Annotated in this window: 53 protein-coding genes and 2 pseudogenes; 24 read left to right on the top strand and 31 right to left on the bottom strand. The window is 62.9% G+C overall.

Going from position 1 to position 52,094, the window contains the following annotated elements; all coding sequences use genetic code 11:
• Positions 1–222: 222 nt before the first annotated feature.
• From NKJ18_RS29505 to NKJ18_RS29525, 5 genes are all read right to left on the bottom strand, one after another.
• Positions 223–1,083, bottom strand: a complete 861-nt coding sequence (locus tag NKJ18_RS29505) for a patatin-like phospholipase family protein (protein WP_352761101.1) — start codon at positions 1,081–1,083, stop codon at positions 223–225.
• Positions 1,080–2,456 carry a M16 family metallopeptidase gene (locus tag NKJ18_RS29510; RefSeq protein ID WP_352761104.1) on the bottom strand — a complete coding sequence of 459 codons (1,377 nt, stop codon included), beginning with the start codon at positions 2,454–2,456 and terminating at the stop codon, positions 1,080–1,082. The genes NKJ18_RS29505 and NKJ18_RS29510 overlap by 4 nt, the downstream gene beginning before the upstream one ends.
• A gap of 188 nt (positions 2,457–2,644) precedes the next feature.
• On the bottom strand, positions 2,645–4,000 hold the full coding sequence (locus NKJ18_RS29515) for a M16 family metallopeptidase (protein WP_031209167.1): 1,356 nt from the start codon (positions 3,998–4,000) through the stop codon (positions 2,645–2,647).
• A gap of 96 nt (positions 4,001–4,096) precedes the next feature.
• Positions 4,097–4,651 (bottom strand): 16S rRNA (guanine(966)-N(2))-methyltransferase RsmD, encoded by a 555-nt coding sequence (gene rsmD, locus NKJ18_RS29520; RefSeq protein ID WP_023689564.1) that lies wholly within the window; start codon positions 4,649–4,651, stop codon positions 4,097–4,099.
• Positions 4,652–4,699: 48 nt separating this feature from the next.
• On the bottom strand, positions 4,700–6,883 hold the full coding sequence (locus tag NKJ18_RS29525) for a pseudouridine synthase (protein WP_352761106.1): 2,184 nt from the start codon (positions 6,881–6,883) through the stop codon (positions 4,700–4,702).
• A 180-nt stretch (positions 6,884–7,063) separates the two neighbouring features.
• Between NKJ18_RS29525 and NKJ18_RS29530 the strand changes: the two genes are divergently transcribed.
• A complete protein-coding gene (locus NKJ18_RS29530; RefSeq protein ID WP_352761109.1) occupies positions 7,064–7,516 on the top strand; it encodes a nucleoside deaminase in 453 nt (150 codons plus the stop codon).
• Positions 7,517–7,544: 28 nt separating this feature from the next.
• Here the strand turns inward: NKJ18_RS29530 and NKJ18_RS29535 are convergent, their stop codons facing one another.
• The 3 genes from NKJ18_RS29535 to NKJ18_RS29545 all read right to left on the bottom strand — a co-directional run bounded on the left by NKJ18_RS29535 (position 7,545) and on the right by NKJ18_RS29545 (position 12,447).
• Entirely contained in the window at positions 7,545–8,228 is a 684-nt protein-coding gene (locus NKJ18_RS29535; protein WP_023682973.1) for a hypothetical protein, read from the bottom strand.
• A 201-nt stretch (positions 8,229–8,429) separates the two neighbouring features.
• The gene (gene ileS, locus NKJ18_RS29540; RefSeq protein WP_352761110.1) at positions 8,430–11,411 is read right to left on the bottom strand and encodes an isoleucine--tRNA ligase; all 2,982 of its coding nucleotides are present in this window, start codon (positions 11,409–11,411) and stop codon (positions 8,430–8,432) included.
• Between the two features lie 232 nt (positions 11,412–11,643).
• Positions 11,644–12,447: a MipA/OmpV family protein gene (locus NKJ18_RS29545; protein WP_023824511.1), complete on the bottom strand. Its 804-nt coding sequence runs from the start codon at positions 12,445–12,447 to the stop codon at positions 11,644–11,646.
• Between the two features lie 212 nt (positions 12,448–12,659).
• Between NKJ18_RS29545 and NKJ18_RS29550 the strand changes: the two genes are divergently transcribed.
• The 4 genes from NKJ18_RS29550 to NKJ18_RS29565 all read left to right on the top strand — a co-directional run bounded on the left by NKJ18_RS29550 (position 12,660) and on the right by NKJ18_RS29565 (position 14,553).
• Positions 12,660–12,965 carry an ArsR/SmtB family transcription factor gene (locus tag NKJ18_RS29550; protein WP_023689559.1) on the top strand — a complete coding sequence of 102 codons (306 nt, stop codon included), beginning with the start codon at positions 12,660–12,662 and terminating at the stop codon, positions 12,963–12,965.
• Positions 12,962–13,444, top strand: a complete 483-nt coding sequence (locus tag NKJ18_RS29555) for an SRPBCC family protein (protein ID WP_023730459.1) — start codon at positions 12,962–12,964, stop codon at positions 13,442–13,444. Before NKJ18_RS29550 ends, NKJ18_RS29555 begins: the two co-directional genes overlap by 4 nt.
• Positions 13,445–13,456: 12 nt before the next feature.
• Positions 13,457–13,870: an MAPEG family protein gene (locus NKJ18_RS29560; protein WP_023734253.1), complete on the top strand. Its 414-nt coding sequence runs from the start codon at positions 13,457–13,459 to the stop codon at positions 13,868–13,870.
• Between the two features lie 128 nt (positions 13,871–13,998).
• Positions 13,999–14,553, top strand: a complete 555-nt coding sequence (locus tag NKJ18_RS29565) for an HdeD family acid-resistance protein (RefSeq protein WP_023671535.1) — start codon at positions 13,999–14,001, stop codon at positions 14,551–14,553.
• A gap of 29 nt (positions 14,554–14,582) precedes the next feature.
• Here NKJ18_RS29565 and NKJ18_RS29570 read toward each other — a convergent pair whose 3' ends face one another.
• Together NKJ18_RS29570 and NKJ18_RS29575 are read right to left on the bottom strand one after the other, a co-directional pair.
• Entirely contained in the window at positions 14,583–15,566 is a 984-nt protein-coding gene (locus NKJ18_RS29570; protein ID WP_023734254.1) for a bifunctional riboflavin kinase/FAD synthetase, read from the bottom strand.
• A 9-nt stretch (positions 15,567–15,575) separates the two neighbouring features.
• Positions 15,576–16,436, bottom strand: a complete 861-nt coding sequence (locus NKJ18_RS29575) for a TIGR01459 family HAD-type hydrolase (protein WP_023819987.1) — start codon at positions 16,434–16,436, stop codon at positions 15,576–15,578.
• 337 nt (positions 16,437–16,773) lie between these two features.
• Here NKJ18_RS29575 and NKJ18_RS29580 point away from each other — a divergent pair, with 337 nt between their 5' ends.
• From NKJ18_RS29580 to NKJ18_RS29595, 4 genes are all read left to right on the top strand, one after another.
• Entirely contained in the window at positions 16,774–18,690 is a 1,917-nt protein-coding gene (locus NKJ18_RS29580) for a TadE/TadG family type IV pilus assembly protein (RefSeq protein WP_023805011.1), read from the top strand.
• A 189-nt stretch (positions 18,691–18,879) separates the two neighbouring features.
• Complete coding sequence (locus tag NKJ18_RS29585) at positions 18,880–20,853, top strand: TadE/TadG family type IV pilus assembly protein (protein WP_352761114.1); 1,974 nt, start codon at positions 18,880–18,882, stop codon at positions 20,851–20,853.
• Positions 20,854–21,011: 158 nt separating this feature from the next.
• On the top strand, positions 21,012–21,644 hold the full coding sequence (locus NKJ18_RS29590; protein WP_023671530.1) for a LysE family translocator: 633 nt from the start codon (positions 21,012–21,014) through the stop codon (positions 21,642–21,644).
• 146 nt (positions 21,645–21,790) lie between these two features.
• Complete coding sequence (locus tag NKJ18_RS29595) at positions 21,791–22,321, top strand: CAP domain-containing protein (RefSeq protein ID WP_502881987.1); 531 nt, start codon at positions 21,791–21,793, stop codon at positions 22,319–22,321.
• Positions 22,322–22,350: 29 nt separating this feature from the next.
• On the opposite strand, the gene NKJ18_RS29600 is transcribed toward NKJ18_RS29595, so the two are convergent.
• The 5 genes and pseudogenes from NKJ18_RS29600 to NKJ18_RS29620 all read right to left on the bottom strand — a co-directional run.
• Positions 22,351–24,969: an EAL domain-containing protein gene (locus tag NKJ18_RS29600; RefSeq protein ID WP_352761116.1), complete on the bottom strand. Its 2,619-nt coding sequence runs from the start codon at positions 24,967–24,969 to the stop codon at positions 22,351–22,353.
• A gap of 334 nt (positions 24,970–25,303) precedes the next feature.
• Positions 25,304–26,839, bottom strand: coding sequence for a DHA2 family efflux MFS transporter permease subunit (locus NKJ18_RS29605; RefSeq protein WP_352761117.1), 1,536 nt, complete (start codon positions 26,837–26,839; stop codon positions 25,304–25,306).
• Positions 26,840–27,190: 351 nt separating this feature from the next.
• Positions 27,191–28,384, bottom strand: a complete 1,194-nt coding sequence (locus tag NKJ18_RS29610) for an HlyD family secretion protein (RefSeq protein WP_023671526.1) — start codon at positions 28,382–28,384, stop codon at positions 27,191–27,193.
• A complete protein-coding gene (locus NKJ18_RS29615; protein WP_023705728.1) occupies positions 28,381–28,851 on the bottom strand; it encodes a MarR family winged helix-turn-helix transcriptional regulator in 471 nt (156 codons plus the stop codon). Before NKJ18_RS29615 ends, NKJ18_RS29610 begins: the two co-directional genes overlap by 4 nt.
• A 126-nt stretch (positions 28,852–28,977) precedes the next feature.
• A pseudogene (locus tag NKJ18_RS29620) lies at positions 28,978–29,186 on the bottom strand (iron chelate uptake ABC transporter family permease subunit); the annotation flags it as partial.
• 129 nt (positions 29,187–29,315) lie between these two features.
• Here NKJ18_RS29620 and NKJ18_RS29625 point away from each other — a divergent pair.
• Entirely contained in the window at positions 29,316–30,146 is an 831-nt protein-coding gene (locus tag NKJ18_RS29625; RefSeq protein WP_023705726.1) for an AraC family transcriptional regulator, read from the top strand.
• Between the two features lie 6 nt (positions 30,147–30,152).
• On the opposite strand, the gene NKJ18_RS29630 is transcribed toward NKJ18_RS29625, so the two are convergent.
• Together NKJ18_RS29630 and NKJ18_RS29635 are read right to left on the bottom strand one after the other, a co-directional pair.
• On the bottom strand, positions 30,153–31,088 hold the full coding sequence (locus NKJ18_RS29630; protein ID WP_023747749.1) for a bifunctional helix-turn-helix transcriptional regulator/GNAT family N-acetyltransferase: 936 nt from the start codon (positions 31,086–31,088) through the stop codon (positions 30,153–30,155).
• 79 nt (positions 31,089–31,167) lie between these two features.
• Positions 31,168–32,355 (bottom strand): MFS transporter, encoded by a 1,188-nt coding sequence (locus NKJ18_RS29635; protein ID WP_027049676.1) that lies wholly within the window; start codon positions 32,353–32,355, stop codon positions 31,168–31,170.
• Between the two features lie 170 nt (positions 32,356–32,525).
• Between NKJ18_RS29635 and NKJ18_RS29640 the strand changes: the two genes are divergently transcribed.
• Complete coding sequence (locus NKJ18_RS29640; protein ID WP_023712752.1) at positions 32,526–33,152, top strand: TetR/AcrR family transcriptional regulator; 627 nt, start codon at positions 32,526–32,528, stop codon at positions 33,150–33,152.
• Here the strand turns inward: NKJ18_RS29640 and NKJ18_RS29645 are convergent.
• On the bottom strand, positions 33,149–34,018 hold the full coding sequence (locus NKJ18_RS29645; RefSeq protein ID WP_027049677.1) for a hypothetical protein: 870 nt from the start codon (positions 34,016–34,018) through the stop codon (positions 33,149–33,151). The genes NKJ18_RS29640 and NKJ18_RS29645 overlap by 4 nt on opposite strands.
• A gap of 83 nt (positions 34,019–34,101) precedes the next feature.
• Between NKJ18_RS29645 and NKJ18_RS29650 the strand changes: the two genes are divergently transcribed.
• The 3 genes from NKJ18_RS29650 (at position 34,102) to groL (ending at position 37,100) form a co-directional block, all read left to right on the top strand.
• Positions 34,102–34,899 carry a class I SAM-dependent methyltransferase gene (locus NKJ18_RS29650; RefSeq protein ID WP_023689544.1) on the top strand — a complete coding sequence of 266 codons (798 nt, stop codon included), beginning with the start codon at positions 34,102–34,104 and terminating at the stop codon, positions 34,897–34,899.
• Positions 34,900–35,084: 185 nt separating this feature from the next.
• Entirely contained in the window at positions 35,085–35,381 is a 297-nt protein-coding gene (groES, locus tag NKJ18_RS29655; RefSeq protein WP_006203049.1) for a co-chaperone GroES, read from the top strand.
• A 63-nt stretch (positions 35,382–35,444) separates the two neighbouring features.
• Positions 35,445–37,100: a chaperonin GroEL gene (gene groL, locus NKJ18_RS29660; protein WP_023709705.1), complete on the top strand. Its 1,656-nt coding sequence runs from the start codon at positions 35,445–35,447 to the stop codon at positions 37,098–37,100.
• Positions 37,101–37,172: 72 nt separating this feature from the next.
• Here the strand turns inward: groL and NKJ18_RS29665 are convergent, their stop codons facing one another.
• Positions 37,173–37,781 (bottom strand): TetR/AcrR family transcriptional regulator, encoded by a 609-nt coding sequence (locus NKJ18_RS29665; RefSeq protein ID WP_023684303.1) that lies wholly within the window; start codon positions 37,779–37,781, stop codon positions 37,173–37,175.
• 102 nt (positions 37,782–37,883) lie between these two features.
• Between NKJ18_RS29665 and NKJ18_RS29670 the strand changes: the two genes are divergently transcribed.
• The 3 genes from NKJ18_RS29670 to NKJ18_RS29680 are packed head-to-tail and all read left to right on the top strand — an operon-like array spanning position 37,884 to position 39,784.
• Positions 37,884–38,894 carry a zinc-dependent alcohol dehydrogenase family protein gene (locus tag NKJ18_RS29670; protein WP_023743977.1) on the top strand — a complete coding sequence of 337 codons (1,011 nt, stop codon included), beginning with the start codon at positions 37,884–37,886 and terminating at the stop codon, positions 38,892–38,894.
• Between the two features lie 41 nt (positions 38,895–38,935).
• Entirely contained in the window at positions 38,936–39,382 is a 447-nt protein-coding gene (locus tag NKJ18_RS29675) for an OsmC family peroxiredoxin (RefSeq protein ID WP_023684306.1), read from the top strand.
• 15 nt (positions 39,383–39,397) lie between these two features.
• Positions 39,398–39,784, top strand: a complete 387-nt coding sequence (locus NKJ18_RS29680) for a nuclear transport factor 2 family protein (protein ID WP_352761120.1) — start codon at positions 39,398–39,400, stop codon at positions 39,782–39,784.
• 71 nt (positions 39,785–39,855) lie between these two features.
• Here the strand turns inward: NKJ18_RS29680 and NKJ18_RS29685 are convergent, their stop codons facing one another.
• Together NKJ18_RS29685 and NKJ18_RS29690 are read right to left on the bottom strand one after the other, a co-directional pair.
• On the bottom strand, positions 39,856–40,371 hold the full coding sequence (locus NKJ18_RS29685; protein ID WP_023684308.1) for an OsmC family protein: 516 nt from the start codon (positions 40,369–40,371) through the stop codon (positions 39,856–39,858).
• A gap of 57 nt (positions 40,372–40,428) precedes the next feature.
• Positions 40,429–40,854 carry a GFA family protein gene (locus NKJ18_RS29690; protein ID WP_352761122.1) on the bottom strand — a complete coding sequence of 142 codons (426 nt, stop codon included), beginning with the start codon at positions 40,852–40,854 and terminating at the stop codon, positions 40,429–40,431.
• Positions 40,855–41,036: 182 nt separating this feature from the next.
• Here NKJ18_RS29690 and NKJ18_RS29695 point away from each other — a divergent pair.
• Both NKJ18_RS29695 and NKJ18_RS29700 read left to right on the top strand, forming a co-directional pair.
• Positions 41,037–41,584: pseudogene (locus NKJ18_RS29695) on the top strand (cupin domain-containing protein); the annotation flags it as partial.
• Between the two features lie 27 nt (positions 41,585–41,611).
• Positions 41,612–42,028, top strand: coding sequence for a helix-turn-helix transcriptional regulator (locus NKJ18_RS29700; RefSeq protein WP_352669976.1), 417 nt, complete (start codon positions 41,612–41,614; stop codon positions 42,026–42,028).
• Positions 42,029–42,051: 23 nt separating this feature from the next.
• Here NKJ18_RS29700 and NKJ18_RS29705 read toward each other — a convergent pair whose 3' ends face one another.
• The 8 genes from NKJ18_RS29705 to NKJ18_RS29740 form a co-directional block, all read right to left on the bottom strand.
• Complete coding sequence (locus tag NKJ18_RS29705) at positions 42,052–42,663, bottom strand: LysE family translocator (protein ID WP_023671507.1); 612 nt, start codon at positions 42,661–42,663, stop codon at positions 42,052–42,054.
• Positions 42,664–42,732: 69 nt separating this feature from the next.
• A complete protein-coding gene (locus NKJ18_RS29710) occupies positions 42,733–43,113 on the bottom strand; it encodes a YkgJ family cysteine cluster protein (protein ID WP_023715196.1) in 381 nt (126 codons plus the stop codon).
• A 4-nt stretch (positions 43,114–43,117) separates the two neighbouring features.
• Positions 43,118–43,282 carry a hypothetical protein gene (locus tag NKJ18_RS29715; protein WP_023671505.1) on the bottom strand — a complete coding sequence of 55 codons (165 nt, stop codon included), beginning with the start codon at positions 43,280–43,282 and terminating at the stop codon, positions 43,118–43,120.
• A gap of 1 nt (position 43,283) precedes the next feature.
• Complete coding sequence (locus NKJ18_RS29720; protein WP_023671504.1) at positions 43,284–43,691, bottom strand: hypothetical protein; 408 nt, start codon at positions 43,689–43,691, stop codon at positions 43,284–43,286.
• Positions 43,691–43,915, bottom strand: a complete 225-nt coding sequence (locus NKJ18_RS29725) for a hypothetical protein (RefSeq protein ID WP_023689917.1) — start codon at positions 43,913–43,915, stop codon at positions 43,691–43,693. Before NKJ18_RS29725 ends, NKJ18_RS29720 begins: the two co-directional genes overlap by 1 nt.
• Before the next feature lie 293 nt (positions 43,916–44,208).
• Positions 44,209–44,418, bottom strand: coding sequence for a cold-shock protein (locus NKJ18_RS29730; protein WP_023671502.1), 210 nt, complete (start codon positions 44,416–44,418; stop codon positions 44,209–44,211).
• Between the two features lie 466 nt (positions 44,419–44,884).
• Complete coding sequence (locus tag NKJ18_RS29735) at positions 44,885–45,214, bottom strand: YciI family protein (RefSeq protein WP_023824496.1); 330 nt, start codon at positions 45,212–45,214, stop codon at positions 44,885–44,887.
• 30 nt (positions 45,215–45,244) lie between these two features.
• Positions 45,245–45,898 carry a glutathione S-transferase family protein gene (locus NKJ18_RS29740; protein WP_023684314.1) on the bottom strand — a complete coding sequence of 218 codons (654 nt, stop codon included), beginning with the start codon at positions 45,896–45,898 and terminating at the stop codon, positions 45,245–45,247.
• Between the two features lie 171 nt (positions 45,899–46,069).
• Between NKJ18_RS29740 and NKJ18_RS29745 the strand changes: the two genes are divergently transcribed.
• Complete coding sequence (locus NKJ18_RS29745; protein WP_023671498.1) at positions 46,070–46,249, top strand: CsbD family protein; 180 nt, start codon at positions 46,070–46,072, stop codon at positions 46,247–46,249.
• 50 nt (positions 46,250–46,299) lie between these two features.
• Here NKJ18_RS29745 and NKJ18_RS29750 read toward each other — a convergent pair whose 3' ends face one another.
• Positions 46,300–47,424: a metallophosphoesterase gene (locus NKJ18_RS29750; RefSeq protein ID WP_023689913.1), complete on the bottom strand. Its 1,125-nt coding sequence runs from the start codon at positions 47,422–47,424 to the stop codon at positions 46,300–46,302.
• Positions 47,425–47,556: 132 nt separating this feature from the next.
• Here NKJ18_RS29750 and NKJ18_RS29755 point away from each other — a divergent pair, with 132 nt between their 5' ends.
• The gene (locus tag NKJ18_RS29755; protein WP_023689912.1) at positions 47,557–48,150 is read left to right on the top strand and encodes a hypothetical protein; all 594 of its coding nucleotides are present in this window, start codon (positions 47,557–47,559) and stop codon (positions 48,148–48,150) included.
• An 18-nt stretch (positions 48,151–48,168) separates the two neighbouring features.
• Here NKJ18_RS29755 and NKJ18_RS29760 read toward each other — a convergent pair whose 3' ends face one another.
• Positions 48,169–48,855 (bottom strand): TetR/AcrR family transcriptional regulator, encoded by a 687-nt coding sequence (locus NKJ18_RS29760; RefSeq protein ID WP_352761125.1) that lies wholly within the window; start codon positions 48,853–48,855, stop codon positions 48,169–48,171.
• An 84-nt stretch (positions 48,856–48,939) separates the two neighbouring features.
• Here NKJ18_RS29760 and NKJ18_RS29765 point away from each other — a divergent pair, with 84 nt between their 5' ends.
• The 3 genes from NKJ18_RS29765 to NKJ18_RS29775 all read left to right on the top strand — a co-directional run bounded on the left by NKJ18_RS29765 (position 48,940) and on the right by NKJ18_RS29775 (position 51,681).
• Positions 48,940–49,701, top strand: coding sequence for an NIPSNAP family protein (locus NKJ18_RS29765; protein ID WP_023689910.1), 762 nt, complete (start codon positions 48,940–48,942; stop codon positions 49,699–49,701).
• A gap of 128 nt (positions 49,702–49,829) precedes the next feature.
• Positions 49,830–50,591: an SDR family NAD(P)-dependent oxidoreductase gene (locus NKJ18_RS29770; RefSeq protein WP_023821201.1), complete on the top strand. Its 762-nt coding sequence runs from the start codon at positions 49,830–49,832 to the stop codon at positions 50,589–50,591.
• A 103-nt stretch (positions 50,592–50,694) separates the two neighbouring features.
• Positions 50,695–51,681 (top strand): glycosyltransferase family 10 domain-containing protein, encoded by a 987-nt coding sequence (locus NKJ18_RS29775; RefSeq protein ID WP_023715187.1) that lies wholly within the window; start codon positions 50,695–50,697, stop codon positions 51,679–51,681.
• The last annotated feature ends 413 nt before the right edge of the window (positions 51,682–52,094 follow it).

The following is a 52,094-nucleotide window of genomic DNA, read 5'->3' on the forward strand; positions in this document are numbered from 1 at the left end:
GGACGACCTGCGCGAGCACAAGAAGCTCGCTCTGCGCCAAGCCGCATGACCAGCATCATGGCCGCCCCATTTTGCAGAACTTGACGCACACAACCGAAGGCGACAGAGGCGGTCGGTCCGTCCTGACGCAACCTCCTATCGACAGTAGGAGGTCTAGCTTCACGCGAGACGACCCCCTCTGGCCTGCCGGCCATCTCCCCCTCGAGGGGGGAGATCGGCAGCTCACCCTGCTTTCTTCCCCCGCTTGCCCTTGGCACGCGCCTCGACCACTCTTTCCACCTCGCGCTTCAGTTCGTCCTTGACCTCCTGCGTCTCGGCCATCAGCGTGTCGATCTTCATGAAATCGAGCACGCGGTATTTCGACACTGGCGGGCGGATCAATATGTCTGGTGGGCGCTGGTTCAGCTTGTGGGCGATGATCGACTGCATCATCAATTGCGTCGCGCCGTACATCAGGTCGACCGTGGTCGGGTGCTTGCGCTCGGCCTCGCTCGGCGCGCCGACGACGTCGATGGCGATGATGATGTCGGCGTCGTTTTCGATGAGGTCGAACGGCACCGGATTGTAGATGCCGCCGTCGATCAGCACGCGGTCGTCGCGCGTCACCGGGCGGAACACGGCGGGAATGGCAGCCGAGGCGGCGAGCGCCGAATGCAGGTCGCCCTCGTCGAAGACGGCCAGCTTGTGACCGAAATAGTCCGTCGCCGTCACCTTCAGCGGGATTTTCAGCTCGGCGAAGGTTTCCGGGATGGCTTCCGGCAGGAACGCCTTCAAGATGCGCTCTATGTTGAACTGGCTGACTCGGATGCCGCCCTGCATCGCCTCGGCGATGGTGCCGGGACGCGAGCGCCACATGCGCGCCGCCACCTCGGCGCGGCGGCCGAGGATCGAGCGGGCGTAGTCCTCGATGTCCTTGCCGCTCATGCCCGAGGCCATGCCGGCGCCCATGATGGCGCCGATCGAGGAGCCGGCGATGGCCACGGGCTTGATGCCGAGCTCGTCCAGCGCCTCGACGATGTGGATATGGGCGAGGCCGCGCGCGCCGCCGCCGCCAAAGGCGATACCGAAAGTCGGACCTGTCATTTGGCCTCCAGCTTCGGCCCGATGCTCATGATCGCGGGCGCCGGCGTCAGCAGCTTCTTCGCCGCTGCCTTGACCTGATCGAGCGTCACGCCGTTGATGAGCGCCGCGCGGCGCTGCACGTAGTCGATGCCGAGATTGTCGAGCTGCAATTCCACCAGGGTCGCGGCAATGGCGCTGGAAGAATCCAGATTGCTGATAGCATAGGAGCCGACCATGTATTTCTTGGTCGCGTCCAGCTCGGCCTCGGTCGGCCCCTCCTGCGCCATCTTCTTGACCACCTCCTTGACGATGCCGAGCGTCTCGGCGGCGCGGTCGGAACGCGTCGCCGTGGTGATGATCAGCGCATTGGAATGCTGGTGGTCGACCAGGTTGGAATCGACGGAGTAGGCCAAGCCGCGCTTTTCCCGCACCTCGTCATAGAGGCGCGAGGTGAAGGTGCCGCCGCCGAGAATCTGGTTCATCAGCACCGCAGGGAAGAAATCCGGCGCATCGCGCTTCACACCGGGATAGGCAAACTGCAGCGAGGTCTGCGGCAGGTCGTAGTCGACCTCGAGCTGCTGGCCGAGCTTCAGCTCGGTATCGGCAACCGGTTGCAGCACCTGCTTTTCCGGCAGATCGCCGAAGACCTCGTCGAGCTTCCGTTTCAGCGTCGCGGCATCTATGTCGCCGACCACCGCAACATGCAGGCCGCTGCGGGCGAAATTGGCCTTGTGGAAGGCAGCCAGATCCGCCGCCGTGATGGTGGCGATGCTGTCCTTGGTGCCCTGGTCGGGCCTGGAATACGGATGTTCGCCATAGATGGCGCGCAGCCATTTGGTTTGCGCGACGGTGTTGGGGTCACGCTCATTGGCGATGATGCCGGACAGGATCTGGGCGCGGATGCGGTCGATCGGCGCCTGGTCGAAGCGCGGGCTGGTGACCGCCAGCCTGAGCAGGTCGAAGGCCGCATCCTTCTGCTCGGCCAGCATCCGCATCGCGCCATAGGTGCCGTCGCGCGCCGCTTCGAAGCCCATCTCTGCGCCGGCATCGTCAAGCTTGATCTGGAAGGCCTCGCTGTCGAGGTCGCCGGCGCCCTCGTCGAACAGGCCGGTCATCAGATTGACCAACCCTTCCCGCCCCGCCGGATCCTGCGTCGAGCCGCCATCGAAGACGAAGCGGATGGCGATGATCGGAATGGAGTGGTCCTCGACCAGCCAGGCATTGACGCCCTTTGACGAGGTCACCGGTTGGATGTCCATCGCGTGCGCGGCAAGCGCCGGCAGGATGAGGAAGAAGATGCCGAGGAACAGTGTGGCGAGGGCGTGGAGAACCGCGATGCGCCTATGAGTAATCGCATAAGGCCATTGATCGCCAAGGTCAGCTCCGCCCCTCATCGCGCTGCCGGGCACTTCTCCCCGTATAGTGACGGGGAGAAGGGGTCTCGCCGCGACGCTGGCGCTCTTCTTACGACGCTGATGGTTGGCGAAATCGACGATGACAGCGCCCCTCTCCCCGTCACTATAGGGGGAGAGGATGCCGGCAGGCAGGTGAGGGGCAGCGCTAACGCTCAATCTCGTCATCATCAATTCCCCGCCTGTTGCTGCGGCAAGAGATAGCCGGTCGTCGTACGATCGAGCAGCAGATAGCGTGCGGCGACCGCCTTGATCTCATCGGCGGTGACCTTGCGAATGCGGTCCGGCCATTCCTCGATATCCCTGACGTTGCCGCCGGTGGCGAGCTCGGCGCCGTAGAGATTGGCCATCTCGTCCTGCTTGTCGCGGGCGAAGATCATGGCCCTGATATAGCGGGCCTTGGCCTTCTCCAGCTCATCGGCGGTGACGCCGTCCTTGACGATGCGGGCGATCTCGGCGTCGACGGCCGCCTCGACGTCGCTCAGCTTGGCGTCGCCGCGCGGCGCGCCATAGACGGTGAAATTGGTGGCGTCGAGCATCGTACCCTGGAAGAAGGCGCCGGTCGCCGATGCGATGCCTTGCTTGACCACGAGTTGCTGGTAGAGCCGGCTGCGGCTGCCGCCGCCAAGGATCTCTCCCAGCAGGTCGAGCGCCTCGGCCTCGCCGGGTTTTGCCGTGTGGTAGGACGGAACCACCCATTGCGTCGAAAAGCTCGGCACCGAAACGCGCCCATCGGTGAGCGTCACCGTGCGCTTGGTGTTCTGCTCCGGCTCGACCGGGCGGATGCGCGGGGGCAGGTCGGGACCGCGCGCGACCTTGCCATAGGTTTTTTCGGCCAGCGCCTTCACGACCTCCGGCTCGACATCGCCGGCCACGATCAGCACCGCATTGTTGGGGCGGTAGTATTTGTCATAGAAGGCAACCGCATCGGTGCGGTTCAACTGCTCCATCTCCTGCATCCAGCCGATCACCGGAATGCGGTAGGGCTGGTTCTGCCAGAGCGTCGCGTCGACCTCTTCGTCGAGCACCGCCTGCGGATTGCTGTCGATGCGCGCGCGGCGCTCTTCCAGGATCACGTCGCGCTCGGTCTTGATGACCTCGTCGGTCAAGATGAGGTTGCGCATGCGATCGGCCTCGAAGCTCATCATCTCACCAAGTGCCGAGGGCGCCACCGTCTCGTGGAAGGCAGTGTAGTCATATGAGGTGAAGGCGTTGTTGGAGCCGCCGATGGCCGATATGGCGCGGTCGAACTCGCCCGCGGCGTGGTTGGTCGTGGCCTTGAACATCAGGTGTTCGAAGAAGTGCGCTATGCCGGACTTGCCTGGCGGCTCGTCGGCGCTGCCGATCTTGTACCACACCATATGGGTGACGATGGGGGCGCGATGATCGGGAATGACCACCACCTCCATGCCATTGTCGAGCAGGAAGTTGGCCACCTTGCCATCATCCGCGGCCAGGGCCGGGCCGGCCATGGTCAGCGCGGTGGCGAGCAAGGCTCTCCGCAGCCATTCAGTATGAAATGTCATCGATGGCTCCGGTTGTTATCGCGCGACGATAGGCAAGGTTAGCCGGGGAGGCAAAGTGAATTGTGTGTCATTTTGAAGGCGCCGGTCGCCCCACCCTTACGCAAGCTCGACGAACCGGATCACCGTCTCGCCGTAGTTTCGTTCATCAACCACCGAGAATTCCGGCCCAATCTCGAAGGGCGCCGAGGCGGCTTCCTCGACCACGCAGAGCGCGCCGGGCAGCAACCAGCCGCCATCCCTGGCCGAGCGCAGGGCGCGCTCGCCAAGGCCCTTGCCATAGGGCGGATCGGCGAAGACCAGGCCGAATGCCGCAAGCGTACCGGCCTCACCCAGGGCGGTCGCGTCGCGGCGGAAGATCTTGGTGCGGCCGGTAAGGCCAAAAGCTTCGACATTGGTGCGGATCAGGCCGCGCCCTTCGGCCGATTCTTCGATAAAGACGCCATAGGAAGCGCCGCGCGACAGCGCTTCGAGGCCGAGAGCGCCGGTGCCGGCGAAAAGGTCGAGCACACGCGCGCCGTCGAGCTTGTCGGCAAAGCGGTGCGCCAACACGTTGAAGACGGCCTCGCGGGCGCGGTCGGTCGTCGGGCGGATGGCATGGTCGCGCGGCGTCGCCAGCGGACGCCCGCGAAATTGGCCGCCGACGATTCTCATTTATGCCCGGGTCTCATTTTAAGGCCGGATCTCATTTAAGTCCCGGCATCATCTGGTCCTCGGGCCCTTGGGACCGTTGCGTGGCCGCTCGCCGCCCCGACCGCCATCCGGACGCTCGCCACCCGGCTTGCCGAACGGCTTGGCTCCGCCCGGCTTGCCATAGGACGGCTTGCCATAGGACGGCTTGAACGACGCCTTGCGCGCCTTGGCCTCGGCCGCCTTGGCGGCATCGGCTTCCGCCCTGCCCTTGCCGATCGGACGCGCGCCCGGCGCCATCCAGACATTAGCCTTGCGCTGGCCCGGCGGATCGATCGGCCGCTGCTCGCGCTCGGGCTTCTTGCCGCCGCGCGGTTTGTCACCAAAGGCGCCGCGCGGCTTGTCGCCGAAGCCTCCACGGGGCTTGTCGCCAAAATCGCCGCGCGGCTTTTCGCGAAACTCGCTGCGCGGCTTGTCCGAAAACTCGCTGCGCTCGGGTCTCGGGCCGCGTTCGCCAAAGCTCTTTTCCGGCCTCGCGCCCCTTTCGGGACTGGTCGACAGCTTGCCGAGCGCTTCGTCGCGGCTGCCTTCGCGGCGCTTGCGGTTCTTGATCAGACCGCCCTCGCCGATCGGCCGATGGTCACCCTCGCGGGTGACTTTCGGCCGTTCCGGCTCCGCGTCACGCTCTCGCCGCACCGGCTGGTTGGAAAACGGCTTGATGATCTCGGCGTCGAAATTGGCGCCGGATTCCTCGACCAGTCGCTCGCCGAGCTGGTCGCGCAAGACGCGGCCCTTGATCTCCAGCACATGGCCTTCGGCGAGATCGTCGAGCTGGAACGGTCCGTAGGAGATACGGATCAGCCGCGTCACGTCGAGGCCGAGCGATCCAAGGATGTTCTTCACTTCGCGGTTCTTGCCTTCGCGCAGGCCGATCGTCAGCCACGCGTTGGTGCCTTGTTCACGATCGAGCGTCGCTTCGATGGCGCCGTAGAAGACGCCGTCGACGGCAATGCCTTCACGCAGGCCTGCGAGCATGCTTTCCTCGACCTTGCCATGAACGCGCACGCGGTAACGGCGCAGCCAGCCAGTGGCAGGCAGTTCGAGCACGCGCGACAGACCGCCATCGTTGGTGAGCAGCAGCAGGCCTTCGGTGTTGATGTCGAGGCGGCCGATGGTCATCAGCCGTGGCAATTCGGCCGGCAGCACGTCGAACACGGTCTTGCGGCCCTCGGGGTCGCGGTTGGTGGTAACGACGCCGGCCGGCTTGTGAAACAGGAACAAGCGGGTGCGCTCGATCGGCGGGATCTCCATGCCGTCGAGATGGATGATGTCGCCCGGCATGACGTTGAAGGCCGGCGAGGTCAAAGCCCGGTTGTTGACCTTGACACGGCCCGCCGCGATCAGGTCTTCGGCGTCGCGGCGCGACGCCAGGCCGGCGCGGGCCAACCGCTTGGCGATACGCTCGCCGGCTTCTTCCGCATCTGCCGGACGCGGGCGCGGCTTGAAGGCGCCGCCAGATGCTTGCGGCCGGTCACCACCGAAATCGCGCTTGGGGCGATCGCTGAAGTCACGCTTGGGACGATCTCCGGCGTCGCGCTGCGGGCGATCGCCAAAATCGCGCTTTGGCCGGTCAAAACGCTTTTCGCCCTCGGCGGAAGCAGGCCGATCGCCACGCGGTGCGTAGGGCTTGCGCGGCCCTTCACGCTTTTCGAAAGGCTTGCCGTCGGGACGCGGCCCCTTGCTGAATGGCCGATCGCCGCCCTTGAAATCGCGCTTTGGCCGCTCGCCATCGGCCGCAACCGGCCGATCGCCGCGCGGTGCATAAGGCTTGCGCGGCCCCTCGCGCTTTTGATACGGCTTGCGTTCACCCTCGGCCGCCATAGGGCGATCCCCACGCGGCGCATAGGGTTTGCGCGGCCCTTCGCGCTTTTCATACGGCTTGCGCTCGCCTTCGGCTGCCATCGGCCGGTCACCGCGTGGTGCATATGGCTTGCGCGGTCCCTCGCGCTTTTCGAAAGGCTTGCCTTCGGAACGCGGACCTTTGCTGAATGGCCGGTCGCCACTTTTGAAATCGCGCTTGGGCCGCTCGCCCTCAGCCGCTGCGGGCCGGGCGCCTCGCGGTGAATAGGGTTTCTTGGCCCCGAAGGAGGGTTTGCCGCTTTTGCCGGCGGCGCCATCGCGGCGCGGCCCCGCGGCTCCAGGGCCGCTTTTGCCCGGGCCTTTGTGGCGCGGAGATTTCTTGTCGTTGTCGTCCATGTGGCCTTTGCCTTGTTGCGCTGCTACAGCGTGGCGCATCCTTTCGGACGCGCAAAGGACGCTATAGCACTTTGATTTGGCGCATGATCATTTCCGAAAATCTGTTCCGATATTCGGGTTGACGCGCTCCATAACAGGATCACCGCCAAGTGGCGAGGAGATAATCGGAATGGAAACCGCTTGAAGCGGCCGGATTTCATGGCGCTGGCGCTGAAAGAGGCGCAAGCCGCCGCCTTGCGCGGAGAAGTTCCGGTTGGCGCCGTCATCGCCAGCGGCGACGCGGTGGTGGCATCCGCCGGTAACCGCACCCGCGAACTTGCCGATCCGACGGCGCATGCCGAAATGCTGGCGATCCGCGCGGCCTGCCAAACGCTCTCCAGCGAGCGGCTGACCGGCCACGACCTCTATGTGACGCTGGAACCCTGCGCCATGTGCGCCGGCGCCATTTCCTTCGCCAGGCTGCGCCGGCTCTATTTCGGCGCGGCCGACGAGAAGGGCGGCGCGGTGGTCAACGGCGTGCGCTTCTTCGCTTCGCCGACCTGCCACCATACGCCCGACATCTATCCGGGCATGGCCGAGGCCGACGCGGCGCTGCTGCTCAGGGAATTCTTTCGGGAAAGACGCGAAACGTAGAGCCTTCAGCTACCGAAGGCGACGGTTCCTACCAGGAGGGCAGCCAGTCGAAGAGCCCGCCGCTCTTGCCCTTGGCGGCCGCTTCCTTCTTGAGGCGGCGTTCCTTCTTGTATTCATCCTCGCCGAGTTCGCCCTGCGGCGCCGTGTCGGAGGCAGCCCGATAGGCCAGAGGCGGCTCGCTCAGATATCTGCGAGTGTTGGGATCGCCCTGCTTTTGCTCTGCGGTGCGGCGCTGGATCTCGGCGGCGCGGCCCTTGTCTGAATCCTTCGGCGACCAGGCCGGCGGGTGGCTGGAGCCCGAATCCGCCAGCGCCTTCTTCACGGAAGCCGGATCGGTCTGCACGTCATCGACGATCCCCGACTGATAGGACGGGTCGTCCTGGTGGGCAGTGGCGTCGGCACGCAGGCGGGCGCGGCGCTGCTCGGGCGATTCGGGCCAATCGGTGCTCGCCGTCTCGATGCTTTCCTGCGGCGGCGGCAGCACTTCCTTCTGCCCCGGCGCCGGCTTTACCAGCTCCGGACGCGGCCTGTAGTCGATCTGTTCCTTGTGCTTGGGCGTGATCGCGAAGGCGCCGGAAAGGTCTCCGGCAAGCTGCTCGCCAGCCGTCTTGTCGGTGCCGTAGGTAGGCGAGCCCATGCAACCGGACAGAGCGAGGCCGGACGCGACAAGCGGCGCCAGCAGCGCAACGCGCACGGAAGTTCTGTCGATCATGCCAAAAAGTCCCACTCTAGACAGCCTCTCGATCGTCACCGGCCAAAGGCCCGGTCCCCATCGTCCACGCTCTTGCGACGGAATTCCGGCGACAATTTGTCTTCCGGAGTTTCGCGTGTTTATCTCAACCACTCGTTAAGGGCAACGCGCGGGCGGTTTTCGCCCACGCGGCATGGCATTTGTGCACCGGCTTATGAGCAGTCACAAACGTCCCAGAGCCTTGAGTTCATGCAGGACGGCGGCATCGCGGGCAGACACGTCGGGGAATTCCACGTCCTGCCCGACATCGGCGGTATAGCGCCACGAACGCGCGCATTTGACCAAGCCGCGGTCCTCGGCCTTTTCGACCACCACCGCGACACCTTTGACATCGTCGAGCGCAAAGGCGCCTTCCGGCGCCTTGCCATGGGCGATGACGAGATCGCTGGTGATCGCCATCTCGGCCATGTCGACATCGGCGATCGCGGCTTCAAGCGTGGCATCGTCGAGGCTCACGACCGGCACGGCTTCCAGCGAGGCACCGATGACCTTCTGAGCGCGTGCGATCTCGAGCGCGCCGGTGACGACACGGCGGACCTGCCGCACCTTGCGCCATTTTTCCGCCAGTGCCTCGTTCTTCCAGTCGGCCGGAATCTCGGGGAACTGGTCGAGATGCAGCGAGACAGCATCCGGATGACGGTCGAGCCAGGCTTCTTCCGTGGTGAAGGGCAGCATCGGGGCCAGCCATTTCACCAGGCAGTCGAAGAGGTGGCGCACCACTTGTACCGAGGCCTTGCGCTTCACGCTGGCGGGTCCTTCGCAATAGAGCGCGTCCTTCCTGATGTCGAAATAGAAGGCCGACAGCTCGACCACCATGAAGTCGAGCAAAGTGCGGGTGATGCGTTTGAACTCGAACGCGTCGTAGCCCGAGCGCACGACCTCATCGAGCTCGGCCAGCCGATGCAGCATCAGCCGCTCCAGTTCCGGCATCTTGTCCAGCGGCACCTCCTCGCCATCATCATGGGCGAGCGTGCCCAGCATCCAGCGGATGGTGTTGCGAAGCTTGCGGTAGGCGTCGATGTTGGTCTGCAGCACGTTCTTGCCGAGACGCTGGTCTTCCCAATAATCCGTCGTCACCACCCATAGCCGCAGAATGTCGGCGCCGGACTGCTTGATGACGTCTTGCGGCACGACGGTGTTGCCGAGCGATTTCGACATCTTTCGCCCCTCCTCATCCATGGTGAAGCCATGGGTGACGACGGTGTCGTAAGGTGCCCTGCCCCTGGTGCCGCAGCTTTCGAGCAGCGAGGAGTGGAACCAGCCGCGGTGCTGGTCGGAACCTTCGAGATAGACGTCGGCCGGCCATTTCAGGTCCGGACGGTCTTCCAGCGTGAAGACATGCGTCGAGCCCGAATCGAACCAGACGTCAACGATGTCCATCACCTGCTTCCATTTGGAGGCATCGTGATTGCCGAGGAAACGCTCCTTGGCGCCGGCAGCGAACCAGGCGTCGGCGCCTTCCTTCTCGAAAGCGTCCATGATGCGCTGGTTGACGGCTTCGTCCTTCAGCACGTTGCCGTCCTCGTCGGCAAAGACGGCGATCGGCACGCCCCAGGCGCGCTGGCGCGACAAGACCCAATCCGGGCGTTCCTCGATCATGGCGCGGATACGGTTCTGGCCGGCCGCCGGCACGAAGCGTGTGTCGTCGATCGCCTTCAGCGCACGGCTGCGCAACGTCGTGCCGTCGCCGAGGTCCTTGTCCATATAGACGAACCATTGCGGCGTGTTGCGGAAGATGATCGGCTTCTTCGACCGCCAGGAATGCGGGTAGGAATGCTTCAGCCGGCCGCGCGCGAACAGCGCGTTGCGCTTGATCAGTTCGTCGATGACCGCCTGATTGGCATTGCCCTTCTTGCCGTTATCGTCGATGACACGCGCGGCGCCACCTTCGCGATCCGGGCCAAAACCCGGCGCGTCCCTGGTGAAGAAGCCGGCATCATCTACAGTGAAGGGGATGGCAGGGTCGATGCCACGTGCGCGCAAATCCGATGCCGCATCCATCCAGGCATCAAAGTCCTCGCGGCCATGGCCGGGCGCGGTGTGGACGAAACCGGTACCGGCATCGTCGGTGACATGGTCCCCGGCAAGCATGGGTACGGCGAATTCGTAACCACCGCCGAGACCTTTGAAGGGATGTGAAAGTGTAAGGCTTCCAAGCTCTTCGACCGAAACGCTGCGAAGCCGATTCAAGGTGACCTTGGCCTTGGCCGAGGAGTCTTCGGCAAGCGCATCTGCAAAGATCAGCTTCTCACCGGGCTGTGGACCGAACGAATTTTCGGCTGCGGTAACTTCATAAAGGCCGTAGCCGATCCGTGACGAATAATTGACGGCACGGTTGCCGGGGATCGTCCACGGGGTTGTCGTCCAGATGACGACGTGGGCGTTGTCCAAAAGTGCAACGCTTTCCGGAACGCGCATGGACGGTGCAGCGTCTGATACAAAGTGCTCAACGCTCCAAAATCCTGACACAACTGGAAACTTCACCCAGATCGTGTCGGACTCATAGTCCTGGTATTCGATCTCGGCCTCGGCCAGTGCGGTGCGCTCGACGACGCTCCACATTACCGGCTTGGAGCCGCGATAGAGCTGGCCCGACATGGCGAACTTCAACAACTCCCCGGCGATGCGCGACTCCGAGTGGAAAGCCATTGTCGTATAGGGGTTCTTGAAATCGCCGACGACGCCGAGCCGCTGGAACTCGCCGCCCTGCACCGTGATCCAGTTCGCGGCGAAGTCGCGGCATTCCTTGCGAAACTCGTTGACCGGCACCTCGTCCTTGTTCTTGCCCTTGGCGCGGTACTGTTCCTCGATCTTCCATTCGATCGGCAGGCCATGGCAGTCCCAACCCGGCACATAATTGGCGTCATAGCCGCGCATCTGGAACGAACGGGTGATGACGTCCTTGAGGATCTTGTTCAGCGCATGGCCGATATGGATGTTGCCATTGGCGTAGGGCGGGCCGTCATGCAGCACGTATTTTTCGCGGCCGGCCGCGTCCTCGCGCAGCTTGCGGTAGAGATCCATGTCCTGCCAGCGCTTGACCAGCTGCGGTTCTTTTTCAGGCAAGCCGGCGCGCATCGGGAAATCCGTCTGCGGCAGGTAAAGCGTCTTGGAATAGTCGATCGTTTCAACAGTGTCGGTCATTGGTCTGCCATGTGCATTGCCCGGCGGGCGTAAAAGCTCGGGCGTGAACTATCATGATTGGAAAAGCGCGAGGGGGCGCGCAAAACTCCCGGCGGCTCCGGCGGCGCTCAGGCCGCCCGGAACACCGGGCCTGTAATTCGTATCGTCAGCGCGCGAAGGCGTGAAAAGCTCGTCATTGCCGGGCTTTTAGCCGAGAAAGCCGCAGGAATAAAGCGTCTCTTGTTCGATTCACTTACATCGCGAAGTCGAAGCGATAGGTGGTCGAGACGCCGACCGTGAACTGGTTACGGTCGCCGCGCTCCTTGACCAGGCTGGAATCGGCAGCCGGGCCCATCAGGCGCGCATATTCGCCGAACAGGCTGGCGGTCATCGGATCGGTCACCTTCCAGGTGATGGCGCCACCAAGGCCGGTCGATTTCAGGCCGCCGCCAGGATGGTATTCGCTCAGGCCCGAGGCCGCAGCCTCCTTGGCGTTGACACCATAATAAGAGTCGAAATAGCCCGACGAGGCAAAGGACACGCGTGGTCCGCCCGAAATTCTGACAGTCGGCGTCACGTCGTAGAAAGCATCGGCGGCGATGTCGGCGACAAAGCCATCATGGGCACGAATGCCATGGCGCAGTTCGGCGCGGGCGCGCAGCCAGTCCGTCGGATAGATTTCGAAGAAGCCGCCGACCTCACCGCCCCAGCGCACCGGGTCGAGGCCCTTGAGCTCATCCTTGCTGTCGCGGGAAAACAGGAATTTTCCGGTCAGGCCGGCGCGGACGCCGCCATCGTCGACCAGCGCCAGCGAGATGTTGTCGTTGCGCGAGGTAAAGCGCGCGGCCGGGCCGGCCTTGCCCAGCGAGATGATCGGCGATGCGCTGAGCAGATAGCTGTTGGAGCCCTCGAATTTCGGCGCGACCATGCCGGTGGCGCCAAGCGTCAGGTACCAGTCGCCGGACATCCAGCCGAAGGCACCCTCGCCCGCATTGGCGGTGGACACAGTGAGCAGCGCCGAGGCGAGAAACAGCGGAATCGTCCAGACAATACGCATCACCACCCCATACGCGAAACAAAACGGAGAGAACACCCGGCAGCCAAAGCCATGGCGCCGGTTCGGTAAAATTTGACTTAAAATCTACAGCAGTGGCGGCAACTGCGACCCTGTTTTTTGCGCTGTGGCCCATTTGAACAGGGCGCCGCCGGGCCTGTGGCGAGTTGACAGAAATAGCGAGGTTGCCTAAATTCGCGTTAGTGCAGACTAACATGAACAGATGGACAGCGCTTGGCGACCCGACCAGGCGGACGATCTTCGAACTGCTGGTCGAACAACCCTGTTCGGTCGGGGAATTGGCTCGTGCGCTTCCTGTCACCCGGCCGGCGGTCTCGCAGCACCTGAAGGTGCTCAAGGACGCCGGCCTCGTGGCCAACACACGGCTAGGCAAGCAACGCATCTACCGGGTCGAACCGGAAGGCTTGGCCAGCCTGCGCGCCGAACTCGACCGGTTCTGGAGCAAGACCTTGGCGGCCTACAAAGTGGTCGTCGAACAGCCCTTGAAGGAGCAGGAATGAGCACACATCAACCGCCCGTGAGGCACTCCATCCTTGTCGAGGCTCCGATCGCACATGCCTTCAAGGTCTTCACCGAGGACTTCGGCAGTTTCAAACCCAAAGAGCATAACCTGCTTGCGGTGCCGATCGCGGAGACGATCTTCGAACCCCGCGTTGGCGGTCACGTCTACGACCGCGGTGTGGATGGCAGCGAGTGCCGCTGGGCACGGGTGCTGGCCTACGAGCCGCCGAACCGACTGCTTCTGAGTTGGGATATCAGCCCTCAATGGCAGATCGAGACCAATCCGGACAGGACCAGCGAGTGGGAAGTCCGGTTTACGGCGGAGACGAATAGCCGGACCCGCGTCGAGATCGAGCATCGCAATCTCGAACGTCATGGCGAAGGCTGGGAAGGCGTGCGCTTTGGGATTGACGGTGATCGAGGCTGGCCGCTGTATCTCAGGCGATTCCAAGATCTTTTTGCCAGCAAGGTGACCTGAAGGAGCACAATTATGGAACCCTATTGGCTAAGCATCCTCGGTGTACTGATCCTCTGTCTTTTGTCAGTCGCGCTGGCGGTTTACTCGGGTTCGTCCAAGGGATTTGCCGGAGCGCTTTCCGGTCCGGTGATCCCGGCCGACGACGCCAATCTCCTCTACAGGATCGACCGCATGCATATGAACTCGGTCGAGGCGCTGGCGCCTTTTGTCGTCCCGGCGGTGCTGGCCATGATGGTTGGCGTTGGGTCGGCCACGTTGGCGACCATTGTCTGGGTTCATGTGGCGATACGCCTGCTTCACCTGGGGGTTTACCTACGCGGCGGCAATGCCGCCAAGGGTGGCAGTGTCAGAACGATCGTCTACGTCTCTGGAGCGATCGTCACGCTTGTCCTCGTCCTTGTGACTGGGTGGGCTGCCATAAATTGACACGTACGCGCGAACCTCAAGCCACCGACGCTTTGTTTGTTTGCTAGCCGTCGCCATCGGCTGGACGTCCGCTACAGCCGGGGCTAACCTCCCGGCAAGGTGCCAGGCGATTTCGAGGAGATGCAGCCATGACCCTGCACGGTGATACCCTGAAAGATGCGATCGGCCGGACACGGGACAAATGGGGGTGGTTCGTCGCGCTCGGCGTGCTGCTGCTCATCTTCGGCGGCATTGCCTTCGGCAATCTGTTCATCGCCACCGTCGCCTCGGTCTATGTCGTGGGCTGGCTGATGCTGATGGCCGGCATCATCGAGATCGTGCATGCCTTCGGCGTGAAGACCTGGAGTCGCTTCTTCTATTGGCTGCTCAGCGGCCTACTTTATGCCGTTGCCGGTTTCTTTGCCTTCGACAATCCGCTGCTGGCCTCGACGGTGCTGACCTTGCTGCTGGCGGTGGCGCTGGTCGCTTCAGGCGCGCTCAGGGCCTGGGTCGGCTATAGCCACCGACCGGAAAAGGGCTGGGGCTGGGTCGTCGCGGCGGGCCTGATCAGCGTGCTGGCGGGGCTGACCATCGCCATGGGCTGGCCGGTCAACAGCCTGTGGGTGCTCGGCCTGTTCCTGGCCATCGACCTGATCTTCCAGGGCTGGAGCTTCATCGCTCTCGGACTGGCGTTGAAGAAGTAGGGGCTTGAAGAGGTAAGCGGCCGGAAGGCTCAAAAAGCGATGGCGCCGTCCAGATCCGAAAGCGGCCTGACGCCGGCCAGCAGCGCGCGCGCCTCCGCCTCGTCGCGCTTCATTTGTGCCACCAGCCCATCGAGCCCATCGAACTTCACCTCGGGGCGCAAAAAGCCGAAGAACGATACGTCGCAGATCTCACCATAGAGATCGCCGGCAAAGTCGAAGACGAAGGTTTCGAGCAGCGGCGCGCCATTGTCGTCGACAGTCGGGCGACGCCCGAAGCTGGCGACACCATCATAGAGCGTGCCGTCGGCGCGGCGAAAGCGGACGGCATAAATCCCTTCCTTCAGAGTCGTTTCCGGCGAAAGCCTCATGTTGGCTGTCGGGAAGCCGAGCGTGCGGCCGAGCTGCTGGCCGCCGATCACTTCGCTTTCGACGGTGAAGCGGTAGCCGAGCAGGCCTGCGGCCTCGGCGACCTCTCCCTCGCAGAGCAGCTCGCGGATACGGCTCGACGACACGACCTCGGCGCCCTCGTCGCGAAAGGCGTCGACCAGGGTGACGCCGAAACCATGGCGCTCGCCTGCCGCCATCAGAAACGCAGGACCGCCCTGCCGGTCCTTGCCGAAGTGGAAATCGAAGCCGGTCACGGCATGGGTGATGCCGAGGTTCGACTCCAGTACATCGGTCACGAAAGCCTCGGCCGACAGGCCGGCAAAGGCGCGCGTGAACGGCTGTTCGACGAGTGCGGCAAAGCCCAGATGCGACAACAGCCGCGCCTTCATCGGCGGCGGCGTCAACACGAACAGCGGCATATCCGGCCTGAACACCTTGCGCGGATGCGGGTCGAAGGTCAGCACCAGCGCCGGCACGCCGCGCCGCCCGGCTTCGGCAAGCGCGCGATCGAGCACCGCCTGGTGGCCGCGATGGACGCCGTCGAAATTGCCGATCGCCACCACGCCGCCGCGCAAATGCGGCGGCAGCGGCGCGGTTGCTGAAATGTGTTCGAAAGCTGCGCTCATGCAGCAACCCTACCGCAGTCTCGGAATGACGGCGACCGGCCGGTAGCCGTGCTTTTGCAGAAAGGCTGCAAGCCTGGCGGGGTCCGGCTGCATGGGATCGCCATAGTCGCGCGCGTGAATGCCGCCCGAGACGTAAAGCACGTCGATGCCGTTGTCGGCGGCGCCCTTGACGTCGGTCATCATGCCGTCGCCGATGGCCAGCACCTCGGTGCGCGCGACGTCTCGGCCGAGAAGCACGGCAACCTCCCGCAGCGCTACGTCATAGACCGGCGCATAGGGTTTTCCGGCGATCAGCGTGCGGCCGCCAAGCTGGGCATAGTCGCGCGCCAAGGCGCCGGCGCACCAGATCATGCGCTCGCCGCGTTCGACCACGATGTCGGGATTGGCGCAGATGAAAGGCAGGTTCCTGGCGCGCAGCCGGCGCAGCATATCGGCGTAGTCCTCAGGCGTTTCCACCTCGTCATCGAACAGCCCGGTGCAGACCACGCCGGAAGCCTCGAACTCCTCGACGAGCTCGACGTCGAGACCGTCATAGAGGGTGAAATCGCGGTCGGCGCCGATATGGAAGATTTTTCGTGGACCTTCGGCGATAAGGTCGCGGGTCACATCGCCTGAGGTGACGACGCGATCGTAGGCGGCGGCGGGAACGCCGATCGCATTCATCTGCGCCACCACATCGGCATTGCGGCGCGGCGAGTTGGTGATCAGGACGACCGGGACCTTCGCCGCACGCGCGGCGGCAAGCGCTTCGGCAGCCGCCGGAAAATGCCATTCGCCATTGTGGATCACGCCCCAGACATCGCACAGGATGGCCGAGTAGGCGCCCGACAAATCCGCGAGCGAGCCGATGATGTCAGGCGAATCCGCCATGCCGTTTTCCTGCTGTGACGATCATTGCGAGAGCTGCAGCCGACGGTCCGCCGCAACCGGCCCCGCATTAACCGAAGCGTTTCATCCTGTCACCAGCTTTTCGGCACTTGCGAGGCTGTTGCGCAACGGGCTGATCGAAGGTTGCAACAGGCAGGAACCACCCTTCTCCGAGCTTCGGTCGATCGAAACAATGTCGCACCGCTGATCACCAGGGCCGAGTGGTTAACGAGCCTTGAAAAGATGGCCCTATGTTGAACGCAGTTCAGCAACCTGAAATTTAACGATTTTGTGGGCATCTTCGGACCGATATTGGGGTCCTGGCAGGGGTGCTGAAGGCATGATCCGCAGATTTCTGAACGACAGACGCGGCAACTATGCCTTGATGACAGTGATCACCATGGTGCCCTTGATGGGCGCGCTGGCGCTTGCCATCGACTACACCGACCTCCTGCGTCAAAAGCAGAACATGCTGAATGCGCTGGATGCCGCCGGGATCGCCACAGCGCAGCAGATCGTCGCCGGGGCGACCGACGCTGCGGCCAAGACCTATGCCAAAGTTTTTTTCGAGGGCAATCTCGGCCGCGTCAAAGCAACCAACACGGCGCTGACCGTGACACTGCCCAACAACAACACAGGCGGCGGCACGCTGAAGCTGTGCGCCACTTTGACGTTCCACCCTTATTTCCTGCCGGCAGCGGCCATGATGATCGGAAGAACCGCCGCCGACGTCACAACGTCGGCATGCTCGGAGATCCGTCTGAAGAACACGCTGGAAGTGGCGCTGGTGCTCGACAACTCCGGCTCGATGGACCAACTGGGGCATGGGTCCAACGAGGTGCGGTTCACCTTGCTCAAGAAAGCCGCCAAGCAGCTGGTCGATCAGCTGGCCGCCCAAGCGCAACAGATGAGGCAGGTCACCAGACCGGTGCAGTTCAGCCTCGTCCCCTTTGCAGCCTCCGTCAATGTCGGCCCGACAAATGCCGACGCACCGTGGATGGACACGACAGGCGTTTCGCCCCTCGACCAGGAGAACCTCGATTGGTCGACGCTTACCTCGGCTAACTCCCCAAACCAGTACGCACAAAAGTCCGGCAACTACTATTATGCGAAAGGCTCGGCCTGGGATGCGACGCAGCTGAACCAGGTGCTGACGCGCTTCTCGATCTACAAATGGATGAAGCGCATTTCATCGTGCAAAACCTCAAACGGCGTCTGCACGTCCAATATAGTTTACGCACCGATTGCGACCTGGGGCGGCTGCGTCGAATCGCGTCCCTATCCTTACAACATACAGGATACGGCGGCTTCGACCTCGACACCGGCGACGATGTTCGTGCCAATGTTCGCCCCTGACGAGACCGACAATACCCAGAGCAAGAGCGGCCACCTTCTCCCCGCAAACAACAACTGGCACCTCGATATAACGTCAGGCACCGACTCTATACGTCAGAAATACATGCCGAAATATTTCAACGCCGGCGTCGGAAACAAGGTGACGCCGGCCTACGGGTCCAATGCCGGGCCGAACGCCAGCTGTAGCACGACCCCAATCACGCCGCTGACGGATGTGTCACCCGACGCCGGGGCGGCGGTAAAGAAAGCTATAGACGACATGGTCGATGTCGGCGCCACCAATGTGCCGGAAGGAATGGCCTGGGGCTGGCGGACCCTTTCGCACGCGGCGCCGTTCACGGGCGGCCGGCCCGAAACCGAAAAGGGCAACGACAAGGTGCTGATCGTGCTGACTGACGGTGCCAACACTTACTACACGCCAGACAGTGTGAGCGCTCAGCAATACTCGGGCACCGACTACCAGTACGGCGGCAACGACCTCGCCGGTAGCAAGGCCCTCTATTCGTCTCTCGGGTACCTCGCCTATCCCGGCCAGACCAAGCCCTTCAACAGCGCCTACACCTATGGCCGTCCGTTCCTCGGCACCACCACCAACGTCAGCAAGAGCGACTATTCGAATCCCAACTACACCAAGGCGATGAACGAGCACTTCGCCACGCTCTGCGACAATGCAAAGTTGGCCGGCGTGATCGTCATGACGATCGCGCTTGACCTCGATGCAAGCAAGGCCGCCGAGTCGGCACAGATGACTGCCTTGAAGACCTGCTCGTCGAATTCTCGCTTCCGCAAGGATGTGGCCGGCAATCCGGAGAAGCTGTTCTATAACTCGACGGGTGCCACGCTGTCGGACGATTTCAAGAAAATCGGCGACGAACTGTCCAATTTGCGCATCGTCAGCTGACCGGCGTAATCCAAAGGAACGAAGCGCCACTTCTCCAGCGGGGCGTTTTGCGTTCGGCAGCTGGCGCATTTGGTTAGCGCCTGGTGAAGCGCTATCCGCGCAATCGAGCAGTTTCCCAAACCCGTCCTTCAACGTTTTGTGAAACTGTGGCGGCATTGAAGAATCCGCAGGCGGGGCCGCTTACATCACATGCGTGAACTCTGGCGCACATTCCGGCGTGACTTCTGGCGTGACCGCCGCGGCAATTACGCTCTGATGACCGTTGTGGCGATGGTGCCACTGATGGGCGGCGTGGCAATGGCTGTCGACTACACCGGCGTGGTCAGCGAGAAGCAGAGGGTGGTCAACGCGCTCGACGCCGCCAACTTCGCCACCGCGCGCCGGCTGGTGGAAGGCGCCACCGACGACCAGTTGCGGGCCTATGCGCTCGACTTCTTCAAGGCAAACCTCAACGATGTCGATCCTGCCGACACGACGCTCAGCGTTACGCTGCCCAGCAGCACGACCGGCGGCGGCATCGTCAAGCTGTGCGCCAGCCTGGTCTACAAGCCCTATTTCCTGCCGGCAGCGGCGATGCTGATCGGCAGGACGTCGGCAGACGTCACCTACTCCGTGTGTTCGCAAGTCCGGCTGAAGAACACGCTGGAAGTGGCTATGGTGCTCGACAATTCGGGGTCGATGTCGAACACCGGCACGGGTGCCGGACAAAAGCGCATCGACCTTCTCAAGCAAGCCGCCAAGCAGCTCGTCGACACGCTTGCCTTGCAGGCCGCGATGATCAAGCAGATCGACAAGCCGGTCCAGTTCAGCCTTGTGCCGTTCGCCGCCTCGGTCAATGTCGGCGCCAGCAACGACAACGCGTCGTGGATCGACGCCTACGGGCTGTCGCCCATCCACAATGAGAATTTCGCCTGGTCCACGCTTAACGCAGCCGACAAATATGCCCAGAAGATCGGCGGCATCTGGTACAAGAAAGGCACTGGCTGGGGTGAGCAGGAGGGGCAGATGCTGACCCGCTTCTCGCTCTACCGCGACATGAAGGTGGTCACCAGCCACGAGCGCATCGTCGGCAGCAAACGCGTGGTCTGCGACAAATATCGTGCCAATCATACATGCTCGGACAGCCACAACGAATACGACTACAACGACACATACGGACCGTTCGCCAGCTGGCAGGGCTGCGTCGAGGTCCGTCCCTACCCCTATAATGTCACCGACGCGCCGGCCTCCGGCGGACCGAACAACACCGGCACCGGCGTCGGCGATCCCGCGACCATGTTCGTGCCGATGTTCGCGCCAGACGAGCCGGGCAATCATTGGTACATAACGCAGGACCCCGACGAGGTGGCCCCCAAGACCTATGGCGCGGCCAACAGCTGGTGGAACGACGATCCGGCGAGCACCTCCGGCAAGACCAGGCAGTCCAACATGGCCAAGTATTTCCAGCCGCGGCCGATCAATGCTCCGGTGCTGTCGGCCGGTGCCGGTCCTAACTACAGCTGCACGACGACACCGATCACGCCGCTGACCGACGTCTCCAACACCGCCGGGCTGACCAAGATCAAGGCTGCGATCGACCTGATGGCGCCGAACGGCTTCACCAATGTGCCGGAGGGCATGGCCTGGGGCTGGCGCACCGTCTCCAGCACGGAGCCTTTCACAGGAGGACGTCCTGAGACGGAGCGCGGCAACGACAAGGTGGTCATCGTGCTCACCGACGGCGAGAACACCTACGCGGTGCCCAGCAGCGATCCCGCCGGCAACAAGTCGACCTATGCCGCCTATGGCTATACCGGCGTCGGCTACAACGGCACTGCGGTCACCCGCCTGTTCGGCGGCACGTCGAGCGCCATCGGCCAGCTCAACTATTCGTCGAGCAACTACACCGCCGCCCTCAACGAGCAGATGGCGACGCTGTGCAACAACGCCAAGGCGGCCAACATCATGGTGATGACGGTGGCGCTCGATATGTCGACGACCGACGCCGGCGACAAGAGCGCGATGGAGGCACTGAAGGTGTGCTCGTCGGACTCGCGCTTCCGCAAGGATCCGGCCGACCCGAGCAAGCCTGCAAAACTGTTCTGGAACGCGACCGGCGCCACGCTGTCCGACAATTTCAAGGAAATCGCCAACGAGCTCTCGAACCTGCGCGTGGTGAGCTGAGGGTTGAAGCTGCTGATCTTCCCCCACCTTGCGGGGGAAATTGGCGGCTTCGCCGCTTTCGCCAATTTTCGACGCTGGCGCAAAGGCTCCGGCCATCATGCTCTTGCGGTGAGTCAAAACGCGTGGTGGGTATCGTCACCGCTTCCCGGAGATTGCCCGTGCCCGAAACCGCCAACCATCTCGCCTTCGCGCTGGTCTGCCTGGGCATGGTGCTGACGCCCGGGCCGAACATGATCTACCTGATCTCGCGCTCGCTGTCGCAAGGCCCGAAGGCCGGGCTGATCTCGCTCGGCGGCGTGGCGGCCGGCTTTCTGTTCTATGTCGTATCGGCTGCGCTGGGCATCACCGCGCTGCTGCTTGCCGTGCCGTTTGCCTATGACGCACTGCGCATTGCCGGCGCGCTCTATCTGCTATGGCTCGCCTGGCAAGCGGTGCGGCCCGGCGGGCGCTCACCATTCCAGGTGCGCGAACTGCCGAAGGACAGGCCGCGCAAGCTGTTCGCGATGGGCCTGATGACCAATCTCCTCAATCCCAAGGTGGCGGTGCTTTATCTGTCGCTGCTGCCGCAGTTCATCTCGCTGGGCAACGGCCATGTGCTGTCGCAGCTTCTGGTGCTCGGCGCCACGCAGATCTCGATCAGCCTGACCGCCAATGCCATCATCGCGGTAACGGCCGGTTCGATCGCCACCTTCCTTGCCGGACGGCCGCTATGGATGGTCATCCAGCGCTGGATGATGGGCACGGTGCTCGCCGCGCTGGCGCTTAAAATGGCGACCGACGCGCAACGCTGATCGGACGCAGCGCGCCGAGACTACATCGGCCGCCGACCTTCCCATTCGAATCGGCCGGCCGAACCTGCACGGAGGCCAGCGATTGAGATTTTCGCAGCCCTGCCCGGCAAAAGCCATGATCGCCGCTAAGTCAGGCAGGCATGACAATGATCTGCACCACCAATCATCCGCTCGCGCAAACCCGCTCTGGCGCAGCAAGTCCAAAACCAAACAGGCGCCTGCTGCTGATCGGCCTTGCAGCCATGGCCGGCCTCGCTGCTTGCAGTACGGTCTCGGTGCCGACCGGCGAAGGCGCCGGTGTGTCGTCCTCGGCCACCGCGACGCTGGCCGGCATCCGAGCTTCGGCCGGACTGCCGGCGCTGGTGCCGGACGCCCAGCTCGAGCAGGCCGCTCGGCAGCAGGCCGGCTATATGGCCTCACGCGAACGCATGAGCCACACGACGGGCTGGGGAAAGGATTTCGCGTCGCGGATGAAGGACAATGGGGTGCAGGGCGCCGCCGCCGAGAACATCGCGGAGGGCCGCTTCGACCAGCAGAAACTGTTCGACATCTGGATGCATTCGGCCGGCCACCGCCGCAACATGCTCGATCCGGATTTCAGCCGCTTCGGCCTCGCCTATGTACGCGACGGGCGCGACAGCGCCATCCGCTACTGGAGCCTGGTGCTCGGAAAGTAAAGACCAGCGGCTACGACGCGAGCCGGCCGTCAGCCTTTCGCGATCAACTTGCCGATATCCCCAGCCGACAGGGGTTTGCTGAAATAATTGCCCTGCACCTCGTCACAATTGTTCTTGCGCAGGAAGGCGACCTGGTCTTCCGTTTCGACACCTTCGGCCAGCACCCGAAGGTTCAACTTCTGCCCCAGGGAAATCACGGCGCCAGTGACCGCCTGATCGTTCTCGTCGGTCGCGAGATCGTTGATGAAGGACTTGTCGATCTTCAGCCGCGCCACCGGAAACGTCTTGAGGGCGCTGAGACTGGAATAGCCTGTTCCGAAATCGTCGATCGATATCTGCACGCCGAGCTTTTGCAGTCCGTTCATCGTTGCGACCGCCAGCTCGAAATCCTGCATGATCAGGCTTTCCGTCACTTCGAGCTCGAGATACCTCGCCTCCAGGCCGCTTTCCTTCAATGCGTTGACGACGCGGTCGATCAGGTTCTTCTCCCGGAACTGCCGCGCCGACACGTTGACGCAGACGGCTACGGGCGACAGACCGGCGCGCTGCCAGGCTTTGTTCTGCCGGCAGGCTTCGTGCAGGATCCAGTCGCCGAGCGGCACGATCAGCCCGGTCTCCTCGGCGGTCGGGATGAACATCGCCGGCGAAACCAGGCCTCGCGTCGGGTGGTTCCAGCGCACCAGCGCTTCGACGGCGAAAACCTGCCCCGATCGCAGATCCACCTGTGGCTGATAATGCAGAGCGAATTCCGACCGGGCGAGCGCGTTTCGCAATTCCTCCTGAAGCAGGAATTTTTCATGTGCCGTTGAGTTGAACTCCGGGGCATAGAACTGGAAATTGTCGCGGCCGAATTCCTTGGCGCGATACATGGCGGCGTCGGCATTGGCCAACAGCGTATCCGGGCTGGTCCCGTCCTTCGGGTAATTTGCGATGCCGATGCTGGCCGTCGTTCTCAGCCGATGCTCTCCGACAAGAACCGGTTCCGCGATCGCATCCCTGATCGTCTGCAGGGTTTCCGAGACCACATCGACATTGGTGGTTTGGTCGAACAGGACGATGACAAATTCGTCGCCGCCAAGCCGCACGACGGTGTCGGTGGCCTTCACGCATCCAACCAAACGGCTGGCGACGGTCTTGAGGAGTTCGTCGCCGGCATTGTGGCCAAACGTATCGTTCACCAGTTTGAAATTGTCGAGATCGATGAACACTACCGTCATCCAGCGATTGTATCGCTGCGCGTAGAGGACCGCCTGGGAAAGCCGATCCTCCAGCAAAGCGCGATTGGGCAGGCCGGTCAGCGCATCATGGTTGGCCATGAAGTGGATCTGGTCTTCCGCCAGTTTGCGCTCGATCGCGATGCCGGCAATGTGTGTGGTGAACTCGATCAGGCGGGTCTCGGCATGGGTGGGTTCGCGCACGGTCATCGAATACATGGCAAAGGCGCCCAACACGACGCCCCGATGCGACAGGATCGGGGTTGACCAGCACGAACGATAGCCATGGGGTGCCGCCAGTTCGCGGTAATCGTCCCAAAGCGGATCCTGCAGAATATCGGTAACAATGACCGGTTCCCGCCGGTAGATGGCGGTTCCGCAGGATCCCACCTTGGGACCGATGGCCGCCCCATCGATGGCGCTCGTATAGGCTTTCGCCAGGCCCGGCGCCGCACCGTGACGCAAATGAATGCCGTCCTTGTCGAGCAGCAGGACGGAACCGAATATCCCCTTCAACTGAGCCTCGACGAAGCGCATGAGGCGGTCGAGCACGTCCTCCAGCGGCGCGCTCGTGGCAATCATTTCGAGGATCTGCGCCTGCCCGCTGCGAAGGACATCCGCCTGCTTGCGGGCGGTGATGTCGTGGGCAATGCCAACCAGGCCGAAGATTTCATTTTGGCGATTGCGCAACGGCACCTTCGTCGACGAAAGCCATTTGCCGTTCCCCGACGCATCGACGACAAACTCTTCCGCGTCGATCATTGGTTGTCCGCTCTTGAGCAGGCGCTGCTCGACCAGGCGAAATTTCCGCGCAACTTCCGGGGGGTGGAGATCAAAATCGGTCAAACCGATCATGTCGCTGGTCTTGTTGCGGCCGCTATCGGTCGCAAGGGCGCTGTTGACCACGACGAAACGGCTTTGCGTATCCTTGACCCAGAGGTAATCGGGCACCCAGTCGATCAGCGCCTGCAGCGAAATGCGCTCGTCGACGATCTGCCGATTGGCGAGGAGTTCAGTGATGTCCTCATGCGTGGCGATCCAACTGCCATCGGGCATGGGCTGGTTACGGATCTGGATTGTGCGACCATCGACAAGTTTGGCGGTCCAGAGCCGCGAAGCCTTGCCCGAATTGATCGAGCGAGCCGTTGCGAGATAGGTGTCGGCGGCCGTCGCCGCCGTGCCGGCGGCGACGCGGCGTTCGACGATTTCGCTCAGTGTCACGCCAGGCCGCAATTCCTCGGGCGCAATGCGGTAGATTTCCGCATAGCGCCGGTTGCTCAGGATCAGCCGTTCATCGGCATCGAAAAAGCAGATGCCTTGCGAAATATTCTCGATCGCAGTCTCGAAGCGCAGGGTCTGCCCTTCGAGACCCGCAATGGTCGTGCGAAGTTCTCCCTCGAGCGTATCGTAGGAAACGTCAGCCAGTCTTGCCAATGCGGCTACGCCCACCGGCCCGCGCGCCCCGACGGATCTTCTGGATGACTTCGTGACCAAACAGACCTCCTCCGGTTTGGCACCTGAAACAAGAAAGGGCCTCTGTCGTGCCAGACGAAAGTCGACTGACAATGTTACAGATGTGCTAATTCAAGATGAACTGTAACGGAATTGGAGGCGTCAGCAACCAGATACCAAAGGTGCAAATGTCATTTCAAATCAACTTCCAACGTCTCATTATCGATATTCTTTTTCACACGCGGGTTTTGACGATCATCCGAGCAACAAATCATCAGGGGCAACCAGCTTGCTGCCAGCGCTACCGGCGCCCGCCTCAATCCATATGCGCGGCAGGAGCTGGCGCGCCGGCCGGAGCGGTCTTCGGCTTGCGCAGCAGGAAGACAAACGGAATGGCAACCAGCGTCATCACCATCAGCAGTTTGAAGTCGTTGACGTAGGAGATCATCATCGCCTGGATGTTGACCATGCGGTCCACCTGCGAAAGTGCCGTCGGATCGCCGCCTGCTGCCGCCGGCGAGGCCGCCCACAAATTGGGGTTGAACGGGTTGATGAAAGCCGACAGTTCGGTGTGATTGACCTGCGTGTTGCGCACCATGAGAACCGTCACCACCGACACACCGATCGACGAACCGAGATTTCGAACCAGGCTGAACAGGGCCGTGGCGTCGGTGCGGAAGCGCACGTCGAGCGTAGCGAAGGCCACCGTGGACAGCGGCACGAACACCATGCCCATGCCCAGGCCCTGGATGACGCCGGAGCTGAGGATCAGCCAATTGTCCATCTGCGGCGTGAAGGAGGACATGGTGTAGAGCGACTGCGCGGTGAGCAGAAAGCCGATGACGACGAGGATGCGGGCGTCGATCCTGCTCATGAGCCGTCCAACGACAAGCATCGAAATCATCGTGCCGACACCGCGCGGCCCCAGGACGACGCCGATGGTGACGGTCGGATAGCCGAAGATGGTCGACAGCATCGGCGGCAGCAGCGACATCGAGGCCAGGATCAGCACGCCCATGACGAAGATGAAAGCCAGACCGGTGACGAAATTGCGGTCGAGGAAGATCTTGGGGTCGATGAAAGGACGTTCCGCCGTCAGTGTATGGATGATGAAAACCCAGAAGCCGGTGATCGAAAGAGCAAGCTCGATCCAGATTTCGACCGAGGAAAACCAGTCGACCTCGCCGCCGCGGTCGAGCAGCAGCTGCAGCGCGCCGACGCCGAGCGAAATCATGGCGAAACCGAAGAAATCGAAGCTGCGGATCCGCCGGGCAACGACCGGCAAATAGGCTGCCATGCCGAGGAAGGCGATGATGCCGACCGGCAAATTGATGAAGAACACCCAGCGCCAGTTGAAATTCTCGGTCAGCCAACCGCCCAGCGTCGGACCCAGGATCGGCCCCAGCATGATGCCGGCGCCCCAGATGGCCATCGCCTGGCCGTGGCGTTCCCTGGGGTTGATGTCGAGCAGGAAGGTCTGCGACAGCGGCACGATGGCTGCGCCGAACACGCCCTGCATCAGCCGGAAGAACACTATGCTCTCCAGGCTCCAGGCAATGCCGCACAGCATCGAGAACACGGTGAAGCCGACAACCGCCGCCAGGAACAGTTCCTTGCGGCCGAAGCGGTCGGCCAGCCAGCCGGTCACCGGCGTCATGATCGCGGCGGCAACGATGTAGGAGGTCAACACCCAGTTTATGTTGTCGGGCGACGCGCCGAGGTCGCCGGTCATGGTCGGCAGCGCGACATTGGCAATCGTGGTGTCGAGCGCCTGCATGACCGTCGCCAGCATCAGCGCCACGGTGATCAGGCCGCGATGCGGCACTTCCTTGAAAGGTTCTGGTGTGGTCATGATGCGGAACTTCCGACAGGTTACAAAAACGTGTACATTAGGTTTCCGGGCGGCGAGGCCTTCTCTGGTGAAGAGACCCTCATCGCGGTGGGACGCGATCTATCGATGTGGGGGTTACATCGATCGAAGGTCTCGACACATCAGGCGCTTGCCGCCCGGAAATCCAAGGTCCGAAGGATGGGCGCGCCGAGATGGTCCAGGTTCTGGGCAGGCCGCGATGCGGCCCGGTCCAATCCACCCCTCGTTCAACCTGCCGTCGGACCGATCCTGTCATCTCAACTTCACCTCGCCTGCGGCGGGCGTTCTGCCGGGCCGTGATCCTGCTTTTCGAGATCACGGTCCATTCACAGTCTATTGCGCTTCGCCTGCGGTGGCGTGGCCGAAGATAGCGGGGAACCCGCGAGCAACGCCGGTATCCACCGTAACCGAGGCGCTCATACCGGTGCGCAGCGCCATTTTGGCGTCGGCATCGGTCAGCTCCAGGCGCACCGGAATGCGCTGCGTGACCTTGACCCAGTTGCCGGTGGCGTTTTGAGCAGGCAACAGCGAAAACTCCGCGCCGGTGCCGGCGCCGATCGCCTTGACGGTGGCCTCGAAAGTTCTGCCCGGATAGGTGTCGACGACGATCTCGGCCTTCTGGCCAGGCTTCATGTGGGTAAGCTGGGTTTCCTTGAAATTGGCATCGATCCAGGTGTCGCCGGTCTCGACCAACGCAAACAGCGGCGTGCCGGAACCGACATACTGGCCGATCTTGAACGAGGAGGCCTGGCTGATGACGCCGTCGGCCGGCGCCTTGACCGTGGTCTGCGCCAGATCGTAGGCGGCCTTGTCGCGCGCGGCGAGTGCGGCCATCACCGTCGGATGCTTGTCGGTCTCGATATCGGGATTGCCGGCGAGAGCCGCCTTGGCGCTGATGATGCCTTGCTCGGCAACGGCCAGTTGCTGCCTGGCTTTGTCGAGATCGTTCTTGGCCTCGTCCAGCGACGATTTGGCGTTGATGCCCTTCTGGGCAAGGTCGGCGGCGCGGTCATACTGCGACTGCGCGTAGTCGACCTGGCTGGCATCGGACTTTTCCTGGGCCAGCGCCTGGCTGTAGGCGGCGCGCAGCTGTTCGATACCGACGCGTGCGACTGCGACCGCCGCGTCGGCCTGCGCCAATGCAATCCGGTAGGGCTCGGGGTCGACGGCAAACAGCACATCGCCCTGCTTGACCTGCTGATTGTCCGAGATGCCGACCTGAACGATGCGTCCGGCGGTGTCCGAGGCGATCGACACCTTGGCCTGCTGCAAATTGGCGTTCTCGGTTTCCTGATAGCGGCCGCCGGTCACCCAGACATAACCGCCACCAATGGCCAGCGCGGCCGGCAGGGCGACCATCAGCAGCAAGCGGCCGAGGCGGCGCTTCTTGACCGGAGCCGGAGCGGGTTGAACCGGGGGAGCCACCGCGACAGGTGCTGCGGCCGGCTGTGCAGGCGCTTCGGCGGCCGGCTTTGCCGGCGTCTCGATCTTGGTTACATTCTCGTCCAGCTTGGCTGCCGCGTTCATGCTGCTGCCCCTTCCGTACTCTTCAAGGACGACGTCTCGCCGTCCGCCAGGTTTTGCACGATGGTGTCCAGCGCCCGGATAAGGACGCGGCGGTCGTCCGGCGAAACGCCGACCAGCGATTCCTCATAAACTTCGCCAGCAAGGCTTTTGACCTCGGCATAGGCCGCGTTCGCCTTGGCTGTCGGGAAGATCATGCGCACGCGCCGGTCAGTTGCGTCGGAGCGCCGCTCGATCCAGCCGCCCTCCTCCATCCGGTCGACGAGGCGCGAAACGCTGATCGGCTCGATTTCGAGAAGTTCGGCGAGGCGAGCCTGGGCGACGCCGGCCTCCTTGGCGACGCGAACCAGAAGCCGCCATTGTGCCGAGGAAAGGCCAAGACCGCTGGCGCGCGCCTCGAAGCGCTTGCGCATGAGGCGCTGCACGTCGTGGATCAAAAAGCCCAATCTATCTATGCCGTCGGAAACCATGAGCGGTATATATTATAAGCGTGCTTACCATTCAAGGCGCCGCATTGCGCCAGAGCCGAAAAAGAGGGATGGCAGCCATGCAGATGCGGTCATGGCACAGTCAATAACGGTTGCGGATGACCTCCCGACCGTGACGTGAATTGCCGTCGAGAACGCCGCGAGGAGAAAGGTCGTCTTGCGCGTCCTCGCCACCGGCACACCTAGGCTTTCGGCGGCACTTTCGCCGGCGGGGAAGGCATCGAGCCGGCGGTGGTTCCACAGGGCATAGGCAAGGATGGTGCCCGCACCCAGCGCGCCCGGATATTGTCCCAGCGAGCCAGGCCGAGGCCGCCCAGCAGCGGCTTTCCACGATGGTGACCTGCCACAGTCGACCAGCGCCCTTCGATTTTACGACAGGCGCAATTTCGATCAAACTGGCCTCGCAAAAAGCCGGCAGCATGGAGTGGCCAAATGAGAGGAGACTCATGAACCCGACCGAGAAAGCGCTGTGGTTTGTCGAGAGCCATTTGCCGGAAGCGATCTCGCTTGAGGATGTCGCGCAAAGCAGCGGCGTCTCGCGCTTTCATGTGACGCGCGCCTTTGGCGCCGCCACCGGCCGTTCGGTGATGGGCTATATGCGCGCGCGCCGGCTGACCGAAGCGGCGCGCAAGCTGGCTTCCGGCGCGCCCGACATCCTCGCGGTCGCGCTCGATGCCGGCTACGCCTCGCACGAAGCCTTCACCCGCGCCTTCCGCGATCAGTTCGGCACGACGCCGGAACTGGTGCGCGCGCAGGGCAGCCTCAGCAATCTCGACCTGGTGGAGCCGATCCTGATGGACCAGTCCTTCCTCGCCTCACTGCCGCCGCCGCGCTTCGAGACCGGCCGTCCCTTCCTCATTGCCGGCCTCGGCGAGCGCTACAGCTGCGAAACCAGTGCGGCCATTCCGATGCAGTGGCAACGCTTTGGGCCCTATATCGGCAACATCCCGGGCGAGACCGGCGACGTCGCCTATGGCGTCTGCGTCAATGGCGACGATGCCGGCAATTTCGACTATATCGCCGGGGTCGAAGTTTCGGATTTCTCGGACCTGCCGAAGGAGCTTTCGCGGGTGCGGGTGCCGGCGCAGAAATACGCCGTGTTCACCCATGCCGAGCACATCTCCACCATCCGCCGCACCGTCAACACGATCTGGAACAAATGGCTGCCGGCCTCGGGGCACGATATAGCCGACGGCCCCGAATTCGAGCGCTACGGCCCGGAGTTCGATCCGCGCAGCGGCAATGGCGGACTGGAGATATGGGTCCCGGTGGCCTGAACGCCGCTACAACTCCAGGTTCCAGTTCTGGCCGACCAGATCCTTGCCGAAGGCGTGATGGCGCTCTTCGTCCACCAGCCTGAAGCCGGCACTCTCGTAGATGTGGCGGGCGGCGGTCAGGATGTCGTTGGTCCATAGGGTCAGCGTCTTGTAGCCCTTAGCACGAGCAAAGCCGATGCACTCCTGAACCAGCCGCTTGCCGATGCCGAGGCCGCGCGCCGATGGTTCGACATAGAGCAGGCGCAGCTTCGCCACCGCGTCGGATTTGCGCACGACGAAGACCGAGCCGACTACCTCCCCTTGCCGTTCGGCAATCCAGCTGCGTTCCCATTCTGGATCGAAGGATTTTACGAAGGCGCCGAGGATTTCGGCGACCAGCGCCTCGTAGGTTTCGTCCCAGCCATATTCCTGTGCGTAGATCTGTCCTTGGCGGCGCACGACCCAGCCGATGTCGCCGACCTGCAAGGGGCGCAGCACATACGGCACTTTGGACTCCGGGCTGTCGCCCAGGAGTTGCTGCACCGTCTGCATAGCCTTGGCCAGCCGGTCCTGTTCGGCAGCGGGAAGCCGCGCCAGCAAGGCGGCGACCTGGTCGTGCGAAGCCCGGTTCAGCGGCACGAAGGCCTGCCGCCCCGCCGGCGTCAGCGTGATCGACGATTGCCGCGCATCCGACGCCAGCGCCGCGCGCGAAATCAGCTGCAGGTGCTCGAACTTCTTCAGGAGCCGGCTGACATAACCGGCATCGAGGCCGAGATCGCGAATGAGATCGCTGGCGGTCAGGCCATCGCGATGCGCCAGTTCGTAGAGCACCCGCGCCTCGGTCAGCGAGAAGGCGCTTTTCAGCAGGCCTTCGTCGAGCAGACCTATCTGGCGGGTGTAGAAGCGGTTGAAAGCCCGCACCGCGTCGATGCGCTCCTTGCCGGGCTGATGATGGATCGTCATGGGAAGCCTCCTGCCCATCAACGATCGGCCATTTATTTGACTTAGTCAAGTATGTACGAGATGCTCACGCGGTCGCTTCTCAGGCGATCGCGCGGCGGCGCCGCGCGATCAGGACGAACAGGCCGAGCAGCACGACGCTGGCCGCCGCACTGGCGGCGGCAAATTCCGGCACCGGGCGAAAATCCTTGCCGTCGATCAGCAGCGATGCCGCGACCGGGCCGATCGCCAGACCGAAAAGCTGGGCCGCCGGCACCAGAAGCACGGCCGTGCGCGTCTCGTCGGCGGTGATCGCCAGCCGGATCTGATAGGGCACGATGAACAGAAGGATGAAGCCCATGATCAAGGCCGCGACCCAGAAAACCGTCAGGCCGGGGCTGCCGGCGAGCACCACGGAACTGGCGACGGCGACCACGCCGATCGCCACGATCGCGAAGCGGTAATCGATGCGCGCCTCGAAGACGGTAGCCGTCATTGCGCCCAGCACCTGCAATGCGAGGTTGGCCGAGACGATCAGGCCGACGGTGCGGCCATCGATGCCGTATTGTGCGCCAAGTGGCTCGAGAAACGCCCAGACCGAGCCGAAGAACATGAAGTAGCAGAAGACGCTCAGCAAAGCGGCAAGCGAAGGAACGGTCAGCACATTGCTGAACTGTTCCTCCTTGGGCAGGTCGGCATAGCTATCGGGGACGATGAAGGCGACCGCCACCGAAGCGATGCAGACGACGGCAAGGACGATGAAGCCGCCTGCCGATCCGGCGGCCGGGATGACGTAAAGCGCCACCAGCAGGGCAAGGGCGCATTGCGCCAGGGTCTGAAGGGTGACGAAGAAGCCGCCGATGCGCTCGGCCCGGCGCGAACGGGCGATCAGTTCCGTGGCGACCGCCACCAGCCCGCCCTCGGCGAGGCCGGCCACCGCGCGGGCGGCAATCAGCGAGGTGGAGGTCAGCGCATAGGAGGTCGCCCAGTTCGCCAGCGCCAGCAGGACCAGAAGGACGGCACTTTTCCAGCGCATATTGTGGGCGGAAAGCATCATGGCCACCACAGCCGAACCGATGCCGATGGCAATCATCTCGGCCGTGGCGACCAGCGCGAGTTCGTCGCCGCTGACATGCCCCTCGGTATAGAGTGCGCCGAGCAGCACCGGCTGCAGCCCGAGAATGAGCAGGCCGACCGAGCCGATCCACAATGCCGAGGCGAGTTGCGCCCCAGTGGGGTTGCCGACCAGCCAGTCGCCGTTCCCGGCATCGGCGTTACCAGCAGAAGTCACGGTCGCCTCCCAACGTCCTTGCCTGGCGGCAAAAAAACTGACAGTCTGTCAGCATTTAGAAACTGATACTCGATCATATTCGTTTGTCAATCAGTAGCGGGACTTGGCACCAACAAGGCTGGGGATGGTCATGGCGATCGAATGGTCTGGGCGATCGAGAGGATGGCGGCATGAACGAAGCAGTGCAGATGACGACCGAACCGAGGCGCAGGCCCAAACAGGAGCGCAGCCGCGAGCGCATCGACGCCATCCTGTCGACGACCATGCGGCTGATCGGCGAGAAAGGCATCGACGCCGTCACCATGAAGGAAGTCGGCGCACAGGCCGGCGGGCCGATCGCCACCGTCTATCATTACTTCCCCAACAAGTCGGCGATCCTGGCGATGCTCTACGAGCGATTCTCCGAAGTGAGCCGCGCCCGGCTTGCCGCGATCGTTGCCGACGTCGGCGGGCTGAGCGACGTTATCGCTGCGGCCGACCGGCTGCTCGACGACTACTATGAGCGCGTCGCCGGCGACCCCGCCATTCAGGACCTGCAAAACGCCATCCAGGCTGACAAGGCGCTGAAGAATCTCGACATCGCCGAAACCCGGCACCAGGCGACGATGTTCTGCGACCATGTCGGCCCCTTTCTCGCGCCAGAGCGACGCAATGAGTTCGGCCGTATGGTTTTCCTGATCTTCCAGCTGGCCGGCGGCGTCGTGCGCATGGCGCTGACCCAGGACCAGGAGGAAAGCCGCCACACCATCGAGGACTACCGGTCGATCATCCATACGCAGTTGGGACTGTTTCTCTAGCGCCCGATTCGACCCCGTCCGGTCTGGTGGATGAGGTTTTCGAAGCCGTCGGCCAGGTTGGCGGCGCCGGCGGCGACGATCTTCGACAGGTTTCTGGCGCGACCCGGGGTCTTGTTGGCATCGAGCAGCACGGCCCTGCCCTCATGCACGACAAAGTCGAATTTGCCATAGTCGAAGCCCAGCTTCCGACGCAGGGCGCGCAATTCGTCGGGAACCGCAACCGGCTCCCGGCGGATGGTGTCGTCGCCCTTGACCAGGCGCTGTGGCGAGACATAGCGGGTGCAGCGCTCCCGATCGCCGCAGAATATCCAGAACCGCGCCGCAAACCCGTCGGGCTCGATTTCGGGAATGAATTTTTCCACGATCAGGTCGGCACGCCTGAAAATCTCCGGCGCCACATCGGCCAGCGAGGCATGCACCTGATAACGGTCGAAGGTCTGCGCGCCCGGGAAAGGCACTGCCTTGCCGGCGCGAACGGATTTTCGGTTGAGCTGCTCCTCGGGCGTCCCCCAATGATTGAGGTTGCTCTTGACGATGACCTGGCCGCTCCAGTTGGCACCCTCCTCGAGGATCGCACCGCTGATGCGGCGCTTGGAAATGTCGGTCGCACCAAGATTGAGACAAATCGGAAATCCGCGCGCGTAGTCGACATAGTCCGATGGCGTCACTGTCGCGTCGACATGCAGGACGGCAATATCGGCGTTATGACTTGCCGAGGGTCCACGCATGATCTGCACGGAGTGACCGCGCCGTTTCAGCTCCGCCAGGACGTCGAACAGCATGTAGGGGCTGTCCTGGCGCAGCAGGAGGCCCCGCCGGCTCTGGAAGCGGTCAAATTCATGCGTTATGACGGCAATGCGGGCCATGGCCTTTCCATGCATGAGGTAACTCGCAAGGCAACCAACAGCCTGGAAGGAAATATGTCCAGCCTTTCCCCAAACCGTTCCGCATGACTGAGCATTGGGACGCAATTCGCCGTCACTGGCGGCTTCTCGGGTCGCCGCTGTGTCCGCCCCCGGAAGCTGTCGCCGCCTATGAGCGCGAACTTAGCCTGCAATCGGTCGATGTGGTGCTGCTCGGGGTCACGCCGGAGCTTGCCGGCCTCGGAAGGACCATGCTCGCGATCGACGAGTCCACTGCCATGATATCGGGCATCTGGCCGGGCGATACCGCCTCACGCAAGGCGGTGATCGGCAACTGGCTGGAGTTGCCGCTGGGCGACGAAAGCGCCGGGGCGGTGATCGGCGACGGCTGTCTGTCGGCGCTGGACTCCTCGGTTGCACGGCAGGCGCTGCTTGCCGAGATCGCGCGTGTGCTGAAGTCCGATGGGCGGGCTGCATTGCGCGCCTATGCAAGCCCTCAGGTGCCGGACGATCTGCAGGAGGTCCGGGCGCTGACGCTGTCCGGTGGTGTCGCGACCTTCCACGAACTCAAATGGCGCATTGCCATGGCTTGTGCCGGCGGCGATCCCGACCGCGCCATTCCGGTGCGGGCGATCCTCGACGCCTTCGATGCGCTGTTTGCCGACCGGGAGGCCCTTGCCGCGACGACCGGATGGGAGATGCCGGTCATCGGCACCATCGATGTCTATGCGAATTCGCAGACTGTCTACAGTTTCGCCCCGGCGGCGACGCTGGTCGAAGAGGCGAGCCGGTTTTTTGACAGTGTCCGCCTCGCGCCGACAGGGACCTATGGGCTGGCTGAACGCTGTCCGCTTCTGGTGCTTAAATCGCCGCGGCGCCGGTAGGGTCTGCCGTCGGATCGCGGCACGGCTCCAATTGGCACAATTGTGCTCACCGTTCGCCTTGACTCTCGAAAGCCACGCGCTTATTTCAGCGCGACGTTAGCACTCTCCCCAGGTGAGTGCTAACGCACATCCGGCACCGCCGGATCGAGGAACAGCTCTCACCGTTCTCATTCGAGGAAGAAAAAATGGCAAAGTCGAAGTTCCGCCCGCTTCATGACCGCGTGGTCGTACGCCGGGTCGAATCCGAATCCAAGACCGCCGGCGGGATCATCATCCCGGATACGGCAAAGGAAAAGCCGCAGGAAGGCGAGATCATCGCCGTCGGCTCCGGCGCTCGCGACGAAGCCGGCAAGCTGGTCCCGCTGGACGTCAAGGCCGGCGACCGCATCCTGTTCGGCAAGTGGTCGGGCACCGAAGTCAAGCTCAATGGCGAAGACCTTCTGATCATGAAGGAATCCGACATTATGGGCATCATCGGCTGATCATCGGCCTCACCGTCAACTAATTTCGGGCTTGATCGCAAGCCCCCTGCCAGGAGCTAAAAAATGGCTGCTAAAGACGTAAAATTCTCCCGCGACGCCCGCGAGCGCATGCTGCGCGGCGTCAACATCCTCGCCGACGCAGTGAAGGTCACGCTCGGCCCCAAGGGCCGCAATGTCGTCATCGACAAGTCGTTCGGCGCACCGCGCATCACCAAGGACGGCGTCACCGTCGCCAAGGAAATCGAGCTTGAAGACAAGTTCGAAAACATGGGCGCGCAGATGGTCCGCGAAGTTGCTTCGAAGACCAACGACATTGCCGGCGACGGCACCACGACCGCGACCGTTCTGGCGCAGTCGATCGTCCAGGAAGGCCACAAGGCCGTTGCCGCCGGCATGAACCCGATGGATCTGAAGCGCGGCATCGATCTGGCCGTCACCGAAGTCGTCGCGGCTCTCGGCAAAGCTGCCAAGAAGATCAAGACCTCCGAGGAAGTTGCCCAGGTCGGCACGATCTCGGCCAATGGCGACGAGTCGGTCGGCGCCATGATCGCCGAAGCGATGCAGAAGGTCGGCAATGAAGGCGTCATCACGGTTGAAGAAGCCAAGACCGCCGAGACCGAGCTGGAAGTCGTCGAAGGCATGCAGTTCGACCGCGGCTATCTCTCGCCCTACTTCGTCACCAACGCCGACAAGATGGTTGCCGAGCTCGAGGACGTCTACATCCTCCTGCACGAGAAGAAGCTGTCCAACCTCCAGGCCATGCTGCCGGTTCTCGAAGCCGTCGTGCAGACCTCCAAGCCGCTTCTTATCATCTCGGAAGACGTCGAAGGCGAGGCTCTGGCCACGCTGGTCGTCAACAAGCTGCGCGGCGGCCTGAAGATCGCCGCCGTCAAGGCGCCGGGCTTCGGTGATCGCCGCAAGGCCATGTTGGAAGACATCGCCATCCTCACCGGTGGCCAGGTCATCTCGGAAGACCTCGGCATCAAGCTCGAGAATGTCGGCCTCAACATGCTCGGCCGCGCCAAGAAGGTGTCGATCTCCAAGGAGAACACCACCATCGTCGACGGCGCCGGCAAGAAGGCCGAGATCCAGGGCCGCGTTGCCCAGATCAAGCAGCAGATCGAAGAGACCACGTCGGACTACGACAAGGAGAAGCTGCAGGAACGTCTGGCGAAGCTCGCCGGCGGCGTTGCGGTGATCCGTGTCGGCGGCGCGACGGAAGTCGAAGTCAAGGAAAAGAAGGACCGCGTCGATGACGCCCTCAACGCGACCCGTGCGGCCGTGGAAGAAGGCATCGTTGCAGGCGGCGGCGTCGCTCTCCTGCGCGCTTCGGCCAACATCAAGGTCACCGGCGTCAATGCCGACCAGGCTGCCGGCATCAACATCGTTCGTCGTGCACTGCAGGCTCCGGCCCGTCAGATCGCTTCGAACGCAGGTGCTGAAGCTTCGATCGTCGCCGGCAAGATCCTCGACAACAAGGGCGCGACCTACGGCTACAACGCCCAGACCGGAGAGTATGGCGACATGATCGCCATGGGCATCGTCGACCCGGTCAAGGTCGTTCGCACCGCTCTCCAGGACGCGGCTTCGGTCGCCGGCCTGCTCGTCACCACCGAAGCCATGATCGCGGAGGCTCCCAAGAAGGAGTCGGCTGGCGGCGGCATGCCTGGCGGCATGGGCGGCGGCGGCATGGGCGGCATGGGCGGCATGGATTTCTAATCCAAGCTATCTGGCTTATGCATACGGAAAGGGCGCCGAGAGGCGCCCTTTTTTGTTTTGGAAAGCGGATGGTTAGGCGGCGCTGTCCGCCTGCCGCGCAACTTTGCCTGCAAGCACCGCCTGCTCGACAAGTGCCGCCACCTCGTCGGCCACCACCAGCACCGGTGCACGGTCGCGGGTGGCCCGCGCAATCACCATAAGCCCTTCCAGCGACGATTCGATCAGCAGCGCCAAAGCGTGCGCGCGGCGTTCGGGCACCCCTGCCCTGACGAAGGCCTGTCGCAGCAAGCCGATCCATTGCTCGAAAGCCGATCGGCAGAGTTCCGCCAGTTCCGGCACATCGGTGGGTGAATCCAGCACCACCGGCGCGATGGGGCAACCCAGCGAAAAATCATTGTCCTCCAGCATGCGCCCGACCGACTGGTAGATGTGATGGACGGCCACTGCAGGATCGCTTTCGGCTGCCAGTGCTTCGCCCAGCCTTTTCGTGACGTCGGCAACGCTGTTGCGCGTCACCTCGATGACCAGTTGGTCCTTGCCGCCCGGGAAATGAAAATAGAGCGAGCCGCGCGGCGCCCCGCTGGCGCCCAGAATGTCGTTGAGCGAGGTGCCGTGATAGCCGCGCTGCCTGAGCAACAGGCCTGTGGTCTCGAGTATGCGGGTGCGGGTGTCGTTGGCCATGTCAACCTCTGTCAGCAGTGACGCATTATAGGCCTCGCCAAGAATATGACAATCGGTCTATATAATATGTGGATCAGTCTATATACTATTAAGGAGAGTGACATGCGCAGCTACCGGCTCGAAGGGTTTGGTGGAACCGAATCCCTGGCGATGCGCGACGAGGCGCGGACGGAACCGAAACCGCATGAGATCGTGGTGCGAGTCCGCGCCGCCTCGCTCAATCGGCGCGACACGATGATCCTTGGCGGCACCTATCCGTTGCCGGCGCGGCAAGGCATCGTGCCGCTGAGCGACGGCGCCGGTGACGTCGTCGCAATCGGCGATGCCGTCACCCGTTTTGCCGTCGGCGACCGCGTCACCGGCAGCTACTTCGCCCGCTGGATCGATGGCCGCATCAATGCCGGTCTGATCGACCAGCTCGGCTGTACGCTGGACGGCATGCTGACTGAGTTTGCCGTGCTCGACGAACAATGGGCGGCGCGACTGCCCGATCATCTGAGCTGGCACGAAGCGGCGACGCTAACCTGCGCCGGCGTGACGGCCTGGAACGCGGTGACCGGGACCCGGATTCCGAAGCCTGGTCAATGGGTTCTCACCATCGGTTCGGGTGGCGTTTCGCTGTTTGCTCTGCAGTTCGCCAAGTTGCTCGGCTGCCGGGTTGTCGCCATCACATCGCGCGCGGAGAAGGCCGACAGGCTGCGGGCGCTGGGCGCCGACCTCGTTGTCTCCAGCACCGACATACCGGAATGGGGCGGCTGGGCGCGCGAGCAGACAGGCGGCATCGACCTCGTCGTCGAAACCGGCGGCCCGGCCACCTTCGCGCAGTCGCTGATTGCCAGCACGCTTTATGGACACATCGTGCTGCTGACGCTGCAGGACGCCAGTGGCAGATCGATCGAGATGCCGGCAGCGCTTTATCAGCGCAGCCTCGCCACCATCAGCCGCCTGTTCGTCGGCAGCCGCAGCAATCTCGAGGCCATGCTGCGCGCCGTGTCGCAGCATCGCCTCAAGCCCGTTATCGACAGGGTCTTCCCCTTTGCCGAAGCCCCCGAAGCGTACCGCCACTTCCGGCAGGGCGACGTGTTCGGGAAGGTTGTCATCGACTGCGCCTGACCCAATTGCCCGCTTTTCAACCCCGAACCAGGAGAACGACCATGACCATCCGTGAAGCTTCCGCAGAATGGCAAGGCACGCTGAAGGAAGGCGGCGGCCGTCTGCGGCTTGGCAGCGGCGTCTTCGAAGGCGCCTATTCCTTTCCGTCGCGGTTCGAGAACGGTCCGGGCACCAATCCCGAAGAGCTGATCGGGGCAGCACATGCCGGCTGCTTCTCGATGGCGCTGACCTTCATCCTCGGCCAGGAAGGCCACGTCGCCCGCACCATCCGCACCGTCGCCAAGGTGCATCTCGGCGCGACCGCCGCCGGGCCGACGATCACCCGCATCGAGCTCGAAACGGAGGCGGAGGTCACGGATCTCGCCGAAGACGAGTTCGAACGCCTGGCGCAGTCGGCCAAGGCGACTTGCCTCGTCTCGCGCGCCTTGGCCGGCGTGCCTCAGATCACCCTAAAGGCCGTGCTGGTCAAAGCCGTCAAAGATCGATGAAACCGGGAGAATATGATGAAACAGGAGCTTATCATGGACGCAGTCGGGAATGATTTGTCCCGGCAGACGGCCGAGATCATGCGTCGCTTCAACGATGTGTTCCAGTTGCACGATCCGTCCGCGCTTGCCGAGTTGGTGGCGCAGGATTGCGTTATCGAAAACACCGTGCCGGCGCCGGACGGCGCCCGCCATGCCGGCAAAGAGGCATGCATTGACCTATGGTCGGCGATCGCCACCCAGCCCGGCACGCGCTTCGACCTCGAGGAAACCTTCGTCGCCGGTGAACGGGCGACGATCCGCTGGCGCTACTTCATGGCCGACGGCAACTCCATCCGCGGCGTCAACCTGATGCGTGCCGCGGACGAGCTGATCGTCGAGGCGATGGGTTACGTCAAAGGATAGAAGCGTTGCCCGGCACTCCCGTTCCCAGCCCGGAATCTCGCTCAAGTCGAGTTTCCGGGCCGGTTTTCTGGTCACTGGATGACGCGGTGCAGCTTCACCGTGGTGCTGGGACTATTCTGGATGGTCTGGAAGATCACGCAATAGCGATCCGTGAGTTCGAGCAGTTGGTCGAGCTGACTTTGGGGAGCGTCGGTGTCGATGTCGAACCGCAAGCGGATTTCCTTGAAGCCGACTGGAACACCCGCAGTCACGCCGAGCGTGCCGCGAAGATCGACGTCACCTTCCGCGGAAACTTCGGCGGACCTGATCGGAATTTCGAGCACGGCCGCCGCCGCGCGCATCGAGACACCGGCGCATGCGATCAGCGCCTCCAGCAGCATGTCGCCGGAGCACAGTTCCTGGCCGCTGCCCCCGGCCATCGGATGGATGCCGGCAAGCGCCAGCCCGCGTCCGGTCTCGACCTGGCAGGTGACGGTGGACGCGTCGGCGACGCCTTTGGCCTTCAAGGTGAGGAACGCGGCCTTCGCATCCCTGCGATAGAGATCCTTGATCGGCTCCTGCGTGGCGCGAAATGTTGCGATTTCCATGAACAATCTCCTGTCTTGAATTGTCGTTGTCAAAAATGGCGAGCAGTGGCCGGGCCCTTATTCCGGCACCGCGATGCCGGAGCCGCCGAGCTCAGCCGGAAAGTCCCTGAGCTTGGGCAGCCCGTCTTTCATCGGCAGCACGGTCTCAGCGTAGTTGACGTGAACCCCAGGCGTGAATTTCACGCCTGGTATCGTTGCCGCATAGACATCGACCAGGCCGAGCGGCGGATGAACGGTCATCAGATGACCACCGCATTTCGTGCAGAACTGGCGATCGCTCATTTCGGTCTTCTCGAACCCGGACAGGAACTCCGCGCCCCCGGTGACCTTGACGTTCTGAGGCTTCCACAGCGTGAATGCGTTCACGGGAGACGCCGACCACGATCGACAAGAACCGCAATGGCAATAGCCCATTGCCTCGGCGGCTCCGTGCACTTCGATGTCCACGGCGCCGCAAAAACACCCGCCCTTATGTACCGTCATGACTTTTGTCCCTGGTTGGTTTCGACAGCACTCAGCGCCCACTCTCGGCAGCGCTTGAGCACCGGTGCAGGTTTAGGAGTTCTGGCCGCGAACTGAATGATACGGCGTCCGCCTCGCTTGACAGCGCGTCCGGAACTCGAAAGGGATGGCTCACCGGCTAGCCGGGTGCGGGACGAAACGGAATGGCCGGGGATGCTCTGTCTGACCTGTTGAGGACGGTACGCCTTACCGGCGCGACGTTTTTTGACATTGAGGGCCACGAGCCGTGGGCCGTCTGCTCGCCGGCGCCATCGTCCATCCTGCCGAAGATCCTGCCCGGTGCGGACCATCTGATCTCCTACCATGTGGTACGGCCGGCCGCTGCTTCGCGCGCATCGTCGGCCAGGAAGCGATCGCGCTGGAGGCCGGCGAAGTCGTCGTCTTCACCAGGAGCGACCCGCACATTATGTCCAGCAATCCGGCGTTGCGCGCCGATCCGCCGACAGCCGACGTTCTCGACATCGCAACAGCCGGCCGGATGCCGTTTTACATCAACTGCGCCGGCGACGGCGCGACCTCGGCCAGGCTGGTTTGCGGCTATCTCGCCTGTGATGCACAGCCTTTCAATCCACTGCTCGAGGCTTTGCCGCCGGTGATCAAGGCCGGAGATGCCAAAGGCGATGGCGGCTGGCTCAGCCAGTTCATCAACCTGGCTGTCACGGAGGTGGCGCAAAAGCGCGCAGGCAGTGAAACGGTGCTCACCAAACTGAGCGAACTGATGTTTGTCGACGTGTTGCGCCGTTACTTGGAATCGCTGCCGCCACAAACCACGGGATGGCTGGCTGGCCTGCGCGATCCGCACCTGGCGAGGGCACTGGCGCTGATCCACGACCGGCCGGCGCATAACTGGACGGTGGAGGCGCTGGCGAAGGACTCCGCGCTGTCGCGCAGCGTGCTCGCCGAACGCTTCACCAGGCTGGTCGGCATGCCGCCAATGCATTATCTCGCCAAATGGCGCATGCAGATCGCCTCGGAGCTGCTCAGCGCCGGCTCCAGCAACATGGCCAGCATCGCCGCTGAAATCGGCTACGAATCCGAGGCAGCGTTCAGCCGCGCCTTCAAGAAGATGATCGGCCTTCCGCCCTCGGCCTGGCGTCTAGGCATCCGGACCGGATCCGGAACCGACGAAGAGTAGGCCGAGGCCTGGCAGCTCCTGTTCTATCGATCAGCCAGCGCCAGCTTGGCGCCAAGCATGACAAAGGCGCCGGCGAAGGTGCGGCGCATCCAGGTCAGCACCATCGGCCGCGACACGACATGGCTGCGGATCGAGGCCGCAAAGATGCCGTAAGCGACGAAGACGACGAAGGTCAGCAGCATGAAGACGCTCGAGAGTTCGAGCATCTTGGCAAATGCGTTCGGTTCGGTCGTGCTGACGAATTGCGGCAGGAAGGCAAAGAAGAAGATCGACAGCTTCGGGTTCAGGATGTTGATCAGGATACCGGAGGTGATGACCTTGGCCGCCGAGCGGGGTGCCGCGTTTTCATCGACGCTCAGGCCGCCCTTCTCGTTCAGCGTGTTCCAGGCCATGTAGAGGAGATAGGCGACGCCGAGATATTTCAGCGTCTCGAAGGCGACAGCACTTGTGTGCAGCAGCGCCGCCAAGCCGGTGATGGCGGCGGCCATATGCGGGATGATGCCAAGCGTGCAGCCGAATGCAGCAGTGATCGAGGCGCGCGCGCCTCGCGAAAGCCCGGCGCTCAGCGTGTAGAGAACGCCGGTGCCGGGCGAAGCCACGACGATCAGCGACGTCAACAGGAATTCGATGCTCATGGTTCCTCCAACGCCCTGCCCGTGGTGGAAGCTATCGGGGGATGTGGGATGAGGCAAGGTGGGCGTCGGCTAGATCGTTGGCATCCCGTGCGCCTTGCGCGCCATCAGGCAATCGTCGCCGCCAGGCATGCAGGCGTGGCAGACGTCCGGGCGGATCTCGTAGATGCCGCAGGCCGTGTGCTTGCCGATCTCGCCCGTAAGCGCCGAACAGCGCACGCCCTCGCAGCGCATGCCGGACAGGTCGGCGGACACGAACTTTTCCGGAATCCGGTCAAGTTGCGCATCGTCCTCGGTCGAGAAGCGCGGCCATTCGGCCGAGTAGGAGCAGCAGGCGCCGCAGCTCTGGCAATCGAAAACCGGCTGGTCGTCCTGTTTTGACGACCGGATATCCCTGGCGGCCAACGCGACCAGCCCAGGCGCTGCGAGATTGCGATCGGCTTGGTGCGGCAAGGCGCTATTTCTTCTTGCCTGCCTTGCCCTTGGGCGTGGCGGCTGGCGCCTCGAACAGATCGGTCGCCGACGGTTCGGCGGCCTTCGGCGCGGCAGCGGGCTTGGCCTGCTTTGCAGTGGCAGCAGCCGGCGCTGCCGGCTGGTCCTTGGTGGAAAACTTTATGGCCATGTCAGTCCTCGTCGGAAAAGCGGGATGATGGTGCGCGCGGATTGCGCAAGCGGCCGATCAGCGCCGAGACCGCTGTGATGTTCATTTCCTCGGGCGACCAGTTCCTCGCCTCGGCAATGTGGTGCGCCGCCAGTTCGCGATGCGTGCTGCCGCTATAGGCGGCATCCTGGTAGGTCACGCGCTCCTGGGTCTTTTTGTCCTCGCGGACATATTCGACCAGATAGTTCGGGGCTTCGGCACGGCCGCGCACGCCGACGCGCACCTGGGCATCGCCATGCGCGCGCTTGCAGCGCTCGAGCTTTTCCAGCACACGGCGGACATATTCGACCGGCTTGTCCAGGCCCGGGACCATGGACGCGATGGTCGCATCGGCATCGATCGGCGTCGGCGGTACGCGCTTGGTGGCCATCAGCGTTTGCCTGCCCGCTTCGGCAGCGCCGCAAGGACTGCGGCCGCTGCCATGTCGTCGGCTTCCTTTTCCTTGCGCAGTTCGCGCAAGCGCGCGGTCTTGGCTTCGCGCGCCTCGCTGACGGCATCACGCTCGGACAGGATGCGGTTGAGTGACATCGACTGGGTTTGCGTCTTGCTGAACAGCGAGCCGGCCTGGTCGGCAGTCTTGGATTGAGTGGTCAAAACTTTCTCCTGTCGGGAGCCTGGTGCCGATAGAGCGAGAGCGGTCTTCGATTACGACCAAAGCAATACGGCAGCGGGGCAGTATGGGCGGTTCAGATTGCTGGATCGTCCCTTAGCACGTTCCGGCCGGCGTGCGGCGCACTTTTAGCGGCATGACGCACAAAATGAAAAAGGCCAGGCACCGCCTGACCTTCCATGAAAGCGCCGCGCATCCAGTTGGATGCGCAAGGCGCTCCTTTCAGCCTTTCATCGGTGCCAGTACATCCGTGGTCACCGGAAGGCCGAATTCCTTATCAGGCCGCCTTCAACTGGTCGGCGGACATCTTGCCCGACTTGTTGTCGCGGGTCATCTCGTAGCCGAGCTTCTGGCCCTCGACGATGTCACGCATGCCGGCGCGCTCTACGGCCGAGATGTGGACAAAAACGTCGGCGGAGCCGTCGTCAGGCTGAATAAAACCAAAACCTTTGGTGGCGTTGAACCATTTCACTGTGCCGGTGGCCATGAAGAACCCTTTCCCTGGCAAATATTCGTTCACCATCGTGCGACTGCACAACAGCGTTTTGTCTCGATTTTTGATGGGGAAGTTCGTCAAAGGCGCGCATCATGCGCGGATAACAAAAGTCGGTCAAACAAATATCGACATGTTTCTTATAGACTTCTTTTAGCGCCGAGTCAATTTCTGGTTTGGCCGGAACCCAAATTCAACCTGAGGGTGCCTGAGGCATAAGCCTCAACTGACGAGGTGGCGGAGCTCAAGGCGTTCCAAAAAATATTCCACGCCCCGGAACCAATCGCAAGCCGGCGCATTTCCGTGGTGTCAGCAATTCAGAGAGCAATCTCGGTAATGCTGGCAAAAGAACGCCTCCCGCACATTAAGCGGTGCGAGAGGCGTTCTTGTAAGTGCCCTTGTCTGACGCAATTCCCAGGGGAAAACCGTTTCACACTTTCCTTAAACTCACGCTGGCGGCCTACAGGATCGCGCTGATCAGCGGCAGGATCTCGTAGTGGAAACCGCGGCCGGAGCTCGACACCGGATCGCCGTCGGTGACCGCTCTTGCCTCGGCTTCGCTGCCGACACGCAGGATCAGCAGACCCCAAGGACCGGCCGGGTCGGCGACCGGCCCGGCCAGGATCATGGTGCCCTCGGCAAGCTTGCCGCGCAGATAGTCGGCATGCCGGCCCATCAACTCCCTCTCCTCCTCCGTCAGGGTGAAGGCGAAGTCCGGCCGAGGCGGGATCAGCCGGCAGTGGAAGATTGTTGGCGCGGTAGTCTCACGCGGTCCATCATTGCTGGCCATCGGTCACTCACCGTGATGTCATTAGTGGTCCTATTCGTCCGGGCCGGGTTCCGGCCAAGTCTCCTTCGCTGCTTCCGCATACCAGTGCCGCATCGCCGGCGTTGCCAACACGGCGTCGACGTAGGCGCGCGTGTCGGGCGCGAGCTTGCCGCCATAGGTGTCGAAGCGGGTGACGACAGGTGCATACATGGCATCGGCCGCGGTGAAATGACCGAACAGGAAGGGGCCGCCTTTGCCGTATTGTTCCCGGCACTGGCGCCAGATCGTTTCGATGCGCGCGCGCTGCATTTCGCCTTCGGCGTCGAGCGGCTTGTGGCCCTTCGGCCGGCGCAAATTCATCGGCCAGCCATAGCGCACCTCGCGAAAGCCGGAATGCATCTCGGTCGCCACCGAGCGAGCCAAGGCGCGGGCGCCGATATCCTGCGGCCAAAGTTTTTTCTCCGGAAACAGGTCGGCCAGATATTCAAGGATGGCAAGGGTTTCCCAGACAATCCTGCCATTGTGATTCAACACTGGCACAAGGCCGGTGGGCGAGACTTTCGCCAGAGCGGCAAAAGTCTCGGGCGTGCGCAGGCGCACGAAACCTTCCTCGAACGGGATCTCCAGATGCTTCATCGCCACCCATGGCCTCAGCGACCAGGACGAAAAGCACTTGTTGGCGATGATGAGCGTAAATTCAGCCAAGGCGGTCTCCCCAAAATTTCGTCACACTAGTCACACGATACGACGCGGCAAAGCGTTTCGGCGACCATATAAGCGACCAGATGCGACGATGATCGCCGCCCAGGGAACCTAAGCCAAGCCGGCCCGTTTGCCTCCTGCGAATGAATCCCCGGAATCCCAGGAGATGCAAAGATGGTGAACAAGGATCAGGTTGCCGGCGTGGCCAAGCAGGTCAAGGGCTCGGTCAAGGAGGCCGGCGGCAAGGCGACCGGCAACAGGCAGACCCAGGCCGAAGGCACTGCAGACAAGACCGCCGGCAAGGTGCAGAAGGTCTATGGCGACGTGAAGGACAAGATCAAAAAGGCGCTCTGACCCGATCTCGCAGGCAATGAGGAAGGCGGCTCAAGGCCGCCTTTTTCTTGTCAGAGGCTGAGACTCTTGCTGAAGGCGCTGGTGAACTTGACCTCGCCGTGGTCGCCGGCCGCCTCGCCCAGCACTACGTCCATGCTGTCCCCGGTTACCCTCACCAGCGCGAAGCCGCCCATATAGGCGGCCTTCGGCTTGAACAGGTCGAGGCCATCGCTCTTGTAGATCATCGGCACTTCGTGCTGATGGCCATGGAAGATGGCGATGACATTGTAGCCCTTCAGCGCCGCCAGCAGCGCCTGGCGGTCGGCCTCGCTCCACCAATGCGGCGCGCCTGCGCCGTCATCGTCATAGGTGCGCTTGGCCGGGTCCCAGCGCTCGACCGAGAAAGTGTCCCAGCCATAGTGCTGGAACAGGATGACGGGACGGCCATCCGCCGCGTAGGTCGCCAGATCCTGCTTCAGCCACGGCAGGCTGCTCACCGCGCCATGGCCGGTGTCGCCGGCAAAGCGGTGGGTCTGGACGAGATGCAGGCCGCCCCAGTCCCAGGAATAGCAGTCGGTGTCGACATCGTATTCGGTGGCCGGCACCGGCGGCTTGAAGAACACGCCGGGGCGGTGGTTGATCTCGACATAGTCGCGCAATTCACGCCGGTACCAGTCGACATGGGGCGGCGAGCCGTTCTGGTCGAGATCGTGATTGCCGAGGCCGACATAGACCGGCATGTGCACGCGATCGGGACCGACGCCCTGTTGATAGCGCTGGCTGAACTGCAACAGTTGCGTGCCTTCGCTGGGCTCGGTGATCTGGCCGCCGCCATCGTCGGTGATGTCGCCGCCGACAACGAGGCCGAGCGGCGCATCGATGCGGCCGCCGGCCGAACGCAGGCGGGTTGCAACGCCATCGATCTCGACTGGCCATTGCCGGCCGGCCAAGCCATTGAGGACAGCGACATTGCGCAGCAAGGCGGCGTCGGTCTTGCCTTCCTCCAGGCAGTTGGGGCTGAGGCCGCTCGACATGCGGCAGGCATGGACGTCGGCGATGAACAGAAAGGTGGCGTCGATGGGCTGGATGCGCTTGCCGGTCTGGCCAAGCGCGGCGCGCGGCAGCATGCCAGCCATGGTAAGGCCGGCTGCCTGTGCGAGGAAATTGCGACGGGAGAGGACGAGCTTGCGATTCATGACCTGAAATTCAGCACAGCCGGCGCCCCACCGTCCAGTTGCCAGGAATGGCAGGTCGACACGGCACTGTGGCTCTGGCATTTCTTGGGTCATGCTGGCGCGTAGCAAATACAAGCAGAGGGGGAGGATTTCATGAGAGCCGTTTCGATAGGCGTGGTGCTGGCTGGGTTGCTACCGGCGGCTGCGGTGCATGCCGCCGATTGTGTCGACGCAAAATCGGCCAAGGCCGGCTTCGTTCTGGAAATGCCTGGCGTCCGCAGCGAGTTTCGGCCGGTGGCCGGCGGCATGGTGTCCGTCGCCAACAACTACGAATCGCAATCGCCGCAGACACAGTTCCTGTTTGCCGGCCTGGTCGAAGTGTTTCGCGACAGCGATACCGGACGGGTGGCGACGATTCCGTTTTCCGATCTGCGAAAACTGTTTCCGCTGAAGACGGGAGCCAAGAGCACGATCGAATTCGTCGAGTTGTCGCCGAACAAGCAGCCGAAGAGCACCAAGACACTGAGCCTGGTCGTCAAGGGCAAGGAGACGTTCAGCGTCGGCGGCTGCAAATACAACGTGCTGGCGGTCACGGAGACCTTCAAGAACGGCGCCGGCGAAACGCTGGACACATTCACCGCGCTTTATGCTCCCGATCTGCAAGCGTCTCTCGCCCGGCGTTACGACGAAGGGACCAGCGCGGAATCGGTGAACGGTTACGAGACGATCAAGCCGCTTTCCAACTAGAACAGCGCAGTTCCGGCCTCAAGGTTTTCCCGGCCGCAGCAGGATCCTGCGACGCCGCTTCGCTCTGCTCGGGAATGGCGGCGTTGAGCTGCCCTGAAGTTCGGCCAGGCAATCGCGCAGCACGCTGGCATCCTGTGCCGCCTTGGCCATCGACATGGCGCCGGAATAGGCGGCGATGGCGAGTGCCGCAAAGCGCTCGGGGTCGGTGCCCTGCTCCCTCCCCGACTGCTGGTCGGCTCGCACCTTGTCGGCAACCGCCTGACGCCATCCGGCAAAGATATCGTCCAGAGCGGCGCGGAAATCCGGGTCAGCGAGCGACAGTTCATGCGCCAGATTGTTGAGCGGACAGCGGCGCACGAAGCCTTGCTGCTCAAGCTCGGTCGCCACCGCCTCGAACACCGCGCGCACGCCTTCGCGCGCCGAGCCTGCCGCCCGTACAGGGTTGATCCAGGTTTCATCGAGGGCCGCTGCCACGCGCTCCTCGATCACCGCCAGAGCGAGCGCCTTCTTCGTCGGGAAATGATGATGCAGCGCGCCGCCGCTGACGCCTGCGGTCGTCATCAACTCGCCAAGAGCGGATGCATGATAGCCACGCGCCTGGAACGACGCTTCGGCGATATCGAGCACCTTGTTGCGCAGCCCTTCGGGATCGTTGGTGCGTTTTCGCGGCGGCCCTTTCGGAGCCCGAGCAATCTCTGCTGACATTTGCCAACGATAGCAGATTGACAAAACAGGACAACCGGTCTGTTTTAAAAACCGGATGATCATCCTGTTTTTGGAGACGACACAATGACCGTACCCCTGAATGCGCCTGCGACGGCAAGCCTGCTCGCTTCGCCTGTCGTCGAGTTGCGGCAGTACACGCTGAAGCCGGGACGGCGCGAGACGCTGATCGACATCTTCGACAGTCGGTTCATCGAAGGCCAGGAACACGCCGGCATGACCATCATCGGACAGTTCCGCGACCTCGACCGCCCCGACATATTCGTCTGGCTGCGCGGCTTCGATGGCATGGAAGCGCGGAAGCAGGCGCTCACCGCCTTCTATGACGGGCCGGTGTGGACGGCGCACCGCGACGCCGCCAATGCGACGATGATCGATTCCGACGATGTGCTGCTCTTGAAGCCGGCATGGCCAGGCGCCGGCTTCGATCTGTCAGGCGCGCAGCGAGGCGCCATGCCGGCGGATGGAAAGCCAAGCGCAGACAATGGCTTGACCGGTGTTGTTGTCATCCAGATTCATCATCTGCGGTCTGGCGCCGAAGCCGATTTCGCCGGCAATTTCGAAACGGATGCCGTTCCGGTCCTTATCGGCGCCGGCGGACGGTTGCTTGGCGCCTTCATCACCGAGCACGCCGAAAACAGCTTTCCCCGCCTGCCGGTGCGCTTGAGCGAAAACGTCTTTATCGCGGTGACGGGTTTCAACAGTCCCGAGGCGCATGCCAGTTACGAAGCCGCAGTTGCCGCTTCGCCCCAATGGCAAGCGGCCGATGTGACCTGGCGGACCGAAACCTTGCGCCTGACGCCGACGTCGCAGTCGCTGCTGCGGTAACCGGATCGGCACGCGGCCAACCGAAGTTCATACTGAGCGATAGGCCGGCGGCTTGACCGCCCTCGCCGATCGGCATTGCCTTCGTGACGCGGGCAACAGCGAGAGCATTCGATGCGACTTGGCCTTCAATGAGACTTTCTGGCAAACGAGCACTGGTGACCGGCGGCTCGGACGGCATCGGCCTGGCGACATCGGAAGCTTTCTTGCGCGAGGGCGCCGACGTGCTGATCGTCGGTCGCGACACCAGCAAGCTCGAGACCGCCCGCGAGACACTTGCGGCGGCGGGCAACGTCGGCACCCAGTCGGCCGATCTCTCGACCTCGTCCGGCATCGATGCCGTGGTCGATCGCGCGAAAGCAACCGGCCCGCTCGACATCCTCGTCAACAATGCCGGCGTCGCTTATCTGGTGCCTTTCGAGACCGTCACCGAGCACCAATTCCAGCAATCCTTCGCGCTCAATGTGACGGCGGCGTTCTTCCTTACCCAGCGGCTGCTGCCGCATCTCGGCGCCAACGCCTCCGTCATCAATATCTCGTCCTACTTCGCCGACAAGATGATCCCGAAGCGGCCGTCGAGCCTGTATTCCTTGTCCAAGGGCGCGCTGAATTCGCTGACCAAGTCGCTGGCCTTCGAGCTTGGTCCGCGCGGCATCAGGGTCAATGCGATTGCGCCCGGCACGGTCGACACCGCCATGCGGCGCAAGTCGATCGACAACCTGCCGGCGGCAGCGCAAGCCGAGCTGAAGACCTATGTCGAGCGCAGCTACCCGCTCGGCCGCATCGGCCAGACCAGCGATCTTGCCGGCATCGCCGTCTATCTGGCCAGCGACGAGGCGGCGTGGACCAGCGGCGGCATTTTCGCGATCGATGGCGGGTATACGGCGAGGTGACCGTTTGGACGGCCCTCGGCCTCGAACAAGCGGAGCACTTGACCAAACTTCCGATACCGCGTCTGTCTGCAGATTGAGCAATGCTTCAGACATTCGTGGTGCCATGCCGTCTATCGATCCACTGATCCTCTTCTACACAACGTTCTTCAGCAAACCCGTCGATATCGCGTCGATACAGTGCGAAATGCCCGGGCGGTGGACACTGGACAAACGACGGATTTCCGAGGCCGCGGCAGTCGTCTTCCATATTCCGAACTTTCGCGAAGTTGGCGATGCCTACAAATACCCTGGTCAATATTGGGTCGCCTGGTCGATGGAATGCGGCCAAAACTACAAGCGACTTGCCGACCCCAAAATCATGCGGCACTTCGATATCATCATGACGCATGAATCCCGGTCCGATGTCTGGGTACCCTACCTTCCGCGTGCGGTGTGGTGGAAAGATGCGCTGGCCAGACCAATCGTACCGAAAACGGAAGAAGCGCCGGTCGCACTCTTCCAGTCGGCCGGCCTGAATTATAGCGGCCGTGTCGATTTGGCGAACGAACTGGCGCGCCACATCAAGATCGATTCTTATGGCCGATATCGCAACAACCGATCGGTCTCTGGCCCCGATCTGGGCTCGAAGACCAAGATCGAAACCATTGCGCGGCACAAATTCTGCCTGGCCATGGAGAACTCGATCGAGGCCGACTATGTCACCGAGAAAATCTATGACGCGTTCATGGCGGGCACGGTGCCGATCTACCTTGGCGCTCCCAATGTGGACGAGTTCGTTCCGGAGCACTCCTTTATTGACGCCAGTGCCTTCGCCAGCGCCAGCGATCTTGCAGCCTATCTCCAGCACCTGATCGCAACGCCGCAAGACTACGAGGCTTATTTCGACTGGCGCTCAAAGCCATTGCCCGACAACCTCGTCAAACGGGTGCAATCATTGGAAACACCCGCGTTCTGCAGACTGATGAGCGTCGTGCGCCAGCGTCTGGAGGCGCGGACAAGCAAGCCTTCCGGACGGCGAACACTTCCGTTCGGCTACAGATCCTATCTCAGGACAAAGCTGCGCCGTTGGAGGAAAAAGGTTCCGAGCTGACGGTCCGCGATCAGGCGCGCTTTCAGCAAAATACGGAGAACAAAGAGCGTCTCTTGCGACGTCGAGACGGCTTCGACCTTGCCGCCATGCATCTTGGAAATCTCCGAGGCTATGTGGAGGCGCTCCCAGGGTGGACTTGAAATTCTCGGTTTCGCGATCCGAAGCTCGATCCGGATGCGATGCCGGATTTTGGTCGGGAAACTGAACAGAAGGACAAGTGCATAAGCTACCTCATCGCTGCTGTTGCCAGTGAGACGCCGGCACGGATGGTAGTTTGTGTGGCAGCGTCGCTCGTAGGTAGAGTAGGTAGACATGAATGGTTGTGTGCGTCAAGTTCTGCAAAATGGGGCGGCCATGATGCTGGTCATGCGGCTTGGCGCAGAGCGAGCTTCTTGTGCTCGCGCAGGTCGTCC

Origin of the sequence: Mesorhizobium sp. M0217, assembly GCF_040321955.1 — a bacterium.
Lineage (GTDB): Bacteria > Pseudomonadota > Alphaproteobacteria > Rhizobiales > Rhizobiaceae > Mesorhizobium.

Coding starts and splice junctions, on each gene's coding strand:
- NKJ18_RS29505 (WP_352761101.1), bottom strand. CDS start 1,083: ATGACAGGTCCGACTTTCGGTATCGCCTTTGGCGGCGGCGGCGCGCGC.
- NKJ18_RS29510 (WP_352761104.1), bottom strand. CDS start 2,456: ATGAGGGGCGGAGCTGACCTTGGCGATCAATGGCCTTATGCGATTACT.
- NKJ18_RS29515 (WP_031209167.1), bottom strand. CDS start 4,000: ATGACATTTCATACTGAATGGCTGCGGAGAGCCTTGCTCGCCACCGCG.
- rsmD (WP_023689564.1), bottom strand. CDS start 4,651: ATGAGAATCGTCGGCGGCCAATTTCGCGGGCGTCCGCTGGCGACGCCG.
- NKJ18_RS29525 (WP_352761106.1), bottom strand. CDS start 6,883: ATGGACGACAACGACAAGAAATCTCCGCGCCACAAAGGCCCGGGCAAA.
- NKJ18_RS29535 (WP_023682973.1), bottom strand. CDS start 8,228: ATGATCGACAGAACTTCCGTGCGCGTTGCGCTGCTGGCGCCGCTTGTC.
- ileS (WP_352761110.1), bottom strand. CDS start 11,411: ATGACCGACACTGTTGAAACGATCGACTATTCCAAGACGCTTTACCTG.
- NKJ18_RS29545 (WP_023824511.1), bottom strand. CDS start 12,447: ATGCGTATTGTCTGGACGATTCCGCTGTTTCTCGCCTCGGCGCTGCTC.
- NKJ18_RS29550 (WP_023689559.1), top strand. CDS start 12,660: ATGAACAGATGGACAGCGCTTGGCGACCCGACCAGGCGGACGATCTTC.
- NKJ18_RS29555 (WP_023730459.1), top strand. CDS start 12,962: ATGAGCACACATCAACCGCCCGTGAGGCACTCCATCCTTGTCGAGGCT.
- NKJ18_RS29560 (WP_023734253.1), top strand. CDS start 13,457: ATGGAACCCTATTGGCTAAGCATCCTCGGTGTACTGATCCTCTGTCTT.
- NKJ18_RS29565 (WP_023671535.1), top strand. CDS start 13,999: ATGACCCTGCACGGTGATACCCTGAAAGATGCGATCGGCCGGACACGG.
- NKJ18_RS29570 (WP_023734254.1), bottom strand. CDS start 15,566: ATGAGCGCAGCTTTCGAACACATTTCAGCAACCGCGCCGCTGCCGCCG.
- NKJ18_RS29575 (WP_023819987.1), bottom strand. CDS start 16,436: ATGGCGGATTCGCCTGACATCATCGGCTCGCTCGCGGATTTGTCGGGC.
- NKJ18_RS29580 (WP_023805011.1), top strand. CDS start 16,774: ATGATCCGCAGATTTCTGAACGACAGACGCGGCAACTATGCCTTGATG.
- NKJ18_RS29585 (WP_352761114.1), top strand. CDS start 18,880: ATGCGTGAACTCTGGCGCACATTCCGGCGTGACTTCTGGCGTGACCGC.
- NKJ18_RS29595 (WP_502881987.1), top strand. CDS start 21,791: ATGATCTGCACCACCAATCATCCGCTCGCGCAAACCCGCTCTGGCGCA.
- NKJ18_RS29605 (WP_352761117.1), bottom strand. CDS start 26,839: ATGACCACACCAGAACCTTTCAAGGAAGTGCCGCATCGCGGCCTGATC.
- NKJ18_RS29610 (WP_023671526.1), bottom strand. CDS start 28,384: ATGAACGCGGCAGCCAAGCTGGACGAGAATGTAACCAAGATCGAGACG.
- NKJ18_RS29615 (WP_023705728.1), bottom strand. CDS start 28,851: ATGGTTTCCGACGGCATAGATAGATTGGGCTTTTTGATCCACGACGTG.
- NKJ18_RS29625 (WP_023705726.1), top strand. CDS start 29,316: ATGAACCCGACCGAGAAAGCGCTGTGGTTTGTCGAGAGCCATTTGCCG.
- NKJ18_RS29630 (WP_023747749.1), bottom strand. CDS start 31,088: ATGACGATCCATCATCAGCCCGGCAAGGAGCGCATCGACGCGGTGCGG.
- NKJ18_RS29640 (WP_023712752.1), top strand. CDS start 32,526: ATGAACGAAGCAGTGCAGATGACGACCGAACCGAGGCGCAGGCCCAAA.
- NKJ18_RS29645 (WP_027049677.1), bottom strand. CDS start 34,018: ATGGCCCGCATTGCCGTCATAACGCATGAATTTGACCGCTTCCAGAGC.
- NKJ18_RS29650 (WP_023689544.1), top strand. CDS start 34,102: ATGACTGAGCATTGGGACGCAATTCGCCGTCACTGGCGGCTTCTCGGG.
- groES (WP_006203049.1), top strand. CDS start 35,085: ATGGCAAAGTCGAAGTTCCGCCCGCTTCATGACCGCGTGGTCGTACGC.
- groL (WP_023709705.1), top strand. CDS start 35,445: ATGGCTGCTAAAGACGTAAAATTCTCCCGCGACGCCCGCGAGCGCATG.
- NKJ18_RS29665 (WP_023684303.1), bottom strand. CDS start 37,781: ATGGCCAACGACACCCGCACCCGCATACTCGAGACCACAGGCCTGTTG.
- NKJ18_RS29670 (WP_023743977.1), top strand. CDS start 37,884: ATGCGCAGCTACCGGCTCGAAGGGTTTGGTGGAACCGAATCCCTGGCG.
- NKJ18_RS29675 (WP_023684306.1), top strand. CDS start 38,936: ATGACCATCCGTGAAGCTTCCGCAGAATGGCAAGGCACGCTGAAGGAA.
- NKJ18_RS29680 (WP_352761120.1), top strand. CDS start 39,398: ATGAAACAGGAGCTTATCATGGACGCAGTCGGGAATGATTTGTCCCGG.
- NKJ18_RS29685 (WP_023684308.1), bottom strand. CDS start 40,371: ATGGAAATCGCAACATTTCGCGCCACGCAGGAGCCGATCAAGGATCTC.
- NKJ18_RS29690 (WP_352761122.1), bottom strand. CDS start 40,854: ATGACGGTACATAAGGGCGGGTGTTTTTGCGGCGCCGTGGACATCGAA.
- NKJ18_RS29700 (WP_352669976.1), top strand. CDS start 41,612: ATGTTTGTCGACGTGTTGCGCCGTTACTTGGAATCGCTGCCGCCACAA.
- NKJ18_RS29705 (WP_023671507.1), bottom strand. CDS start 42,663: ATGAGCATCGAATTCCTGTTGACGTCGCTGATCGTCGTGGCTTCGCCC.
- NKJ18_RS29715 (WP_023671505.1), bottom strand. CDS start 43,282: ATGGCCATAAAGTTTTCCACCAAGGACCAGCCGGCAGCGCCGGCTGCT.
- NKJ18_RS29720 (WP_023671504.1), bottom strand. CDS start 43,691: ATGGCCACCAAGCGCGTACCGCCGACGCCGATCGATGCCGATGCGACC.
- NKJ18_RS29730 (WP_023671502.1), bottom strand. CDS start 44,418: ATGGCCACCGGCACAGTGAAATGGTTCAACGCCACCAAAGGTTTTGGT.
- NKJ18_RS29735 (WP_023824496.1), bottom strand. CDS start 45,214: ATGGCCAGCAATGATGGACCGCGTGAGACTACCGCGCCAACAATCTTC.
- NKJ18_RS29745 (WP_023671498.1), top strand. CDS start 46,070: ATGGTGAACAAGGATCAGGTTGCCGGCGTGGCCAAGCAGGTCAAGGGC.
- NKJ18_RS29750 (WP_023689913.1), bottom strand. CDS start 47,424: ATGAATCGCAAGCTCGTCCTCTCCCGTCGCAATTTCCTCGCACAGGCA.
- NKJ18_RS29755 (WP_023689912.1), top strand. CDS start 47,557: ATGAGAGCCGTTTCGATAGGCGTGGTGCTGGCTGGGTTGCTACCGGCG.
- NKJ18_RS29760 (WP_352761125.1), bottom strand. CDS start 48,855: ATGTCAGCAGAGATTGCTCGGGCTCCGAAAGGGCCGCCGCGAAAACGC.
- NKJ18_RS29765 (WP_023689910.1), top strand. CDS start 48,940: ATGACCGTACCCCTGAATGCGCCTGCGACGGCAAGCCTGCTCGCTTCG.
- NKJ18_RS29770 (WP_023821201.1), top strand. CDS start 49,830: ATGAGACTTTCTGGCAAACGAGCACTGGTGACCGGCGGCTCGGACGGC.
- NKJ18_RS29775 (WP_023715187.1), top strand. CDS start 50,695: ATGCCGTCTATCGATCCACTGATCCTCTTCTACACAACGTTCTTCAGC.